Annotated in this window: 53 protein-coding genes and 1 tRNA gene (1 of these 54 cut by a window edge); 32 read left to right on the plus strand and 22 right to left on the minus strand. The window is 60.3% G+C overall.

Annotated elements, in window-relative coordinates; genetic code table 11:
- The coding region (locus tag VN623_RS00550) for a sulfite exporter TauE/SafE family protein (protein WP_325567026.1) at positions 1-460 on the plus strand (460 nt) is incomplete at its 5' end.
- Between the two features lie 46 nt (positions 461-506).
- Here VN623_RS00550 and VN623_RS00555 read toward each other — a convergent pair.
- The 4 genes from VN623_RS00555 to VN623_RS00570 all read right to left on the minus strand — a co-directional run bounded on the left by VN623_RS00555 (position 507) and on the right by VN623_RS00570 (position 5,082).
- Positions 507-2,012: a phosphomannomutase/phosphoglucomutase gene (locus VN623_RS00555; protein WP_325567028.1), complete on the minus strand. Its 1,506-nt coding sequence runs from the start codon at positions 2,010-2,012 to the stop codon at positions 507-509.
- 112 nt (positions 2,013-2,124) lie between these two features.
- Complete coding sequence (locus tag VN623_RS00560) at positions 2,125-2,700, minus strand: retropepsin-like aspartic protease family protein (protein ID WP_325567030.1); 576 nt, start codon at positions 2,698-2,700, stop codon at positions 2,125-2,127.
- A gap of 51 nt (positions 2,701-2,751) precedes the next feature.
- Entirely contained in the window at positions 2,752-3,444 is a 693-nt protein-coding gene (locus tag VN623_RS00565; RefSeq protein ID WP_325567032.1) for a retropepsin-like aspartic protease family protein, read from the minus strand.
- A 12-nt stretch (positions 3,445-3,456) separates the two neighbouring features.
- Positions 3,457-5,082: a HAMP domain-containing sensor histidine kinase gene (locus VN623_RS00570; protein WP_325567033.1), complete on the minus strand. Its 1,626-nt coding sequence runs from the start codon at positions 5,080-5,082 to the stop codon at positions 3,457-3,459.
- Between the two features lie 228 nt (positions 5,083-5,310).
- Here VN623_RS00570 and VN623_RS00575 point away from each other — a divergent pair, with 228 nt between their 5' ends.
- Both VN623_RS00575 and VN623_RS00580 read left to right on the plus strand, forming a co-directional pair.
- The gene (locus tag VN623_RS00575) at positions 5,311-5,931 is read left to right on the plus strand and encodes a glutathione S-transferase (protein WP_325567035.1); all 621 of its coding nucleotides are present in this window, start codon (positions 5,311-5,313) and stop codon (positions 5,929-5,931) included.
- Between the two features lie 189 nt (positions 5,932-6,120).
- Entirely contained in the window at positions 6,121-6,618 is a 498-nt protein-coding gene (locus VN623_RS00580) for an Lrp/AsnC family transcriptional regulator (RefSeq protein WP_325567139.1), read from the plus strand.
- A gap of 11 nt (positions 6,619-6,629) precedes the next feature.
- Here VN623_RS00580 and VN623_RS00585 read toward each other — a convergent pair whose 3' ends face one another.
- Positions 6,630-7,511 (minus strand): NAD(P)-dependent oxidoreductase, encoded by an 882-nt coding sequence (locus tag VN623_RS00585; RefSeq protein WP_325567142.1) that lies wholly within the window; start codon positions 7,509-7,511, stop codon positions 6,630-6,632.
- 152 nt (positions 7,512-7,663) lie between these two features.
- The gene (locus VN623_RS00590) at positions 7,664-7,984 is read right to left on the minus strand and encodes a hypothetical protein (RefSeq protein ID WP_325567037.1); all 321 of its coding nucleotides are present in this window, start codon (positions 7,982-7,984) and stop codon (positions 7,664-7,666) included.
- A 202-nt stretch (positions 7,985-8,186) separates the two neighbouring features.
- On the opposite strand from VN623_RS00590, the gene VN623_RS00595 reads away from it, so the two are divergent.
- A complete protein-coding gene (locus VN623_RS00595) occupies positions 8,187-9,443 on the plus strand; it encodes a threonine ammonia-lyase (protein WP_325567039.1) in 1,257 nt (418 codons plus the stop codon).
- A gap of 126 nt (positions 9,444-9,569) precedes the next feature.
- On the opposite strand, the gene VN623_RS00600 is transcribed toward VN623_RS00595, so the two are convergent.
- Both VN623_RS00600 and VN623_RS00605 read right to left on the minus strand, forming a co-directional pair.
- Entirely contained in the window at positions 9,570-9,743 is a 174-nt protein-coding gene (locus tag VN623_RS00600; protein ID WP_325567041.1) for a hypothetical protein, read from the minus strand.
- A gap of 151 nt (positions 9,744-9,894) precedes the next feature.
- A complete protein-coding gene (locus tag VN623_RS00605) occupies positions 9,895-11,664 on the minus strand; it encodes an ABC transporter ATP-binding protein (RefSeq protein WP_325567043.1) in 1,770 nt (589 codons plus the stop codon).
- 455 nt (positions 11,665-12,119) lie between these two features.
- On the opposite strand from VN623_RS00605, the gene VN623_RS00610 reads away from it, so the two are divergent.
- A complete protein-coding gene (locus VN623_RS00610) occupies positions 12,120-14,345 on the plus strand; it encodes a DUF4384 domain-containing protein (protein ID WP_325567045.1) in 2,226 nt (741 codons plus the stop codon).
- A 201-nt stretch (positions 14,346-14,546) separates the two neighbouring features.
- Positions 14,547-15,722, plus strand: a complete 1,176-nt coding sequence (locus VN623_RS00615; RefSeq protein ID WP_325567047.1) for a type III PLP-dependent enzyme — start codon at positions 14,547-14,549, stop codon at positions 15,720-15,722.
- Positions 15,723-15,751: 29 nt separating this feature from the next.
- On the opposite strand, the gene msrA is transcribed toward VN623_RS00615, so the two are convergent.
- The 5 genes from msrA to VN623_RS00640 all read right to left on the minus strand — a co-directional run bounded on the left by msrA (position 15,752) and on the right by VN623_RS00640 (position 18,456).
- Entirely contained in the window at positions 15,752-16,447 is a 696-nt protein-coding gene (gene msrA, locus VN623_RS00620; RefSeq protein WP_414653137.1) for a peptide-methionine (S)-S-oxide reductase MsrA, read from the minus strand.
- Positions 16,448-16,720: 273 nt separating this feature from the next.
- The gene (locus VN623_RS00625) at positions 16,721-17,155 is read right to left on the minus strand and encodes a hypothetical protein (RefSeq protein ID WP_325567048.1); all 435 of its coding nucleotides are present in this window, start codon (positions 17,153-17,155) and stop codon (positions 16,721-16,723) included.
- Between the two features lie 16 nt (positions 17,156-17,171).
- Positions 17,172-17,669, minus strand: coding sequence for a hypothetical protein (locus VN623_RS00630; protein WP_325567050.1), 498 nt, complete (start codon positions 17,667-17,669; stop codon positions 17,172-17,174).
- Between the two features lie 39 nt (positions 17,670-17,708).
- Entirely contained in the window at positions 17,709-17,999 is a 291-nt protein-coding gene (locus VN623_RS00635; RefSeq protein WP_325567052.1) for a hypothetical protein, read from the minus strand.
- A 265-nt stretch (positions 18,000-18,264) separates the two neighbouring features.
- Positions 18,265-18,456 carry a hypothetical protein gene (locus tag VN623_RS00640; RefSeq protein WP_325567054.1) on the minus strand — a complete coding sequence of 64 codons (192 nt, stop codon included), beginning with the start codon at positions 18,454-18,456 and terminating at the stop codon, positions 18,265-18,267.
- 583 nt (positions 18,457-19,039) lie between these two features.
- On the opposite strand from VN623_RS00640, the gene VN623_RS00645 reads away from it, so the two are divergent.
- Together VN623_RS00645 and VN623_RS00650 are read left to right on the plus strand one after the other, a co-directional pair.
- Complete coding sequence (locus VN623_RS00645) at positions 19,040-19,459, plus strand: CopG family transcriptional regulator (RefSeq protein WP_325567146.1); 420 nt, start codon at positions 19,040-19,042, stop codon at positions 19,457-19,459.
- A gap of 78 nt (positions 19,460-19,537) precedes the next feature.
- Positions 19,538-20,770, plus strand: a complete 1,233-nt coding sequence (locus VN623_RS00650) for a PHB depolymerase family esterase (RefSeq protein ID WP_325567056.1) — start codon at positions 19,538-19,540, stop codon at positions 20,768-20,770.
- 33 nt (positions 20,771-20,803) lie between these two features.
- Here VN623_RS00650 and VN623_RS00655 read toward each other — a convergent pair.
- Together VN623_RS00655 and VN623_RS00660 are read right to left on the minus strand one after the other, a co-directional pair.
- A tRNA-Val gene (locus tag VN623_RS00655) sits at positions 20,804-20,878 on the minus strand.
- An 82-nt stretch (positions 20,879-20,960) separates the two neighbouring features.
- Positions 20,961-21,479 (minus strand): hypothetical protein, encoded by a 519-nt coding sequence (locus VN623_RS00660; RefSeq protein WP_325567058.1) that lies wholly within the window; start codon positions 21,477-21,479, stop codon positions 20,961-20,963.
- 266 nt (positions 21,480-21,745) lie between these two features.
- Between VN623_RS00660 and VN623_RS00665 the strand changes: the two genes are divergently transcribed.
- Both VN623_RS00665 and VN623_RS00670 read left to right on the plus strand, forming a co-directional pair.
- Positions 21,746-24,055, plus strand: coding sequence for an efflux RND transporter permease subunit (locus VN623_RS00665; protein WP_325567060.1), 2,310 nt, complete (start codon positions 21,746-21,748; stop codon positions 24,053-24,055).
- A 72-nt stretch (positions 24,056-24,127) separates the two neighbouring features.
- Positions 24,128-24,505, plus strand: coding sequence for a DsrE/DsrF/DrsH-like family protein (locus tag VN623_RS00670; protein ID WP_325567062.1), 378 nt, complete (start codon positions 24,128-24,130; stop codon positions 24,503-24,505).
- Here the strand turns inward: VN623_RS00670 and VN623_RS00675 are convergent.
- Positions 24,495-25,178: an HAD family hydrolase gene (locus tag VN623_RS00675; protein ID WP_325567064.1), complete on the minus strand. Its 684-nt coding sequence runs from the start codon at positions 25,176-25,178 to the stop codon at positions 24,495-24,497. The two genes, VN623_RS00670 and VN623_RS00675, sit on opposite strands and share 11 nt — an antisense overlap.
- Positions 25,179-25,348: 170 nt before the next feature.
- Here VN623_RS00675 and rpiA point away from each other — a divergent pair, with 170 nt between their 5' ends.
- The 6 genes from rpiA to VN623_RS00705 all read left to right on the plus strand — a co-directional run bounded on the left by rpiA (position 25,349) and on the right by VN623_RS00705 (position 30,593).
- Positions 25,349-26,071, plus strand: coding sequence for a ribose-5-phosphate isomerase RpiA (rpiA, locus tag VN623_RS00680; RefSeq protein ID WP_325567066.1), 723 nt, complete (start codon positions 25,349-25,351; stop codon positions 26,069-26,071).
- Positions 26,072-26,073: 2 nt separating this feature from the next.
- On the plus strand, positions 26,074-26,592 hold the full coding sequence (locus VN623_RS00685; RefSeq protein WP_325567068.1) for a DUF2059 domain-containing protein: 519 nt from the start codon (positions 26,074-26,076) through the stop codon (positions 26,590-26,592).
- A 26-nt stretch (positions 26,593-26,618) separates the two neighbouring features.
- Positions 26,619-28,001 carry a glutathione-disulfide reductase gene (gene gor, locus VN623_RS00690; RefSeq protein ID WP_325567070.1) on the plus strand — a complete coding sequence of 461 codons (1,383 nt, stop codon included), beginning with the start codon at positions 26,619-26,621 and terminating at the stop codon, positions 27,999-28,001.
- 54 nt (positions 28,002-28,055) lie between these two features.
- Positions 28,056-28,811 carry a glucose 1-dehydrogenase gene (locus tag VN623_RS00695; RefSeq protein WP_325567072.1) on the plus strand — a complete coding sequence of 252 codons (756 nt, stop codon included), beginning with the start codon at positions 28,056-28,058 and terminating at the stop codon, positions 28,809-28,811.
- Between the two features lie 132 nt (positions 28,812-28,943).
- The gene (locus tag VN623_RS00700; RefSeq protein ID WP_325567074.1) at positions 28,944-30,347 is read left to right on the plus strand and encodes a class II 3-deoxy-7-phosphoheptulonate synthase; all 1,404 of its coding nucleotides are present in this window, start codon (positions 28,944-28,946) and stop codon (positions 30,345-30,347) included.
- 84 nt (positions 30,348-30,431) lie between these two features.
- Complete coding sequence (locus tag VN623_RS00705; protein WP_325567076.1) at positions 30,432-30,593, plus strand: hypothetical protein; 162 nt, start codon at positions 30,432-30,434, stop codon at positions 30,591-30,593.
- A gap of 35 nt (positions 30,594-30,628) precedes the next feature.
- Here the strand turns inward: VN623_RS00705 and VN623_RS00710 are convergent, their stop codons facing one another.
- Positions 30,629-30,805, minus strand: coding sequence for a hypothetical protein (locus VN623_RS00710; RefSeq protein WP_325567078.1), 177 nt, complete (start codon positions 30,803-30,805; stop codon positions 30,629-30,631).
- Between VN623_RS00710 and VN623_RS00715 the strand changes: the two genes are divergently transcribed.
- From VN623_RS00715 to gltX, 3 genes are all read left to right on the plus strand, one after another.
- Positions 30,804-31,217, plus strand: a complete 414-nt coding sequence (locus VN623_RS00715) for a universal stress protein (protein WP_325567080.1) — start codon at positions 30,804-30,806, stop codon at positions 31,215-31,217. The two genes, VN623_RS00710 and VN623_RS00715, sit on opposite strands and share 2 nt — an antisense overlap.
- Positions 31,218-31,316: 99 nt before the next feature.
- Positions 31,317-33,035, plus strand: coding sequence for an NAD+ synthase (locus tag VN623_RS00720; protein ID WP_325567082.1), 1,719 nt, complete (start codon positions 31,317-31,319; stop codon positions 33,033-33,035).
- 69 nt (positions 33,036-33,104) lie between these two features.
- Positions 33,105-34,475, plus strand: coding sequence for a glutamate--tRNA ligase (gene gltX, locus VN623_RS00725; RefSeq protein WP_325567148.1), 1,371 nt, complete (start codon positions 33,105-33,107; stop codon positions 34,473-34,475).
- A gap of 19 nt (positions 34,476-34,494) precedes the next feature.
- Here gltX and VN623_RS00730 read toward each other — a convergent pair whose 3' ends face one another.
- Positions 34,495-35,685: a DUF2865 domain-containing protein gene (locus VN623_RS00730; RefSeq protein WP_325567084.1), complete on the minus strand. Its 1,191-nt coding sequence runs from the start codon at positions 35,683-35,685 to the stop codon at positions 34,495-34,497.
- A 276-nt stretch (positions 35,686-35,961) separates the two neighbouring features.
- Between VN623_RS00730 and cysS the strand changes: the two genes are divergently transcribed.
- The 3 genes from cysS to cimA all read left to right on the plus strand — a co-directional run bounded on the left by cysS (position 35,962) and on the right by cimA (position 39,777).
- Positions 35,962-37,422: a cysteine--tRNA ligase gene (gene cysS / locus VN623_RS00735; protein WP_325567086.1), complete on the plus strand. Its 1,461-nt coding sequence runs from the start codon at positions 35,962-35,964 to the stop codon at positions 37,420-37,422.
- A gap of 202 nt (positions 37,423-37,624) precedes the next feature.
- Positions 37,625-38,140, plus strand: a complete 516-nt coding sequence (locus VN623_RS00740; RefSeq protein WP_325567088.1) for a GNAT family N-acetyltransferase — start codon at positions 37,625-37,627, stop codon at positions 38,138-38,140.
- On the plus strand, positions 38,137-39,777 hold the full coding sequence (gene cimA, locus VN623_RS00745; RefSeq protein ID WP_325567090.1) for a citramalate synthase: 1,641 nt from the start codon (positions 38,137-38,139) through the stop codon (positions 39,775-39,777). The genes VN623_RS00740 and cimA overlap by 4 nt, the downstream gene beginning before the upstream one ends.
- Before the next feature lie 4 nt (positions 39,778-39,781).
- Here cimA and soxZ read toward each other — a convergent pair whose 3' ends face one another.
- Both soxZ and soxY read right to left on the minus strand, forming a co-directional pair.
- Positions 39,782-40,105: a thiosulfate oxidation carrier complex protein SoxZ gene (gene soxZ / locus VN623_RS00750; RefSeq protein ID WP_325567092.1), complete on the minus strand. Its 324-nt coding sequence runs from the start codon at positions 40,103-40,105 to the stop codon at positions 39,782-39,784.
- Between the two features lie 12 nt (positions 40,106-40,117).
- Complete coding sequence (gene soxY / locus VN623_RS00755; protein ID WP_325567094.1) at positions 40,118-40,606, minus strand: thiosulfate oxidation carrier protein SoxY; 489 nt, start codon at positions 40,604-40,606, stop codon at positions 40,118-40,120.
- A gap of 187 nt (positions 40,607-40,793) precedes the next feature.
- On the opposite strand from soxY, the gene VN623_RS00760 reads away from it, so the two are divergent.
- The 5 genes from VN623_RS00760 (at position 40,794) to VN623_RS00780 (ending at position 49,644) form a co-directional block, all read left to right on the plus strand.
- Positions 40,794-42,113 carry an NAD(P)/FAD-dependent oxidoreductase gene (locus VN623_RS00760; RefSeq protein WP_325567096.1) on the plus strand — a complete coding sequence of 440 codons (1,320 nt, stop codon included), beginning with the start codon at positions 40,794-40,796 and terminating at the stop codon, positions 42,111-42,113.
- Between the two features lie 215 nt (positions 42,114-42,328).
- Complete coding sequence (locus VN623_RS00765) at positions 42,329-44,830, plus strand: acyl-CoA dehydrogenase (RefSeq protein WP_325567098.1); 2,502 nt, start codon at positions 42,329-42,331, stop codon at positions 44,828-44,830.
- 50 nt (positions 44,831-44,880) lie between these two features.
- The gene (locus VN623_RS00770) at positions 44,881-46,875 is read left to right on the plus strand and encodes a 3-hydroxyacyl-CoA dehydrogenase NAD-binding domain-containing protein (RefSeq protein WP_325567100.1); all 1,995 of its coding nucleotides are present in this window, start codon (positions 44,881-44,883) and stop codon (positions 46,873-46,875) included.
- A gap of 51 nt (positions 46,876-46,926) precedes the next feature.
- Entirely contained in the window at positions 46,927-48,231 is a 1,305-nt protein-coding gene (locus VN623_RS00775; RefSeq protein ID WP_325567102.1) for an acetyl-CoA C-acetyltransferase, read from the plus strand.
- A 102-nt stretch (positions 48,232-48,333) separates the two neighbouring features.
- Positions 48,334-49,644: a cyclopropane-fatty-acyl-phospholipid synthase family protein gene (locus tag VN623_RS00780; RefSeq protein WP_325567104.1), complete on the plus strand. Its 1,311-nt coding sequence runs from the start codon at positions 48,334-48,336 to the stop codon at positions 49,642-49,644.
- 20 nt (positions 49,645-49,664) lie between these two features.
- On the opposite strand, the gene VN623_RS00785 is transcribed toward VN623_RS00780, so the two are convergent.
- Positions 49,665-51,389, minus strand: a complete 1,725-nt coding sequence (locus VN623_RS00785) for a long-chain fatty acid--CoA ligase (RefSeq protein WP_325567106.1) — start codon at positions 51,387-51,389, stop codon at positions 49,665-49,667.
- Positions 51,390-51,708: 319 nt separating this feature from the next.
- Here VN623_RS00785 and VN623_RS00790 point away from each other — a divergent pair, with 319 nt between their 5' ends.
- From VN623_RS00790 to VN623_RS00805, 4 genes are all read left to right on the plus strand, one after another.
- On the plus strand, positions 51,709-51,978 hold the full coding sequence (locus tag VN623_RS00790) for an acyl carrier protein (RefSeq protein ID WP_325567108.1): 270 nt from the start codon (positions 51,709-51,711) through the stop codon (positions 51,976-51,978).
- A gap of 94 nt (positions 51,979-52,072) precedes the next feature.
- Positions 52,073-53,317 carry a beta-ketoacyl-[acyl-carrier-protein] synthase family protein gene (locus tag VN623_RS00795; protein WP_325567110.1) on the plus strand — a complete coding sequence of 415 codons (1,245 nt, stop codon included), beginning with the start codon at positions 52,073-52,075 and terminating at the stop codon, positions 53,315-53,317.
- Positions 53,318-53,581: 264 nt separating this feature from the next.
- Positions 53,582-53,962 carry a cyclophilin-like fold protein gene (locus VN623_RS00800; RefSeq protein ID WP_325567111.1) on the plus strand — a complete coding sequence of 127 codons (381 nt, stop codon included), beginning with the start codon at positions 53,582-53,584 and terminating at the stop codon, positions 53,960-53,962.
- A gap of 33 nt (positions 53,963-53,995) precedes the next feature.
- On the plus strand, positions 53,996-55,144 hold the full coding sequence (locus VN623_RS00805) for an alpha-hydroxy acid oxidase (RefSeq protein ID WP_325567113.1): 1,149 nt from the start codon (positions 53,996-53,998) through the stop codon (positions 55,142-55,144).
- Between the two features lie 29 nt (positions 55,145-55,173).
- Here VN623_RS00805 and VN623_RS00810 read toward each other — a convergent pair whose 3' ends face one another.
- On the minus strand, positions 55,174-56,157 hold the full coding sequence (locus tag VN623_RS00810; RefSeq protein WP_325567115.1) for a helix-turn-helix domain-containing protein: 984 nt from the start codon (positions 56,155-56,157) through the stop codon (positions 55,174-55,176).
- 403 nt (positions 56,158-56,560) lie between these two features.
- On the opposite strand from VN623_RS00810, the gene eat reads away from it, so the two are divergent.
- Positions 56,561-57,517, plus strand: partial view of an ethanolamine permease gene (gene eat, locus VN623_RS00815; protein ID WP_325567117.1) — the 5' portion only. 453 nt of this gene lie beyond the right edge of the window; only the first 957 of its 1,410 coding nucleotides appear in the window; the start codon lies at positions 56,561-56,563; its stop codon lies off the right edge, out of view.

Raw genomic sequence — 57,517 nt, forward strand, 5'->3', positions numbered from 1 at the left:
CTTCGGAACGTGCCTCACGATCAAAATGGCGCTCGGCCGCGACGATTGGCAGATATCCGACACCTTGCCGCGTCCACCGTGGCTCGAGGCCGGCGGTTTTCTCATCGGCGTCATTTCAACCCTGATGGGAATCGGCGGCGCGACCTTCATGGTGCCGCTGATGACGCTCCACGGCCGGCCGCTGCTGCAAGCCGTCGCCACCGCGACCGGTATCGGCCCGATCATCGCGATCCCAGGTATTATCGGCTACATCATATCGGGCTGGGGCGTGCCGGGCCTACCGCCGCTGTCGCTCGGCTACGTCAACCTCGGCGCCTGCCTGATTGCACCGCTCGCCGTCTTCGCCGCACCCTACGGCGTTCGAATGGCTCACGGCATCTCGAAGCGCGCCCTTGAACTGGCGTTCGCCGCCTTCATCGCCTGCGTCGTTGCGCGGTTTCTGTGGACGCTCTTAGCTTGATTTACGCCGGCGGCCGGCTCCACGGAGTGGAGTCACCGGCGCCAAGCTAAACCGCGATCTTTTGATTGTACTCGCCGACCTCGGGAAAACGCGACAGCTGTTGATCGAGGTCCTTGAAAATGGCCTTCATGTTGGCTTCCGACGTCGGGCTTTCGACGACGACGACCAATTCCGGCTTGTTTGATGAGGCCCTGACGAGGCCCCAGGTCCCATCCTCGAGCATCACGCGAACGCCATTGACGGTAATCAAGTCGCGGATAGCCTGTCCCGCAATGCGCCCGCCGGATTCTTTCTGACGCTTGTAATGTTCGGTGACACGATCGACGACGTCATACTTCTTCTCGTCGTCGCAATGCGGCGACATCGTCGGCGAGCTCCAGGTTTTCGGCAGGGCATCGCGAAGATCGGCGACAGACTTGCCCGGATTGCGGTCGAGCATATCGCAGACGGCGAGGGCGGAAACGAGCCCGTCGTCGTAACCGCGTCCGAGCGGCGCGTTGAAGAAGAAGTGACCGGATTTTTCGAAGCCGACGAGCGTCTTGTTCTCGAAATTAAAGCGCTTGATGTAGCTGTGGCCGGTCTTCCAGTAAGTCGTCGTCGCGCCATTGGCGACGAGCACGGGATCGGTCGTAAAGAGGCCCGTTGATTTCACATCGACGACGAATTTCGCATTCTTGTGAAGCGAAGATATATCGCGTGCGAGCATGACGCCGACCTTGTCGGCGAATATTTCATGCCCGTCGTTCGCGACCACGCCGCAGCGGTCGCCGTCTCCATCGAATGCGAGGCCGACATCGGCACCGGTTTCGAGCACCTTCGCCGATACCGCGTTCAGCATCTTCATGTCTTCGGGATTGGGATTGTGGTTCGGGAAGGAATGGTCGAGGTCTGCATTGAGCGGGATGACCTCGCAGCCGACGGCGGCGAGTACTTGCGGCGCGAACGCACCGGCCGTGCCGTTCCCACAGGCCGCTACAACCTTCAGGCGGCGCTTCAGCTTCGGCCGGGCGGTCAACGATGCGATGTAGCGCTCGGCCATGTCCGGCACATAGATATAGCGTCCGCCAGCTTTCACATCGAAGTTGCCGTCGAGAACAATTTTCTTCAGCTCCAGCATGTCGTCGGGCCCGAACGTCAGCGGACGCGAAAGACCCATCTTGATGCCAGTCCAACCATTGTCGTTATGGCTGGCGGTTACCATCGCCACGCCTTCGACGTCGAGGTCGAACTGCGCGAAGTAGGCCATCGGCGACAGGGCCAGGCCGATGTCGTGAACCTCGCAGCCGCCGGCCAGCAGCCCGGTCATCAAGGCCTGTTTCACGGCGGCGGAATACCAGCGGTAGTCATGGCCGACGACGATGCGTTTTGGCACGCCGCGACGCGCAAAGAGCGCGGCCATGCCAAGGCCGACGGCATTGAGCCCCATCAGGTTGATTTCGTCGGGAAAGAGCCAGCGCGCGTCATATTCGCGAAACCCCGTCGGCTTGACGAGCGGCAGGCGCTCGAAGTCGGCCGTGTTCGGCTTTAAGTCGGCGCGGGGCTTCGGCAGCATGAAAGTTCCTCCTTGAGCGTCGCTTTTTAAGCTACCGCAGGCAGCTTGCGCGGCCAACGTCCGCTTTCAAAGTGCGGACGTATCGGCAATCTTATGGCGGAAACGCGAATGGCTACTCTTGCAGTACCAGCATCCCGGCGCGCATTTCGACGCGGGTAAGCCGTTTCAAGAACGACATGCCGAGTAGTGTGCGTTCCGACGCACCCCGCGCCGAGACGACGGCGGGTACGTTGCGCACCGTGATGTCGCCGATGCTGATGCGCGAAATGGTGACGGGGGCCACCCGCGTCGAGCCGTTGGCCGTCTGAGCCAGACCCGTGAAGTCTGAGGGTTTGACGTAAAGGCCGACGCTTGCCGCATCCTCATAGGTCAGCGCCACGAGAGATGCGCCGGTGTCCACCATGACGTCGATGGAACGGCCGTCGATGTCGGCCTGCGTCTGGAAGTGCCCGTAAGCTCCGGCGGCAATCGAAACGCTGCCGGACGGGCCGGCGTCTTCTTTCACCTCGTCAAATGCCGGATCGTTGATTTTTGCCGGCCGACTTGCGCGCGACAATCCGGTTGCGCCGATCGTGTACTCTGCGACGGACGTAAATATGCCTGGATGGCTGAGCGAATAGGCAAGGCCAGCGGCGCCGGCGGCTGCCAATGCGACGGACGCAAAAAGACTGATGGTCGCCGAAGACATCTCGCTACTGGATCCCGAGAAAGGCGGCACCGGTGACGGGCGTCGCCGCTCTTACTGCCGGAGCGTCACGAAATCCCCGGTAACGGCATAAGACCGCAAACGTCTTAAAAAACTCATACCGAGCAAGCTTTCGTTAAGGGTTCCCGGCTTTGCGACGAGGGCTTCAACATCGTCAATCACAAGCGGACCGACGCGCAGGGATTTTAAGCGAGTGGTCGCCAAATAGCTCGTGCCGTTTGCGGTCTTCAGTGCCGTATCGAACGACAGATTCCTTATGTCGATGCCGGCCCTCTCGGCGTCCGACTGGCGCAGCACGACGGTCGCCGCGCCGCTGTCGATCAGCATCGGTATGGCCTCTCCGTTCACCTCGGAATTTGCGACGAAAGCTCCATCGGCGTCCCGACGGATGCGCACGGATGCGGGTCCGTTGCGCGCCAGCGCATCGGTCTCATTACCGAGACTTGAGGACGAAAGAAAATTGGCGACGAGAGCCGGTGGATCGGTGCGCAGAATCTCCACGCCGAACCCAACCACAGCAATGGCTGCGACCAGCATCAGTAAGCGGCCGAAGCGGCGGTCGTCGCTGCCGCGATGAAGCGTTGCCAGATAAAGTATGATCAGCGCTCCGATTACGGCGGCGGCAATCGGCCACCCGGTCAACGCCTCGATGTTGACGCTACCCGCCTCGACGGCAAACAGAAGTCCGCCGAAGATCGCGATGACGAGTAGCAGCAAAAAGATCATCGTCACCCTTTGCTAGCGTGAACCGGCGGAGCGGTAGGGCGTATCCGAGCCATAAACGGAGGGGGTTCGCATCCGCGGCTGGCGCGTCGGGCGCGGTGCGGGGTCGCGGTGGCGCTCCTGACCTAGCGGCTGCAGAGGTGCGATGGGATTGAGGACACGCTGCCGCGGCAGCGTCACCGTCACCTCCGTGCCCTTGCGCAACTCCGACTTGAGATCGAACGTGCCGCCTTGCAGGTGGATGAGATTTTGCACGATCGGCAATCCGAGGCCGGTGCCGCCCTCCGCCGACTCGTGTGCCAGCGATCCTTGACCGAAAGCCTGCAGCACCCGCGGAATTTCGTCTTTCGGAATGCCAGGGCCATTGTCGGCGACGGTCATGAATTGTCCGCCGTCGAGAGTATGTCCGACGATGAGCGTGATGCGGCCGCCCTTCGGCGTGAATTTGAGCGCATTCGACAAGAGGTTCAGGCAGATCTGGCGCATCGCGCGCTGGTCGGCCCAAACGTATGGCAGATCCGGGGCGAAGTCTTCGACGATCTGAAGCGCCTTGGCGTCGGCTTTGATTTTGACGAGACGCTGGCACTCTTCGGCAATGTCCGTAAGGCTGACCGTCTCTTCATGTAAGTCGTAGCGTCCGGCCTCGATGCGCGACAGATCCAAAATCTCGTTGATGATGCACAGCAGATGGTCGCCGCTCGTGTAGATGTTTTGAGCGTATTCGCGATACGTTTCGCTGCCTATCGGGCCAAGCAGCTGCTTTTCCATCACCTCGGAAAAACCCATGATGGCGTTGAGCGGCGTTCTGAGTTCGTGGCTCATCGTTGCGAGAAAGCGGGATTTGGCCTTGTTCGCAGCTTCGGCACGCCGTCGCGCTTCGTCCGAAATTGCCGTTGCTTCCTCAAGCTCCGAGATCAGGTTGTCCTTTTCGGCGCGATATTCGACCATCGCGAGCGCGGTCGAATGCAGGCCGCGGGCGAGATAGACGAAGAAGACGTGGATGCCAATCGCCATCGACGCGAGCGCGAAATAAAACGGATCGCCGAGCGTGAAGAGCCGCCCCGCCACCGCAATCGTCATCGGTACTGTGCCGGCGAGGAAGACGCGCGGCAGGGTCGAGGCAAACGTCATGCGTATGGCGAGCACGACCATCAGTGTCGCAAAGATAAAGACGTGCGATGAAAATGTCGCCGGCGTGGCATGCACCGGGGTCATCGTCATGCCGATGAGCGCGAAGGCGGCTAGCGCGAAGCCGTTACCGAGTTCGATCCTGATGAAGTGGCGCCGCCATTGACCGACGTTGACGTCCGAACGCGGGATCGAGAGCAGGCGGCGGCATTGGTCGAGCATGTAGACGCGGGCGATCGAAACGATCGCGATCCACATCGTGGCTTCGATGAAGGAAGCCCAGAACATCGACGCGATGTAGAAGATGAAGCAGAGCGCGGGCATGGCGAAGGGCGCGCTCGTCTCGTTGCGCGCAAACATCGTCAGCAGTTCGTATTCGAATTCCGGTTTGTGGGTCGTGCCGTGGGTCAACCGGTCGCGATAGGATTTGAGCTCGTCATCGGGACGGCTCCGGCCTGGTGGCCTGAGCGCCCGTTTGACAGCCGATCCGACGCTGTCGGCGTTATCGTCCATACCGCGTGCCGTTATCCCGTCGATTAAGTCTCGCCGATGCAAAGCGAAACGCCTGGGGTAAAGTGGCCGCAATTCGTTAAGGCAAGGCTTAAGACTGCTCTCATTTTCAAAAAAAGTGCGAGATGCAACTTGTGCCTTGCGGCCCCGGACGCTCGAAAACCGCCACTCGGCAGGCGGCGCCCCGAGGGCGTGAGATACACGCCTGCAACCCCGTGAGGTAAGAGACGTATGCGGATTATCGAAACGCGAAGGGCCCCTAATCCAAGGCGCGTCGGCATATTTCTCGCTGAAAAAGGCCTCGAGGTTGCGCGTGAGGAGCGTGACGTGATGGCCGGCGATTTGAAATGCGATGACTTTGCCGCGCTCAATCCCTGGCAGCGGGTGCCGATCCTGGTGCTCGACGACGGCCGGGTCATCGCAGAATCCGTCGCGATTTGCCGCTACTTCGAGGAAGTGTGTCCCGAGCCTCCGCTTTTCGGCACCGGCAGCGTGGGCAAGGCCGAAGTCGAGATGTGGAACAGACGTATGGAATTCGGCCTTTTTGGCGCGGTTGCCAGCTTTTTTAGGCACCTGCATCCCAAGATGGCGCATCTCGAGGTACCGCAAGTCGAGGCGTGGGGACAAATCAATAAGGACAAACTCAACGTCGAACTGGCTCGGCTCGATCGCCGGCTGGCTGAAAGCCGGTTTATTTCAGGTCCAAACTATTCGATCGCCGACATTACGGCGCTCGTCGCCGTCGATTTCATGAAGCCGGCCGGCCTCGGCAAGCCCGATGCGTTCGGTAACGTCATACGGTGGCACCGCGAGGTTTCGGCCCGGCCTAGCGCGGCGGCCGGAAGGCGATGAGGCTCTGCGCGGCGGCTTTCAGCCCCGTCGGCGCACCCCTCGGCGACAAAGCCGGCTTATTACCGGGATTCTACGATCACCGAAAAAAAATACTAAATATTCGGTTGACAGTCGCAAATTAGAAAATATCATTTTCGAAAACGGCGATTTGTGTAAAATCATGTTTTCACTTTAGAGAGCAATATTATGTTGGATGAGATGGACATTAAAATCCTGCGCCTCTTGCAGCAGGATTGTACCCGGCCTGTCGCGGACATCGGCAAGGAAGTCGGGCTTTCGACGACGCCGTGCTGGCGACGTGTGCAAAAGCTAGAAGAGTCCGGCGTCATTCAGCGCCGCGTGGCGATCCTCGATGCCCAGCAGGTCAACGCCGGAGTCACGATCTTTGTGTCCATAAAGACGGACAAGCATTCGCTGGCGTGGCTCGAAAAATTTCATAGCGTCGTCGCCGACTTTCCGGAAGTCGTCGAGTTCTACCGCATGTCCGGCGAGATCGATTACCTGCTGCGCGTCGCGGTACCCGATATCGCTGCATACGACGCCTTCTACAAAAAGCTGATCGCGCGCATCGACATCGCCAAGGTGTCGTCGGCTTTCGCGATGGAGCAGATCAAATACACGACGGCGCTGCCGTTGCAGTTCGCTATTCCTGCGGGCACCACCAAGCACGAAAGGGCGGAAGCCTGAGAGCCCGCAACTCAGGTGGTCGACCTGCGCTTCAGGCGAGCAATGAGGCTCGACGTATCCCAGCGATTACCGCCGCGCGCCTGCACCTCGCCATAGAAGTCGTTGATCAGCCGCGCGACCGTCAGATCAGCGCCGTTCGAAGCGGCCTCATCGAGACAAATGCCCAAGTCCTTACGCATCCAATCCACGGCGAAACCGAAGTCGAACTCGCGGGCGTGCATGGTCCGCCAGCGGTTTTCCATTTGCCACGATTGCGCGGCGCCCTTCGAGATCGTCGCGATCAACGCCTCGATGTCGAGGCCGGCACATTCCCCGAAGTGGATCGCTTCGGCGAGGCCCTGAATAACGCCGGCGACGGCAATCTGATTGGCCATTTTCGCCAGCTGACCCGATCCCGCCGGACCCATGCGGCGAATGCTGCGCGCATAGCTTTTAATCAACGGCTCGGCATGAGCGAAGGCGGTTACATCGCCGCCCGCCATCACGGTTAGAGAGCCGGCTTCGGCTCCCGCCTGACCACCTGACACGGGGCAATCGAGAAAATGTAACCCGTGCTGGCTCGCGGCCGCCGCAAGCTCACGGGCAACGTTTGCGGAGGTGGTCGTATGATCGATGAAGACGGCGCCGGGCCGCATCGCTGCGAAGGCTCCGGCTGGCCCCATCGTGATGCTTCGCACGTCATCGTCGTTACCGACGCAGGCGAACACGGCATCGCAATCGCGTGCAGCTTCAGCCGGCGTGGCCGCCGTTTTACCGCCGAATTCGGCGCACCATGCCTCGGCCTTGGCTGGCGAGCGATTGTAAACGACGACACTGTTGCCGCCGCGGACTTTGAGGTGACCGGCCATCGGATAGCCCATAACGCCAAGACCGAGCCACGCCACGTTCGCCATCTCGCGAATTTCCTTCAATCGGTATTGGATAAGGCCGAGAGAACCGCGCCGCTTATACATGGCTTGCGGCGCTCTTTTACTGCGGCCAAAAGAACAAGCCGAGAGCAGTGGCGACCGGCTCTCGGCAAACGCGTCATTCAATTCTGATTGGATCAGTCCGGCGGCCCTCGGAAGCTTGTGCCGACCTCCACGTCGACATCGATACTCGGGCTCGCCTCTTCGACGTAGATTTCGCCGTCGTCAGGATCTTCGACCGCGGCACGCCGGTAACCGTAACCGTAGCGCATGTCATCATCCTCATCGACTTCTTCGGAAGGACGGATGGAATAGTCGCGGTAAGCATAGCCACGGTGATATTCGGTGTAGCTGCTGTAATTCTCGCCGTCCAAGTCGGCAGCGTTGGCAATCGTCGGTGCCGCGCCGGCGAAGATCGCCGTCGTGGCAAAGGCGGTTATCAGTGGCAGACGGAACATGAAATATCTCCGTGAAATTGATATTGTCGCACGGCGCATTCGAATGCACCGCGCATAGGTAACCGTGGCGGCCACCTAAAGTTCACACTCCGAGCCACGCTTGAGTATGCGGTTCTTTCCCATGTCATGCTCGGGCGGTCTGCGACCGTTCGAACTATGCTATGCAACGCGGGAATTCATAGAACGTCAGGTGCCGCCAAAGATGTCAAAAATGGAAACGCCCGCCGCTCTCGCGCCGCTTGCCGTGACATACGGCGACATCGTTCGGGCTTCCGCGGCAATCCGCGGCGCTGTGCTAAAGACGCGCTTCGAGCCAAGCCGCACGTTGAGCGAACTCTTCGGCGCCGAGATTTGGCTGAAATTCGAAAATCAGCAGTTCACCGCCTCCTACAAGGAGCGTGGCGCGCTGAACAAGCTGCTGTCGCTCCCCGATGCCGAGAAAGCCAACGGCGTCATCGCGATGTCGGCGGGCAATCATGCGCAGGGCGTCGCTTATCATGCACATCGGCTCGCCATTCCGGCAACGATCGTGATGCCCGCGTCGACGCCGACGATCAAAGTTGAAAATACGCGCAGTCACGGAGCCAACGTGATCCTCGAAGGCCAGTGCCTAGAGGATGCCTTCGACTTTGCTGTCCGCTATGGCGCCGAACACCACATGACGTTCGTTCACCCTTTCAATGACGCTCAGGTCATTGCCGGGCAGGGCACGGTCGCGCTCGAAATGCTGGAGACGGCCCCCGATCTCGATCTGCTTATCGTGCCGATCGGTGGCGGCGGGTTGATTTCGGGGATGGCCGTCGCCGCCAAAGCAATCAATCCCAAGATCAAGGTAATAGGCGTCGAAGCTCAGCTCTATCCGTCGATGCTGAATGCCGTGAAACACGCGTCCCTCCCGGTCGGCGGCGACACGCTGGCTGAGGGCATCGCGGTCACGTCGCCGGGGGATCTCACCCAGCCCATCATCGAAGCACTTGTCGACGATATCCTGCTCGTTTCGGAATCGAGCCTCGAACGCGCCGTGTCGCTGCTGATCACGATCGAAAAGACGGTGGTCGAAGGCGCGGGTGCAGCCGGCCTTGCGGCGCTCATCGGCAGCCACCGCCTCTACAAGGATCGCAAAATCGGGCTGGTGCTTTGCGGCGGCAATATCGATACCCGCTTGTTGGCCAGCGTTCTGACGCGAGAGCTGGCGCGTGACGGGCGCTTATCACGTCTTGCGATCGACATACCGGATCGTCCGGGCCAGCTCGCGAAAGTGGCCGGCTTGATCGGCGGGGCCGGCGCCAATGTCGTTGAGGTCTATCATCAGCGCGTCTTCACCGATGTGCCGGCCAAGGGTACAGAGCTCAACCTTGTCATCGAAACACGCGACCGTTCGCACCTCGAAAAGGTCGTCACCGGCCTCAGGGCGGGGGGCTACGCGGTAACGGTCAAAAGCTCCGGTGCCCCGATCTGATTGTCACGAGGTTTCCGGGCAGGCTCAAAAAAATTGGCCTTACGCAGATTGCGCAAGGCCAAGGAGATCGGATCGGGATCGTCGGAGGGAAGTCGGATCAGGTACAGGGAAGTGCAAACACAGCCGTTACTTGGAGAGGGAAGAGCCGGCGGGCGGCACGTCAGATTGCCGCTCGATGGGATGCGCTACCGCTAGTGTGCCGAGCAGGATCGCGCCCGTCACCAGAAAGCAAACTGCCATGCCAGCCCACGTCAGCCTGTCGGCCCGTGCATTCTGGTAACTGGCAACCTTGAGATCCATTACCGGTAGTCCGTGTTCAAGCCATTGAAGTAAGTTTCTTGTAACCGACTTCGACGTCATCGTCGATTTTGAAGTCTCGCCATAACTAATGTGGACGTCGTCGGTTTAACGAAATCTTCACAACCATTAACGGGCTGCAGAAAAGTTCCCGTCACGCGGCGACACCGATGCCCTTCAGCCTGCTGAATTCCAGATCGACGAGGGATTTATAGGCGCCGGCCTTCCTGAGCAGGTTGTCGGGCCTGCCGTCCTGCACGACCTGTCCGTTCTGGACGACGATGATCCGGTCGAAACTTCTGAGCGTCGACAGCCGGTGAGCAATCGCAATAACGGTTCTGCCGTTCATCAACGTCGTCAATGCTTCGCGGATCAATTCTTCCGAGTGAGAGTCGAGCGCCGATGTCGCCTCATCGAGCAACAGGATCGGCGCGTCCTTCAGGAATGCGCGCGCAATCGCGATCCGCTGCCTCTGACCGCCGGAGAGCTTCGCGCCGCGATCGCCGACGATCGTGTCGAGCCCTTGCGGTAGCTGCTTGATGAACCCAAGGCAGCGCGCCATCTCGGCGGCATTCCACACGTCATCGTCACTGGCGCTGGGGCGGCCGTAGCATATGTTCTCCCGCAACGTTCGGTGAAAGAGGGTTACGTCTTGTGGGACGACCGCAATGGCCTTGCGCAACGTGTCCTCGGTCACATCGGTGCTATCCTGGCCGTCGATCAAAATCGCCCCGGATTGCGCGTCATAAAACCGTTGCATCAAAGAAAAGATCGTCGATTTCCCGGCCCCGGACGGTCCGACGATTCCAACCCGAGCACCAGGTTCTATCTTGAAGTTCAACGATGTGAGAACTTGCCCGCCGGTCGGGTATGCAAAGCCGACGTCGCGGAATTCGACGGCGCCGCACGTGGCGACGAGCCTGCGCGCGCGCGGATGTTCGACGAGTTCATGCGGAACCAGAAGCGTGCGAAGCGCTTCGGAAAGACGCGACCAATGTTGAGTGACATCGACCAAGGCGACGGCCAGGTCGCGCGTCGCAGAAAGGATCGAAAGACCGAGTGTACAGACGAGCACGACGTCGCCTGCCGTCGCATGTCCAGCCTGCCAAAGTGAAATCGCCCAACCAAGAATGGCGGTCGTCAATAGCGCTGTGGTCGCCGCATGAAAAATTCGAAGACGCTCCAGAAAATACAAGCTCCGCTTGCGGGCTCGCATTTCCTTGTTGATGACGCCGGCGAGCCGCAGATGCTCGCTTCTGAGACGCCCGAAAGCCTTCACCAAAGACATATTGGAAACGACGTCGATCATGTCGCCATCGACGTTTGCAGCATTGCTGGCGTAAGCGTGGTGGAGTGGTGTACCGCCGGTAGCCCAGCGGAACATGACGAAAACGACGACAGCCACTACCGCCGTCAAGCTCAGCGCCATCGGGATGCTGACGGTCGCAAGATAGAGGATAGCAACGAAGGTAGCGATCAGCGGCGGCATTACATTGAATGTCACCATGTTCTCGGCCGTGTAGAGCGCGTTTGCCGTAGAGGTAATTCTGCTGGTCAAGGCTCCTGCCGACCGGGCGCTGAAGAAGCTCGGAGCATGGCCCGTCAGGTGCCTGAAAAGCTTGCGGCGCACGCTGCCTGAAACATTGACGAACGTCGAATGTCCGACCCACGCGGCGAGCCGCCAGAACATGTTGTCTGCCGCAATCAGCGTGATCAGGATCGCGAATGCAGTCCAAACGCTTGCGTGACGCGCCGGGTCCGACAGTGCGTCGACCAGATATTTGACACCGTATTGGGTCGAGACCGAGCAGATCACCGCTCCGACAACGGCCAGAGCAATCGTGACATGGCTCCAAAAATAACCTCCGAGTATTTTACGAATGAAGCGGTAGGGGTGATCTGAAAATATCGACAGGTCGCTCATGCATCCATCCCGTCATCTGCGCAAATCGATCTGGGACGGTAACTAATGGTTCCGACATCGGTTCGCTCGGCCCGTGACGCGATTCGTCGCGCCCGTATCTGCTCGTAAATGTGCATTCCCCATGGGATTTTTGGCGCCCACGTGGACAAAGTTTAAGCAAGCCTGCGAACCAGGAAGGCACATCGCCAGCAGTGCCGTGGGATTATGACCTTTTGCCCCGGCCTTCGACCCGTCCATGCGGCCTAGGCTTGCCGGTGAAGCGCCAGTATGGTGCCGCCGGTCCACCGCGAAGACGCCGGGGACTGCGGACAAAGCTGGGGCATGGAACGAACTTGCGGCGCGGCATTACGACACGAAGAGTGAGGCTCGGATGCGCGGCACTTTTCGGGCTCGCGTGGTTAAGCATCGCTCACGTCAGCCGTGCCGCCGAACCATCCGGCGCTCCCGCTGCCGCAATGTCACAAACTGTTGAAGCCACGACTGTGCCGCCGCGACCCGAAGAGCCGCGGGCCGCGAGGGCCTACACTGTCTTCGAGACGTATTGCGCCCGTTGTCACCAAACGGGCCGCCTCGAGAGACCACTCGCCTCGGGAGGTCTTTCCAATATCCTGTCCATCGCCGAGGTGGCGCGCGATCCTGTACTTGTGAGGCCCGGTCTACCCGATGCCTCGCGCCTCTATGATGTGCTGGAAACGCGCCACTCTCCGCTCGACGTTTTTTCGGGCTCGGTCGGCGGTTCCGAGCCCGGATCGGACGATATCGAAAGCGTCCGTGGCTGGATCAGAGACCTGAAGCCTGCCGCGCAAGCCTGTTCGCCGCGTCAGCCGGTGCGACCGGCCGATGTCGAGAAGATGATGCGCGATGCGCAGCATCTCGAGCGCGATCAAGGCCCGGACGTGCGCTTTATTTCGCTGGTGCATCTCTACAATGCGTGCGCCACGCCGCAGGAAATGACGGCTTACGCACAAGCACTGAACAAGCTGATGAACAGCCTCTCGTGGGCGGCGGAGCCGGTGAAGCTGACGCCGCTGGATGCCGCCGGCACGGTGCTTTCGTTCCGCCTTGCGCAGTTCGGTTGGGATGCCCAACGCTGGGATTTGATCGAGCGGGCATACCCGCCGGCGCTCATCCATGCCGTGGCCGATGATGTGGCGCACATTGCCGCTACCAAAGTCGCGATCGTCAACGGCGATTGGCTGGCCTCGGCCGCTGCCGAGACGCCGCTCTATTACGACCTTCTCGGAATTCCGGGCACGCTTTCCGAGCTCGCCAAAATGAATGCAACCGACATTGATCAGAACATCAAGTCCACGGTGGCTCGCAGGATCGCACTCCGAACAAGTGCGGTGACGCGCGCCAACCGTCTGATCGAGCGCCATCCCGGAGATCGTGGCGGCTTCTGGCTGATCTACGACTTCGCAACGAGCACGGGGCAGCAGGACATCTTCGAGCATCCGCAGGGTCCCAAATCGGCCGCGCCGGGCACCTCGCCGTTCCAGCCGGATGAGATCCGCGCCCTGTTCGCACTTCCGAATGGATTTTACGCCTTCGCGCTTTTCGATGCCGCAGGCAATCGTATCGACCGTGTTCTTCCGGGTCTCGAAAAACCGTATGCCGGCGTCGAGGCGACCGCGCTCGAACCGGTGACGAAGGCCGGCGCAAAATGCTTCGCATGTCATACGGCGGGCCCCCTCGGCGCCAAAGACGAATTCAGGGTCGCTGCGCCGGGCGACGCAACAAGTCCTCCAAATCCCAGCCGGACAGCCGTGCTGCCGCTCTTCGCTGACGACACCGAAAACGCCTTGCTGATGATCGGAGCCGAGGATCGCTATCGCCTCGCTGCAAGATCGGTGGGCGTCGATCTCGATTTGCGGATTAGGGGCGAAGAACCGGTCTCCGGCTTGGCGCGGCGCTATCGCGAGGACGCGGATTTCGCGGCAGCCCTTGGCGAAACGGGACTCGACCGCCAGGAGTTTTTGACGAAACTAAAGGACGCCAAGGGGGCAGCGGCGCCGCTCGCGCGACGGCTTCTGCATGGCGTCTTGCCGCGCGTCCAGCTAGAGCGGCTGTTCTCGCTGCTGAAGGGAATTGACGTACCGCGTCCGAGCGTCTCGGGAGGCTTTCTGCGCGACGTGAAGTCCGAGATCGGGCTCAGTATGTGGATCGACAAGCCGCGTCCCGTTCCGGGAGATCTGATTACGATCAAGGCCGAAGCCGACAACAATTGCTATCTGACCGTCATCAGCGTCGACGCGACAGGCGTCGCGACGGTTCTCTTTCCTAGCGATTTCCAACCCGACAATCTCGTCTCTGCCGGCCAGCCCGTGAGCATTCCAGGTGCTAATGCGCCCTTCCAGCTTAGGTACAAAGCTGAAGGAAGCGAGACGATCCTCGGGCGCTGTTCGACAAGCTCGACGCCGCCGGTCGGCATCGAGCACGATTTCGGGCAGCAGCGCTTTACGGTGCTGGGCAACTGGGAGAATTTTATCGAGGATACGCTCGTCACGGAGTCGGAATTGCGGAGCAATCCTGAGAAGGCCGAACGGGCACGCGTCGCGCAAACCGGGGCGTTGCGACGGCGACGGGAGCGCGGTGAACGTATCGAGCCGGTGCGTCCGGACGTCAGTAGTGTGAACGTGCTGCGTGACGGACGCGCCGTCCTCGTGCTCGGTCGCAGTTAGCTGTTGCGGCGCACTTCAGTTGATGCGGTCGCACTCGCCCTCAGCAGAAATCCGGTAACGATGTATAGCGCTTGGACCTCGAAAGCCTTTACAGAGGGGGGCGCGGCTCTTACATGCACGCGCCTATTGATTTGTCTCGGGTAAAGGGCCGGCGCTGCCGCGCACCAACTCCGATGGTGCTTCCCAGGAGAAACTTTCGCGATGGAGAAATTCGCAACTGCCCTCGAGATGGTGACGGACCTGAAGCCCGATGGCCCGGTCTTCGCCGCCCGTCCACACGCGGCAGGGCGCGCCGCCCGGTGGTTCATCAAGAATTTTCCGGGTGAAGTCGCTTACGCCTATAAGGCCAACAGTTCGGTCTTTCTGCTCGGCGCGCTCTACGGCGCTGGCATTACGCAATTCGACGTGGCGTCCATCGCCGAACTCGAGGATGCGGCGACCATTCCGGGCGTCAGGCTGCATTTCATGCACCCCGTCAAATCGCGTCTCGCCATTCGCAGGGCCTATTTCGATTACGACATCAAGTGCTTCGCCTTGGATACGGAGGACGAACTGCAAAAGATCGTCGAAGAGACGGAAGGCGCCAAGGATCTGGAGCTGTTCGTGCGTCTGTCTGTCTCCGCGAAGAACAGCCGGGTGCCGCTGGAACACAAGTTCGGCATTACCGGCCAGAAGGCGCAGCGGCTCCTGGTCAAGACACGCCAAGTTGCCGACGAACTCGGCATAACGTTTCACGTCGGCTCTCAGACGACGACGCCCGATGCTTACGCAATGGCGTTCGACGAAGTCAAAAAGCACATCGTCAAAGCCGGCGTCGTCGTCGATGCGATCGACATCGGCGGCGGGTTTCCGTCGCGCTATACAGATAGTGTTCCCGCTAGGCTTTCCGACTTCATCGACGTCATCAAGGCGTCAATGGCGAAGATGCCGGTGACCGAGCACTGCAGACTCATTTGCGAGCCCGGGCGGGCGCTAGTTGCGGAGGCCGAGAGCCTGATCGTCAAGGTCGACCTGCGCAAGGGCAACCAGCTCTTCATCAATGACGGCGGCTACGGCGCGCTGTTCGACGCCGCGCATCTGGGCTTTGTCTTTCCCGTCCGGCTGATCCGCGATGGCGCCGATCCGAACGAGGCGCTCGAGCCATTCGAGTTCTGGGGTCCGACGTGCGACTCGATCGACTACATGAAGGGTCCGTTCATGCTGCCGGGCTCGGTTCGCGAAGGCGATTACATCGAGATCGGCAATGTCGGCGCATATAGCCGTGCGATGGCGACACGCTTCAACGGATATGGACTGTATACGGATGTCATCTTGCAGGACGAGCCGATCTACTCGATTTACACCGAAGACCTGGAGCCCGTGGCGCGCAACGCCTGAACGGTGCAGTCAGAGATAGCGCGCCAAATTCAGTTCGACGGCTTCGCGATGGCGACGAGAACTGGGTCGGCGCGAAAATCTTTGGGAAATAATCGCTTCAGGTTTTCGACCTTCGGCAAGTCGTTGATGACGATGTAAGGATACCTGGGATTGAGAGCCAGGAAGTTCTGATGATAGTCCTCGGCTGCATAGAAGCTCCGACCAGGCTCGACGGTCGTCACGATCGGCTTCGAAAATGCGTGGGCCGCGTTGAGCTGGCCGATGTATGCGGACGCGACCTTCGCTTGTTCTGAGTTCGCAGGGAAAATCGTCGAGCGGTATTGGGTGCCGTTATCCGGTCCCTGGCGATTGAGCTCCGTCGGATCGAGCGCCACGGAAAAGTAAATCTGCAAGAGACGACCGTAGCTGATCTTGCTCGGGTCGAATGTGACGCGAACCGATTCCGCGTGGCCCGTCGTACCGGTGCCGACGGTTGTGTATTTTGCAGTCCCTTCACTGCCCCCGGCGTAACCCGACACGGCGTCCGTCACGCCTCTGACGTGCTGGAAAACGCCCTGAACGCCCCAAAAGCATCCGCCGGCGAACACCGCGGTCTCGAGCCCTCTTTTTTGATCGACCACCGCATCAACAGCGGGAGGAGGCACGACGCGCGCTTCCTCGGCCGAAAGTCGCGAAACGCTGAAAACGGCGGCCGCTGAGAGCAGAATTGCTGTAGAAAAAAACAGGTTTCGGAGTAGCGCAGAGCTTGATTGTGATGATTGCGACGGCACGGTTTGGCTCCATCGGCCAGGAATTTCGGGGCACACACGTAATTGATACGACGGTCCCGGCAAAAACGTTACGGCCTAGCAGCCGACGGCACCAACTCCGCCGTCTTGTGTACGACAGCGTCGATCACGATGTCGAGGTCGCCACAACGATGGATGAAAGTGAAACAGCCTGAAAGGAAAGGAGCCGATCCATGTCGTGGACCGATCCTCTAACCAATATCGCCGGCATTAGGTGCGGCTACGCCTCCACGCGGCATAGAGCTCATTCGGATTAACGTTCAAGCGACTAGCTTCCGCCATCAAATGTGAAAGCTGATTCTTGATGGCTCGCCCGTTTAGTTGGGCGAGCGAGTAGCCTTCATTCTCGAGAGTGCGCCGGAGACTTTGTACGGTATTGACTGCGCCTGACCTCGCGAGTTCGAAAGCTCGCTCCAATGAACTTAGGTTCCCGCCGACGTTCCGGTTTCGCGACGCGATTTTCCAAATAACCGCTCCAAGGACGATGCCCGCGGCGCCCGCTACCAGAAGTGTTGTCAGCGGCCGTTCCTCGATGACGTCTTTTGCGTCCTGAAAAGCGTCTTGTGCGCGTTCGGCCAAGCTGCCGTTATCACCGGTCGATCCGTTGGCGTCGAATGCAGAGTTGAATTCAGATGTTGGTGACATTTGAAATCCCATTTGTTTAGGGCTGAGGGGAGGGTGCACTTGTGTCGGCGGCTGTCTCGCCCGGTCTGCTGATTACGTAGAGGCCCGCCGCGATGCTGAGCAACAGAGGCCAGTTTTTCAGTCCTGTCCTGAGCATAGCCGGAACAATTATCGGGGCAGCGGACGTCACGACGGCCATCACTGTTTCGTCGTCAAAGATCGAGCCGTCGGCTCCGGCTTCGCCCTCTGCTTCTGTCTTCGGCATTTCATCCGCCGCGGGATCCGCGGCTTTTGCTTTCGAGTTGTTCCGCATCTTAAAAATAAGTGCCACGATAAGCCCCAGGGTACCAAAGACACCGGCAACCAATAGATTGCCGACCTCCGGCCCGTAGGTCTTATTGAGTGTTAGAGATAGGCTAGCTGCGGCAAAGCCAATCGCAATCAAAAAAGGAACAGCGACGACTACCCGATTGCCGAGATCGCCAATCGCATTGTCAACGCTCGCTTCCGCTCGTCTGAATAATTTTGCAAACATCGTAGCGCTCTCTCCGAACACCCAATCAAAATTTGGGTGTTACGCCTTCCAAAGGGCGCCGAGTACAAAGCCCGCAGCCACAGCGAAGCCGAGGGTCGTCATCGGCTGATCCGATAGCGACCGATCAATCGCGCGTCCGAAATTCCCTGCAACCTTTTGAATGTTGGCTCTCGCCTCGGAGCCTTCCTCAATCAGCTGGTTCGCGGTGCCTTCCACCTGGGCAAGGGCTCTTCCGATCGTGTCGGTGGCTCTTAATCCCAAGTCCACCGCCTTATCGGTCAGGTCATTCGGCAATCGCGTGCCGTTGTCGGGGGAATCGTAACGGCTCATAGCGAACACTCCATGCAATTCGTTGTTTGAATGTGAACGCAGCGAACGGAGGTTTGTTCCTGGGCCCGCGAGGCCCGACTGGCGATTAAGCACTATATGCGAGAGGGTTCGAGGACGGCCTTGGCCAGAGATGATCGCGTTAATCTTCAGCGGTACGTCGGCGCGGTGGGTGAGCGATGTACAATTCGATGGAGCGTGGGGGGCAATTCCCGCCGGGGCCGGAGAGGAGGGATGCGACGCGCGACGCCGCACCCCTCAGTTCAACTTACTTGCAGTACTTGTGACCGTGCTTCATCCAGCAATGCTTCGGATGATGCTTGTGATAGCTGACAGTCTTCACGTGCGAAGCGTGCGCGTGATGGATGCCGGCTACGTTGTGGCTGACTTCTGCGTTTGCGAAACCGGCTCCAAACATCATCACGGCAGCGGCGACAGCGATACCAAAAGTAGTCTTCATGCGTGCTCTCCTAGCGTTTCAAGAGAGCCACCGTGTTAGCGGCTCTGCCGAACAGCTAAATCGATTTCGAAAATTGCACAGGGGTGAAGCGAGCTGCTTACGGAAATGTATAGCGGTTAGGTTCATATGATATTCATATTCGCTAGCTGCGTGCATTCCGACACGGCGCGTATTTGTCGCCACTGAACTTGGCGTTGAACGTCACCACTTCGAAGTCGTTCCTCATCCTTGGCGCGTCTGTTTCGGCCGATCAACTTGGAGCGATGAAATTCGTTGTGTTGGTGTCGCGAGACGCGCACGCGGCTTGTGCCATCGTATCTGCCCAACGTCTTCTGTTGCCCGCAGTTGGAAATTCGGCGATGACAAGGATGAAGCCGGACATCCTACTCCTCGCCGTGATACATCGGACCGATGGAGTGTCGCGTGGATTCCCGCGCGAAGCTTGGGGTAACCAGAGGAAGCTCGCGGCAGACTGCGTAAGCCTCGGCGATATCCGCACATTTTCTCCTTTTCGAAAAACTCCTTGAAATTTCGAATGCACCATCCATATGCCATCCAGCAGGATGGTACATGGATGGAAACAATGGCCGCGGTTGTTCACGATCTGCGTCAGAAGACCGGTGACACCGAGAAAATTACGGTGAACCTCGGATACGTCGATCTGGGGCATGTCGACCTGATGGTACGCGAGGGTTTTTATTCGAACCGTACTGACTTCATCCGCACCGCTATCCGCAATCAACTCGAACGGCACGCAGACGTGGTCAAGCAGACCGTCGTACGCAAGACGCTGGAACTTGGCTTGCGTCATTACAGTCGTGACGATTTGGAGGCGTTACGGGCCTCCGGTAAAACTCTCGATCTCAACGTCCTCGGTCTCGTCAGCATCGCTCCCGACGTGCCGGCAGAACTCGCCCGCACGACCATCTCCTCTCTGTCCGTCCTCGGAGCACTCCATGCGAGTCCCGAGGTCAAGGCAGCCCTGGTCGACCGAATGCAGTAGCCGGTATTGGAAAGCACACTCACCTAATTGGCGCCCGATCGGATGCCTTTAATTGATCCCGACCACAGGAAAATCGAAATGAGCGACCCGCTCGACGACATGATGAAGGCAACACGCTTGACCCAAGCCGGGCGCCTCGACGAGGCGACAGCGCTGCTGCAAAGAATGTTAGGTGTGACACCACCGCCACGTTCGTCGCCGCCAGAAGGTCGTGCGGCCAAGTCAGGCATCGAGCCTTCGACCATTAATGGCGTGGGGCAGCGACAGACGGATTTGAATGGTAGCGGGACAGCCTCATCGAGCCCCAACCTAAACGGTTCAAAAGATAGTGCGACGGCGAGGGCATCGGGACCATTGCGCGGTGTTTTCCAACGCCTGCAAAGTCTCGGCTTACGCAAGCCATCGCCGCCCGCATCCGAAATTGTACCAGGCGTTGGGCGTTTCGTTTCCAAATCCTTCAGCAACGAAGCGGGAAGCCGCGCCTACAAACTTTACATTCCAAGCGGCCACGGCAAGGGACTTCGACCGCTGATCGTCATGCTGCATGGGTGCACTCAATCGCCCGACGATTTTGCCGCCGGCACCCGCATGAACTTCGTCGCGGAAGAACACGCCTGCTTTGTCGTCTATCCGGAACAAAGCTCAGCTGCGAACGCGTCGAAATGCTGGAATTGGTTCAAGACCGGTGATCAGAAGCGAGGACAGGGCGAGCCGGACATCATCGCCGGAATCACGCGCCAGGTGCTGGCGGATTACAAAATCGATCCGAAACGCATTTACGTCGCGGGACTATCCGCCGGCGGTGCCGCCGCGGCCATCGCCGGGGAAGCATACCCGGATCTATACGCGGCGGTCGGCGTTCATTCGGGCTTGGCCTGTGGTGTCGCTCACGACATGCCCTCGGCATTTGCGGCGATGCAGGGACGCCATCCGGCTCCGGACCACAAGAGCAGCCGGCAGACAGGTCTACCCAATCGGATCCCGACTATCGTCTTTCATGGCGATCGCGATTCGACGGTACATCCGCGCAATGGCGGCGAGGTCATCGACCGTGCTCGAGCGGGTGGCGAATTCCAGACGGTGGTGGAGAATGGCAATGCCGCCGGGCATTCCTACACCCGTTCCATCCTGCGCGATGCAAAAGGCCGCGGCCTTCTCGAGCAATGGGTCATCCACGGCGCCGGACATGCCTGGTCCGGAGGAAGCCCTTCTGGGTCGTTCACCGACCAGAAGGGGCCTGACGCAACGAAAGAGATGATTCGGTTTTTCCTTGAGCACACCCGCGCCCCGGCGAGAACGAAGGCCAAGTGAATTGGCGCGTTAGCAAAGCGCGATGCGAGTAAATGGTGGGCGGTACAGGGATTGAACCTGTGACCCCACGCGTGTGAAGCGTGTGCTCTACCGCTGAGCTAACCGCCCTTTTCGAAGACGGACCTTATGCGAGGCAGCGGCCGAGGCTGTCAAGCTGACGGCGCGTGTTCCGTCCAAACCGGCGCTTGCTTCAGGGCTTCGTCGCAGGGGCGGGTACAATGGAAGCACTCGAGAGGACCGTCTCGATGGCGCCCCGGCTGGCGCGACCGGCGTCAATCTGGCTCTTGGGCGCGTACGCCGTGACGATCGCCGCGCGGCCAGAGCCCCCGAGCACCAACAGAAAGCGCGACTCCGGCCCTTGTTTGCCTTTGGCGTCGGCCAACACGTAAGTGTACGCGTCGGTTCGCTTCAGCGCCCCCCCGGCGTAGGCCGCGTTCGTATATCCGCGACTCGCCAGAAACTCGAGAAACGCCGTCCCCTTGAATTCATGCAGCGCCTGAAGCGGCAGCTCTGAAACTTCGATTGTTATGCCGGTTGCGTCTTCGTGCAGCGAGGCAGGCGGCCCCGCGGCGGCCGTGAAATCGTCAGGAACATCGAAGGTAACGGCGCCCGCGACGGCCTTCTTTGTCGCAAAGGCACTGGATGCGGTGGCGGTTGAAAGCACGACCAGGGCAATGACGGCGACCATTCGCCAAAGGGCTGGGAGCATATCGAGGATTCTTCCTCCGGGTAGCAACCCGGCTTAGATTTCTTACGTAAGGAGGGACCGTATCGTAGACCGCCTGGGGCGATCGTGTAGTCAAAAGGATCGCCAGCCTCAATGCGAATGCGTCAAGCCGGCAGTTGACCGTGATCGGAAGGACACGGCACCTTGCGCTCAGGTCCTGCAAAATGCGATGTCTGCCGCCGATGACGTGCGATTCCGGAAGGCGCTACAGCGACTTCTTAATGTAAGGGTCGCTTCTGGAGGGAAGTTTGGAGTCTACGGCGCCGCGAAACCCGTTTCCGCTATCTCTGGGTCTCAACAAACTCGGTCTATTGGGATTGAAGGCGCCGCTGTTGTCGGCGCTCATCATTCTGTTGCTGACCGGCATTGCCGCGCAAGGCCTGATGCGCCTTAAGGTCGACGACAGTTTATCTGAACTCTTTCGCACGAATACCAAGGAATTCAGGACCTACGAGGAGATCGACCGCCGATTCCCCTCGAGCGAGTACGATGTTCTGGTGGTCGTCGAGGGCAAGAATCTTCTGACGCGCGAGGGGCTCACCGCCTTTGCCAACGCCGCGAGCGATTTGCAGCTCGCCGATGGGGTCGACGGTATCGTGTCGATGCTTTCGGCGCGCGGCCGGCCCGATGCGTCAGGATACGCTCCGCCAATCGTGCCCGACGAGTTGCCCGAAGGTGCAGCCTTCGACGCCATGCTGACGGCTCTCAAGAGCAATGACATCGTCAAGGGCAAGTTTCTGTCCAACGACGGTCAGCTGGCGCTGGCGGTCCTATCGCTCAATCGCGAAGTCGTCGCGGAAAAATCCGCAAAGGTCGTCATCGGCGGAATCGAAGAGGTCGCGAAACAGGATCTCGCACCCGCTGGACTTACGGTGAAACTCGCCGGGGCGCCGGTGATGCAACTCGAAATTCGTAATGCCGTCGAGCGCGATCAGATACTTTACAACGGGCTCGGCTTGTTTTTCGGCGCGGCCATCGCCGCCATTTTCTTCCGGCGCGTGTCGCTGATGCTGGTCGCCGCACTCCCGCCCGTTATCGCGGTCGTGTGGGCACTCGGCCTTCTTGGCTGGCTCGGCTTCAAGCTCAATCTCTTCCTGAACGTCATGACGCCGCTGATCATGGTGATGGGGTTCGCCGACAGCATGCAGATGGTTTCGTCCATTCGCATCCGCCTCCGTGAAGGAGACACCAAGCTTGAGGCCGTGAAATTTGCCATCAATATCGTCGGCCCGGCCTGCGTGCTGGCACATGCCGCGGCTCTTCTGTCTTTCCTGGCGTTGCTATTTTCGGAATCGGGCCTCATTCGCACCTTCGGCGAGGCAGGCGCCATGGCGGTCTGCATTTCGTTTGTCGCGGTGATCGTCGTGCTGCCGCTCTTGGCGCTGCTGTTCATTCGCAATGAAAAGACGCTGGCGCGTGACCATACCCCCGCCGACGGAATGATGGACGCACTCGGCAACTTTGTCGGCGCCGTCGTCGATCGTGTCGTCCAGCACGCCGTCATCTACACGTTGATCGCATTTGCGCTCTTCGCATACTTTGCTTCGCTGCACCTGCAGCTTGAGCCACGCTATCGGCTTGCCGATCAGGTTCCCGACCGGGAACAGGCGCTAGACGCTTCGGGCCGCATCGATACCAAGCTCACCGGTGCCAACCCGTTCCATGTGATGATCCGCTGGCATAACGGCGCCAGCCTCTACGATCCGGCGACCCTCAATGTCATCAAGGAAACCCACGAGGCGTTGGAGAAGGCGGCCGGCCTCGGCAACGTCTGGTCACTCGAAAGCCTGAGGCGCTGGCTGCGCGAGAATGGCGACGACAACATCGAGACGGTCAAAAAATACGTCAAGCTTCTGCCTGAAAATCTCGTTCGCCGCTTCATCGCCAAGGAACAGGACGCTGTTCTCGTTACCGGCCGGCTGCCCGACATCGACGCGAGTCAGATTCTGCCGGTCGTCGAAAAGGTCGACCACGCGCTCGATCCAGTGCGCAAGGCCTATCCGAATTACGAAATCTCGGTGACCGGTCTGCCGGCACTCGCAGCCCGCAACAGTTACCGCATGATTTCGCAGTTGGATGAAAGCATCCCGCTTTGCGTGCTCGTTGCCGCAATCCTGCTGGCGGTCGCTTTCCGCTCCGTCTTTGTTGGATTCATAAGTATCCTGCCGGGGCTCTTCCCGGTTGTGACGTCCGGGGCGCTGCTTTGGTATCTTGGTGATGGACTTGAATTTGCGTCCGTCGTGGCGCTGCTCGTGGTTTTTGGTCTCGGCGTCGATGCGCTGATCCACTTCCTGAACCGGCTGCGACTCGAGGAGCAGCCGGGCGTGTCCCCCGAACTTGCCATCCGCCGGGCCCGCGTGCTTGTCGGACCCGCGATCATCTTGACGACGATGGTGCTTGCCTTCGGTCTCGGCGTGACGATCTTCTCGGAGTTGCCGTCGCTCAGGACATTTGGCATGGTTTGCGGCGTGACGCTGCTCGCGTCGCTGATCGCCGATCTCGTTTTTCTGCCGGCAACCATCCTTGTTTATCGACGTTATATCAGCCGCCACACCTAACATGCCGGCATTGCGGCACCGAGCGGGGCCGCGCTAGTCTCGCGGCCGAATGAACGGCAGCAAGAGGCGGCGGTGACCCAGAAGCTGATCATCATCTTGGCCAACACCGACCCGCGCAATTGCGAGGAGCTCGGGGCGCCGATCATCCAGGCCACGGTTGCGGCCGCGATGTCTTATAACGTCGAAGTCATTTGCACCGGCACGGCTGCGAAACTTCTAAAAAATGGCGTCGCCGCAAAGCTTCATTTGAAACCTAGCGAACCGCGCTCGATGCACGACTTCATCAAGGAAGCACATGCGGCCGGCGTCAAGTTTTTCTGCTGTGCGCCGGAACTCGATCTGTTCGACATGCGCAAGGAGGATTTGATCCCTGAGTGCAGCGGTGTCGTCGGCGCGGCGCATTTCATCGAAGAGATCATGTCGAGCGAGTGCAAGGTACTCACCTACTGACCGGCATGCCGGTAAGCTTTTTTACTGCGGCCTGCAAATCGCGATAGTCGTCGATGATCGCGTCTGGTCCGAATGATGCGACCGGATCGACGCTGTAACCGAAGCTGACCGCGACGATCGGTACGTGCGCCGCCTTCGCCGTCTTGATGTCGGTTTCGCTGTCGCCAATCATGATCGAGGCGTCTGGCCGGCCGCCGGCGAGGGCGATCGTGCCGGTCAAGTGTTTCGGGTCCGGCTTGAAAACGCCCAAGCTATCGCGCCCGGTGAGGGCCGAAAAGTAGCCGTCCAGTTTCAAGGCTTTCAGAACCTGGCGGGCCTGTATCTCGATCTTGTTCGTACAAACCGCCAGCGTCGCGCCTTCGCTGCGCAATGCTTCTAGCGCCGTCACCATATTCGCGTAGGGCGTGCTGCGAACCGCGATATTGGCGCTGTAATAGTCGAAAAAGATTTGGAAGAGATCGTGAAGCTCGCGCTCGGTCAATTTGCGGCCGTGCGACGTAACGGCGGCCTCGATCATGGCCAGGGCGCCGTGGCCGACGAAGGGGCGGATCTCGAGCTCGCTTACGCGCTCAAGGCCGAGCGTTCCCAGAACGTGGTTTGTGGCCTCGGCGAGGTCAGGCGCGGTGTCGACGAGCGTGCCGTCGAGATCAAAGACGACTGTAAAACCCTTCATGAACTCTCCTCTAATCGTCACGCAGCGTATCGGCGCTGCCGGGCAGTGTCACGGTGGCACAACGGCTTGCCTATTGATCGCCAGCTTGAAAGGGCCGGAGGCACGGCCTAGAGAGGGCATGCGGCTGTGTATAACCGCGCCGGCACGAGGTGTTCTCAAGAGGGGCAGTGATGAGCAGCGACGACTGGAAACGGCAGGCAGCCGAGCATGCCTTGAACTACGTCAAAGATGGCATGCGACTCGGCCTCGGTACCGGATCGACCGCCGCCAAGTTTGTCGATCTGCTCGGCGGCAAAGTGAGAGACGGACTGAAAGTCGTCTGTGTTCCAACGTCCGAAACAACCCGCCTTCATGCGGCCAGTCTCAACATTCCGCTCGCGACGCTCGATCAATATGGGTCACTCGATCTGACGATCGATGGCGCCGACGAGGTCGACGAGGAGCTGCGTCTCATCAAAGGCGGTGGCGGGGCATTGCTGCGCGAAAAGATCGTGGCGGTCGCCTCGGAGCGCGTCGTCATTATTGCCGACATCAGCAAGCGCGTCGATGTCCTGGGCCGCTTTCCATTGCCATTGGAGGTCGTGCCGTTTGGACTTTCCGCGACGCGCAGGCTCGTCGCCGCGCTCGCCGGCGACTGCGGCTGCGAAGGCGAGGTCAAGGTGCGCGTGGGCGCAGATGGCGCGCCTTTCATGACCGATAACGGCAACCATATTCTCGATTGTGCCTTTGGCGTGATCGACGATCCCGAAGCTCTTGACGACGCTCTGAAGCTCGTGCCGGGCGTCGTTGAAAGCGGTCTCTTTCTCGGTATTGCCGACGTCGGCATCATCGCCGGGCCGAAAGGCATCGAGGTGCTTACGGGGATCGAGTCCGATTTTGACGAGGAGATTTGAGGATGCATTCCAAAATTCGAATGCTTGCGTTTTGTTTTGCGATTGGATGCTGCGCCGGGCCGCTGCTTGCGGAGGAAGCTGCACCGGCCATCGATCCGGCGCGTGTGGCCGCGGCCCACGATCTGATGGAAGTCACAGGCGTCACCAAGCAGATGGACGGCATGGTCGACGCGATGAAGCGCGACTTTGCCAAGGGCGCCAACGCCGACACGTCCGAAGCGGGCAAGAAACTTTCCGCCCAGTTCGACGCCAGCATGAAGAAGCTGCTCGAATACAAAGATCAGATGATTACTGATTTTGCCGACCTCTACGCTCAGACATTCACGGCAGAGGAAATGAAGGCCGTTGCCGATTTCTATCGCTCGGGCGCCGGTGCCAAATTCATCGCCAAGACGCCGGAGTTGATGCAGAAGGGAGCCGCGATCGGCGTGAAGTACAGCGAGAAGATCGCCAAGGCGATGCAACCCGAAGCGCCGGCCCCCAGTCCAGCTCCGAGTCCGGCTCCCGCCGAGCCGAAATAATGTTTGCGCAGCAGTCGGGCTGAAGCATGTTGGAATTTGATTATGATCTTTTTGTAATTGGCGCAGGCTCCGGCGGCGTCCGGGCTGCACGCATCGCCGCAAGTCATGGCGCGCGCGTCGCGATAGCGGAAGAGTATCGGATCGGCGGCACGTGCGTGATCCGCGGCTGCGTGCCGAAGAAGCTTCTCGTCTATGCCAGCCGATTCACCGACGAATTCGAGGATGCGGAAGGTTTTGGCTGGTCATTAGAAGGCGCTCGGTTCGACTGGCAATCGCTGATCGCGGCGAAAGACAACGAAATCGCCCGGCTCGAAGCGGTTTATGGCGCGACGCTCGCCAAATTCAACGTCGAACTGTTCGCTGAACGCGCGACGGTGGCCGCCCCACATGGGGTTAAGTTGACGCAATCGGGCCGTACCGTTTCCGCGAAAGCCATATTGATTGCCACCGGTGGCCGGCCGAACCTCGACGAAAATCTGCCGGGTATTGAACACGTCATCACCTCGAACGAGGCATTTCACCTCAAGGAAATGCCGCGGCGCGTCGTCATTGCTGGCGGCGGCTACATCGCCGTCGAGTTTGCATCGATCTTCAAGGGGCTCGGTGCGGACGTGACGCTAATTTACCGGCGGGATAAAATTCTGCGCGGCTTCGACGAGGATTTGCGCAACGCGCTGACTACGGCAATGACCAGCCGGGGCATCCACATCATTGCAGGTCATATTTTTACGCGGATCGAGAAAACGCAAACCGGTCTCGCCGGTCACATTACCGGCGGCGAAGTCGTCGAGGCCGACCAGATCATGTTCGCAATTGGCCGATCGCCCAACACGGCAGGGCTCGGTCTTGAAGGCGTGGGCGTGAAACTTAGCGGCAACGGTGCCGTCGCGGTTGAAGGAACGTGGCAAACTTCGGTCCCTTCGATTTACGCCGTCGGCGATGTCACCGATCGCGTTAACCTGACGCCGGTTGCCATTCGCGAAGGCCACGCGTTCGCCGATACCGTTTTCGGCAATAAAGCCTGGACCGTCGACTACAAAGCGATCCCTACCGCCGTCTTTGCCACGCCGGAAATCGGCACGGTGGGTTTTTCTGAGCACGAAGCCCGCGCGCAATACGGCGACATCGATATTTACAAGGCCAGCTTCCGGCCGATGAAGGCGATCCTCGCCGGCCGGGATGAGCGGATGTTGATGAAGCTCGTCGTCGAGCGCGCCAGTGATCGGGTCGTCGGCGTCCATATCCTGGGCCCCGACGCCGCCGAAATCGTTCAGATGGCCGCGGTCGCCATCCGTATGGGCGCCAAAAAGTCGGACTTCGATCAGACCATGGCGCTGCATCCGTCGGCGGCGGAGGAACTGGTGACGTTGCGCGAAAAATGGATTGCACCAGGGGAGGCTGCCGGTTGATTGCCGGCGATCTGCAATCTATGGGTGACCCGTCGTAAGTGGGGTGAGGGTGACATGACGCGGCTCAGCGGAAAAATTGCGATCGTGACGGGGGCGGGCGGCGGCATCGGCCAGGCCATCGCGCAGCGTTTCGCGCTTGAAGGCGCGCACGTCTGGGTCACCGACATCAATGGCGAGACGGCCGAAGAGACCGTTCGCGGCATCAAGGCGGCGGGTGGCGCCGCGACCGCGTTGGTCGTCGATGTTTCGAAGGGCCAGGATCTGACGTCGCTCGTTCGCAAGGTCGATGCGGCGCACGGACGTGCCGACGTCCTCGTCAACAACGCCGGCATTCTGGTGCGCGGCGAGGTGCGCCAGCTGTCGGATTCCGATTGGACGAGGTTGCGTGAAGTCAATCTCGATGCGGTGTTGCGGCTGTCGCGCGACGCGCTGCCGTTGCTGCGCAAATCGAAAAACGGTTCGCTGATCAATATTTCATCGATCATGGCGCATCGTGGTCTGCGTCCGCTCGGTGCTTACACCGCAACAAAAGGTGCCGTCACCGCGCTGACGAAAGGCCTTGCAGTCGAATACGCACCGTTCAACGTTCGTGTGAATTCGATCGCGCCGGGTTATGTCGAAACCGCAATTACCGACCGGCTCTTGAGGCTGCCGCCTGTTAAACAGGCGCTGATCGACAAGACGCCGATGGGACGGCTAGGGCAGCCGGAAGATTTGACCGGTGCCGCGGTCTTCTTTGCTTCCGACGACAGCCTATATTGCACCGGATCGGAGTTGGCCGTCGACGGCGGCATGGCCGCCGGTCTTTAAGGGCCTCGGCATCCTGCCGGGGCGGCTGGCGCCAGCCGCGGTTTCCTCCTATAAGCCCGAACTAACCCAATACCGAGCAGGCTTGAAAGTCGTGCCGAAAGGCGCGATTGATGCTGCTCTCAGGAGTTGACGATGGCGTCCGTTCCACAAGCCGATAAATGGTCGCCCGAAAGCTGGCGCGCGAAACCCATTCTGCAGGTGCCGGAGTATCCGGACGCCGCGGCGCTGCACTGCGTCGAAGCCAAGCTCGCGACCTTCCCGCCGCTCGTTTTTGCCGGTGAAGCGCGCGACTTGAAACGGCAGCTTGCCACGATCGCGTCGGGGAGCGGTTTTCTGCTCCAGGGCGGCGACTGTGCGGAAAGCTTCGTCGAGCACCGTGCCGACAACATCCGAGATTTCTTCCGCGTCTTCCTGCAGATGGCTGTGGTGCTGACCTACGCCGGTGGCCAGCCGGTCGTTAAAGTTGGCCGCATCGCCGGGCAATTCGCGAAGCCGCGCTCATCACCGACCGAGAAGAAGGGCGGTCAGGAGCTGCCGAGCTATCGCGGTGACATCGTCAATGGGCCGGAGTTCACGGCTGAGGCTCGCATTCCCGATCCGCATCGGCAGATCGAGGCCTACCGCCAATCGGCGGCAACGCTCAATCTCATTCGCGCTTTCGCGACCGGCGGTTACGCCGACCTCGAGCGCGTCCATCAATGGAACATGGGCTTCGTCCAGGACAGCCCGCAAGGCCATCGCTATCAGGAAATCGCCGACCGTATTGCCGAGACGCTGCAATTCATGCGCGCCTGCGGAATTACGTCCGAGAATACCGCGCAGCTTCGCTCGACGAATTTCTACACGAGTCACGAGGCGCTGCTCCTCGGCTACGAAGAGGCGTTGACGCGCAAGGACTCGACGAGCGGCGATTGGTACGCGACGAGCGGGCACATGATCTGGGTCGGCGATCGCACGCGCCAGCCCGACCATGCGCACATCGAGTTCTGCCGCGGCATCAAAAACCCGATCGGCTTGAAGTGCGGACCCTCGCTCGACGCCGACGGATTGCTGAGACTGATCGACCTGCTCAATCCGAAGGACGAAGCGGGACGGCTGACGCTCATTTGCCGGTTCGGCTACGACAAGGTCGAAACGCATCTTCCGAAGTTGATCCGCGCGGTAAAAAAGGCCGGGCGGACGGTGCTCTGGTCATGCGATCCGATGCATGGCAACACGATTTCGGCCGTCAACGGCTACAAGACCCGGCCATTTGACCGCATCCTGAAAGAAAGCCTGGCCTTCTTCGAGGTGCATCGGGCCGAGGGCACGCATGCGGGCGGCATCCATGTCGAAATGACCGGCCAGAACGTGACCGAGTGCACGGGCGGCGCCACGGCCATTTCCGAGCAGGATCTTTCCAGCCGCTACCACACGCATTGCGATCCACGGCTCAACGCCGATCAGGCCCTGGAACTGGCTTTCCTTGTTGCCGAACAATTGAAGAAGGAGCGGGCGGCCGACGCGCGCGCCGAGCCGAGAACGCTGATAGCCTAGATATTATTCCCGCAGCCTGATCGGTCAGGATGCGGCATTGGCTCGGTAATCGACACGGACGGCTCGTCCCGTGGGGTATCGGACATGAATAATTGCTTTGTCTTGCTGCTCGTTGCCATGATTGAGATGTCGGCCTCGACCGCGATAGCCGCCAAGACGTTAATCAGTCAGCGCATTCAGGAGCCGACCGTCTGTTGGGTGCCGGATGTCGAATTTCCGGTGCCCTGCGACGATGACGATGACTAGAGCCAAACTAGCTGTCCCGAGCGCCCCGGATCTCCTCAGGCGCCCTCGACCTTGGATGGACGCGATACGCCGTAGGCTGAAGCTTCGTACTGATACAATTGGTGGTAAAGTTCGCTGTGCGCGAATAGTGTGGCGTATCGCGCGTTGATCAGCACCGCGTCGGTTGCCGGTTCCGTATCGTTCTCATTTGGTCCTGCCTGTGAGGAAATCATGGTTCACAAAATACTCTGTGCCGTTGATGGCACCAAGCATTCCGACAAGGCCGTACAGTTTGCAGCGGAGTTGGCGAACAAGCTTGGCTCTGCATTAACGATCGCCACCGTCAACGTAATGATTGGCGGTGCGCGCTCCGGGGCGATTTACTCCTTGGAGGACAGCCAAGTGCAGAACGTACTGGAAGCGGCCGCAAGGATTGCCGCTGACTCCGGTGTCAAGAATGTTCACACGACTCCCCTGCGTAGCCGGGAGGCGGCCGCCGGCGTCGTGACCTACGCTGAGCAGGATGATTGCGACATCATCGTAACCGGAACGGGAGACAAGCACGGACTGTCGCGCCTCGTCCTCGGCTCTGTCGCGGCAGACATCGCCGGCAAAGCCCACTGCACAGTCATCGTCGCGCGTTAAAGGGTGACAACGGCTGGATTGAAGCTGCATAAGACGGTCATCGGTGCGCTCGTCTGACAAGGAGCGCGCCGGCTGCTTCTCGAGGACGCCAGCCGCCGCATGCGCATTGCACTTGCCCAACTCAACCCCACGGTCGGAGATCTTGGTGGCAACGCCAAGAGAGCAGTGGACGCCCATGCTCGCGCGCGCGCGGCGGGTGCCGACGTCATTGTCTTCTCCGAACTCTTCCTCAACGGTTATCCGCCGGAAGATCTGGTCCTGAAGCCGGCGTTCCAGGACGCAACGCGCGCCGAACTGGAGCGCCTTGCCGCTGCCTGCGCCGAAGGCCCCGCCGTCCTGATCGGCACGATCTGGCGCGACGCGGGAAAAGTCTTCAATGCCGTAGCCCTGCTCGACCGCGGCCGCATCGAGGCCGTCACCTTCAAGTCGGAATTGCCGAACTACGGCGTCTTCGACGAAAAGCGCGTCTTCGCCGTCGGGCCGATGCCAGGTCCGCTGAACGTGCGCGGCGTGCGACTGGGCGTCGCGATCTGTGAAGACATCTGGGCCGCCGAGGTCGTCGAAACACTTGCGGAGACAGGCGCCGAAATTATCGTTTCGCCGAACGGGTCGCCGTTCGATTGGCCAAAGCCCGACAGCCGCATCAACGTTGCTGTCGCTCGCGTCACGGAGAGTGGCTTGCCGCTGGTTTATGTCAATCAGGTCGGCGGTCAAGACGAGCTGGTCTTCGACGGAGCATCGTTCGTTTTGAATGCCGATCGCAGTCTTGCCGTCCAACTACCGGCGTGGCGCGAAGCGGTTGTCGTGACCGATTGGAACCGGACCGAAAGCGGCTGGCGTTGTGTCAGCGGCGAGTCCGCGAAGGTTGCCGAAGGTCCGGCCGCCGCCTATCACGCCTGCGTCCTCGGACTCCGGGATTACGTGACGAAAAACGGTTTTCCCGGTGTGGTGCTCGGTCTCTCTGGCGGCATCGATTCCGCGCTCGTCGCTGCAATTGCCGTCGACGCATTGGGACCCGAGCGCGTACACGCGGTTATGTTGCCGTCGAAATTCACCTCCGACGACAGCCTGCTCGATGCAGCCGATTGCACCAAGAGGCTCGGGATTCGCTACGACAAAATCTCGATCGAGCCGGCGGTCGCCGGTTTCACCTGGGGCCTCAAGGATCTCTTCGCCGGAACCAACGCCGACATCACCGAGGAAAACCTGCAAAGCCGCGTGCGCGGCACGATGCTGATGGCGATCTCGAATAAGTTCGGCGGCTTGGTCGTGACGACCGGCAACAAAAGCGAGATGTCGGTCGGCTATGCGACGCTCTACGGTGACATGAACGGCGGCTTCAATCCGATCAAGGATCTCTACAAGACGGAGGTCTACGCGCTGGCCCGCTGGCGCAACGCCAACGTCGCGGAAGGTGGGCTCGGACCTCGTGGCGACGTTATTCCGCAACGCATCTTGACGAAGGCGCCGACGGCGGAACTTCGTGCCAATCAAACGGACCAGGACTCGCTGCCGCCCTATGACGAGTTGGATGATATCCTGCGAAGCTTAGTCGAGAACGAACTGCCGCTCGCCGCCGTCATCGCACGCGGGCATGCGGCGGAAACTGTGAAGAAGGTCGAGCGGCTGCTATATCTCGCCGAGTACAAGCGGCGGCAGGCGGCCCCCGGCGTCAAGATTTCGGCGCGCAATTTCGGACGCGACCGGCGTTATCCGATCACCAATCGCTTTCGCGAAGACATCGCCAGCAGCGCGTCGCCGCTGGACAAAACCAAGAGCGCCGCTTTCTCGTCCACCTACCGAAAAGACGAGGACTAGATACAAGCCTTGCCATCGCCGCGATGCCGGGTACGGTGCGGCGCGTCCCAACCCGTGAAAAGAACGATGATGATTCCGCGCGTCCGCTTCGCCCCGAGCCCTACCGGGCGCCTCCACATCGGCAACATCCGAACCGCAGCCCTCAACTGGCTCTTTGCGCGCAAGCACATGGGCACGTTTCTGCTCCGGCTCGATGACACCGACCTTGCCCGGTCGACGGAGGAATTCGCCCAGGCGATCCGCGATGATCTGACATGGCTCGGCCTCACGTGGGACGAGGAGGCGCGTCAGCAGGACCGCACCGCCCGCTACAGCGAAGTAGCCGAGGCCCTGAAGACGGCCGGCGTGCTCTATCCGTGCTTTGAAACGGAGGGCGAACTCGATCGTCGCCGCAAACGCCAGCTCGCGATGCACCGGCCGCCAATCTACGACCGCGCCGCACTCAAACTTTCGCAGGCCGATATCGGCGCGAAACTGGCGGCGGGCGAGACGCCTCACTGGAGGTTCCGCCTGCCGAATACTTCAGGCAAAGGTAGCCTTGCGCCCGAGCCGACACTCATCTCCTGGAACGATCTCGTCCGCGGCGACCAGTCCGTCGATCTCGGATCACTCTCCGACCCAGTGCTGATCCGCGAGGATGGGACGTTCCTCTACACGTTCACCAGTGTCGTCGACGACGTCGACTTCGCCATCACGCATATCGTCCGCGGCGAAGATCACGTCACCAACACCGGCGTGCAAATGGCGATCTTCGAAGCTCTCGGCGCAACGCCGCCCGCATTCGGCCACCATTCGTTGTTGGTCGGCGCCGATGGCCATGCGCTGTCGAAACGCTTGGGTGCCTTGTCGGTGCAGAGTTTCCGCGACGAAGGGCTCGAGCCGATGGCCGTGCTCTGCCATGCGGCGCTCGTCGGAACGTCGGACGCGATCGAACCATTGACGTCGCGCGACGAACTTGCCGCGAAACTCGACTTCGCCAAGATTTCGATGGCGCCGGGCCGCTTCGACGTTGCCGATCTCAAAAGCCTCAACGGCAAGCTCCTGCATATGCTCGACTACGCCGATGTCGCCGACCGCCTCGCTGCTTTTGGCGTTGGAGGCGGGGAAGATTTCTGGATGGCTGTACGCGGCAATCTCGACGTGCTCGGTGATGCCAAGCTCTGGTGGGATATCGTCGCGCACGACATCGAGCCGGTCATAGAGGACGCCAAAGTCGCCGCTGCGGGCGCTACTACCCTCCCCGAAGAGCCGTGGGGCGATGATACCTGGGCGATTTGGACGGCGGCGATTAAATCGGCGACCGGGGCCAAGGGCCGGGGGCTCTTTCATCCGCTTCGGCTGGCATTGACGGCGCGGGAGTCGGGTCCCGAACTGAAGGCGTTGCTGCCGCTGATGGGCCGCAAGCGCGTGCTTGCCCGGCTTGAAGGCAAACGCGCCTAGCCGGGCGTCTTTTGCTCGATTATTGCGGCTGGGACTGCGTCTGCCAGCCGCCGGTGTCGGCGGCAGGCTGAACAGGTTGAACTGCATTGCCTCCGGTCGCCAGTTGCGGCGAGGCGGCGGCATTGGCACTATGCGTTTGCGGCACCAACGATCCCGGCGGTGAATTTTCCGCCTTCTTGCCGACAACCCCATCCGCAGGCACATACTCGGCAGTCTTGCACGAGCAGCCGTTGACGTATTCCTTCCGGTAGCGGAATGCGTACTTAAGCTTCGTGTAGGCTTCCTGGTCCTTGAGGGCGACGGCCTGCTCGACGGTTCCGCCCGGGTTTGGGTAATAGAACAGCTCGGTCGGCGCGGCGCATTTCGACGAGCACACGTCGGCATCCTGCGGGAAATGGCTCGGCAAGGTCGAGAAGCTCACGGGAAAATAAAAGCCGTCGCAAAGACGAACGCAGAGCGTGCGGTAGGTCTGTGCGCCGTTCGTGGCTCTTGGCGACCAGATATTGCCGCTGCCCGATGCCTCATCTTCCCACATTCCGTCACTGCGGCGGCGCGCCATGTCGACGTAATTGGCGCCGCAATTGTTGCGGGCCAGCTCGCGGATAATGTCGTCCTGATACGATCGGCCGGACGAACCGATGATGTCCTGACGGCGCGCCTCCAGATCCGACAGCCGCCGCTTCGAGACATCGACCTGGCGAGCCAGATCCTTGCACTGTGGCGTGTTGCGGAACGTTTTCGTGAACAGGAACTGGTCGTAGCAGCCTCTGTCGAGCTGCGACTGGCCTGAGTTGAAGGCGCGATCGACGACGCGGATTTCATCTTCGATGCGCGGCAGCTCATCTCGCGACTGGGTGCCTTTCGCCCCCTCCTGCACGAGGCGCTGCTCGAGCTGGTAGCAGATCGGATTTTTCGTCGAGTAGTTGGCCGTCGCAGGTGCGGCCGGTGCTCCGGGTGCGCCGGGCGATCGTGGAACGCCGGGGGCATCGGGCGGCGACTGCTGTGGGGCGGGCGCAGGTATGTCGGATGGCTGCCGGTAGACCGGTTCGCGCGGAACCGGGGGCGGCCTCTCTTCCTCATCGCCGCCGCCGAAAGGCCACCAGCTCTGCGCCGAGGCAACCTCCGGCACGAAAACCAGGACGACGGCGGCCGCCGCCAAGGCAAGCAGAAGCCAGCGCGCGGTACCTTTTGTTTTTCTTGTTTGGCTCACACCGGCTCCTCGAAGCCTGTCATCGAATCTGCGCACAGCGAAAAGCGCCCGAAGCGACGCGCGTCGGGAAGCCTAAACAGCGATTTGCTAGCGGGTCAATGCGGAGCAATTGCGACCGCACCGTTTTTGCAAAGCCATTCAGCAGCTTGACGGACAGGAAATCACCCGGCTAAGGGCTCGGGAGAACTTGTCCCCGCGACTTCGGGCTATGGCATACTTTTTCGACGCGAACGCGCCCCGGCACGGGTGCCGAGCGATCAACTGACGAGGTTCCGATTGGCGCTGAAACTTTATAACACCCTGACGCGGCAGAAGGCCGAGTTCACGCCGATCGATCCGAACAACGTCCGCATGTACGTGTGCGGGCCGACCGTCTACGACTTCGCCCACATCGGCAACGCCCGCCCCGTGATCGTGTTCGACGTGCTGTTCCGCCTGCTGCGCCACATCTACGGGCCGGAGCATGTCACGTACGTCCGCAACATCACCGACGTCGACGACAAGATCAACGCGCGGGCGGCGCGGGATTTTCCCGATCTGCCGCTGAACGAGGCGATCCGCAAGGTCACGACGGCGACCGAGAAGCAATTCCACGACGATATTGCAGCACTTGGAGTTCTGCCGCCGACGTTCGAGCCGCGCGCCACCGAATACATCCGCCGCGACGACGGCCGCGACGACATGGTTTCGCTGATCGAAGCGCTGGTGAAACTCGGCAATGCCTACGTCGCCTCCGATCATGTCCTGTTCGACGTCGCCTCGATGCCGGACTACGGCAAGCTTTCGAACCGTTCGCTCGATGAGATGGAGGCAGGCGCCCGCGTCGAGGTCGCGCCCTACAAAAAAGGCCCGATGGATTTCGTATTGTGGAAGCCGTCGAAGCCCGGCGAACCGGCCTGGCCGAGCCCATGCGGAATTGCAACCCCGGGCCGCCCCGGCTGGCACATCGAATGCTCGGCGATGGCGGGCGCGTTGCTTGGCGACGTCTTCGACATCCACGGCGGCGGCATCGATTTGACGTTTCCGCACCACGAGAACGAGATCGCGCAGTCCCGTTGCGCCCACGGCACGCCGGTAATGGCGAACGTCTGGATGCACAACGGCTTCCTGCAGGTCGAAGGCGAGAAGATGTCGAAAAGCCTCGGCAACTTCGTGACGCTCAATGAGCTGCTGACGGGTCATAAGTTTGGCAACCAAAATTGGCACGGCCGCGTAATTCGGCTCGCGATGCTAATGACGCATTATCGCCAACCGATCGATTGGTCCGTAGACAGGCTGTTCGAGGCCCGCGAAAGTCTTTTCGAATGGAATAAGCTATGCTTTGACGCGCCCACGGACGTCCAATTGAATATCGAGCCCATTACCGATCCACTTGGCGACGATCTCAATACGCCCCTCGCAATTTCTGCTGTTCATGGACTTGCCCGAAATGTGCGCTCCGCGAAGTCTGGAGCAGAGATGACAGCAGCTGCTTCACGCCTGAGGCAAGGGTTAGACTTTCTGGGGCTTTATGAAATCCAACCCTCACTCACGTTATTGGCTCAAGATATTGATCAAGGCCCGTCTGACATGGAGGTCAGACCGCTGATCGAGGCTCGCAACTCCGCTCGGAAACATAAAGACTTTAAAGAGGCCGACCGCATCCGCGACGAGCTTGCCAAAATGGGCATCTCGTTGAAGGACACGAAGAACAAGGAAACTGGCGAAATCGAAACGACGTGGGAAGTCACGCGCTAGAGTTTTTTTTCCACGTCATGGCCGGGCTTGACCCGGCCATCCAGGGCAGAAAGAGCGCTCTCGCCGTACGCCCTGGATCGCCGCCTCGCGAAAGGCAGGGAGACCACGGCGTCCATCGGCGGCCTTGCGCGGAAGGGGTCGCGGCGCTAGGTCCTGACCGATAGTTCCCACAATAACGCCGCTATCTGGCCCAAAGAACGAGATGTCCGACGATTTTCCGCTGCGCCCGTTCCTCCCTGCCGACACGATGGCGCTGCGCGACCTCTTTGCGCAGAGCATCGAGGAGCTGACGGCTGAAGACTACGACGAGGACCAGCGCCTCGCCTGGATTTCGACTGCCGAGGACGCCGACGCGTTCGCCAAGCGGCTAGGCAGCATGCTGACCCTCGTGGTTCAGCTCGACGGAATTTACCTGGGCTTTACTTCGCTGAAGGACAACAAGACGATCGACATGCTTTATGTTCATCCCGACTACGCTGGCGAAGGTATCGGCACGGCCCTCGTCGATGCGCTGGAGAAAATCGCGGCGGCTCGCGGCACCGAGACGCTGACGACGGACGCCAGCGACGCCGCGGTGACATTCTTCGAACGCCTCGGTTACGTACAGACCAGCCGAAATTCTGTGCCGGTCGCCGAGCAGTGGCTTTCCAATACGACCATGACGAAGCGGCTCACCCCAAGCAAAGACAAACCGGCTTCGCCGGTGAAACCCTCATGAACAAAGAACGCCTTTACCTCTTCGACACGACGCTGCGCGACGGCATGCAGACGACCGGCGTCGACTTTTCGCTTGAGGACAAGCGGCGGTTGATGAGCGTGCTCGACGAGCTTGGGGTCGACTATATCGAAGGCGGCTATCCTGGCGCCAACGCCATTGATACCGAACTTTTCACGTCGCGCCCGAACCTCAAATCGGCCCGCTTCACGGCATTCGGCATGACCAAGCGTGCTGGCCGGTCAGTGTCGAACGATCCCGGTCTGCAGGCCATCCTGCAATCTTCCGCCGACAGCATCTGCCTGGTGGCGAAGTCTTCGGACTATCAGGTGCGCGTCGCGCTCGGAATTTCGAACGAAGAGAACCTCGAGTGCGTCGACCAATCGGTGCGCGCCATCGTCGAGACGCAGCGCGAGGCGATGATCGACTGCGAGCACTTCTTTGACGGCTATAAAAGCAATCGCGACTACGCTCTGAGCGTTGCCAGGACCGCGTACGACGCCGGTGCGCGCTGGATCGTGCTCTGCGATACCAACGGCGGAACGCTGCCGCATGAAGTCGAACGTATTGTCGCCGATGTCGCCAAGCACGTGAAGAGCACGCATCTCGGCATTCATACCCACAACGACACCGAGAACGCGGTTGCCAACACGTTGATGGCGGTGCGGGCCGGCTGCCGGCAAATCCAGGGCACGCTGAACGGCCTTGGCGAACGCTGCGGTAACGCCAATCTGACGTCGATCATCCCGACGCTGCTTTTGAAGAGCGAATTCGCCGATGCCTTTACAACCGGTGTTACGCCCGACCGGCTCCGGACGTTGACGCACGCTAGCCGTGTTCTCGATGAATTGTTGAACGAAGCGCCGGACCGGCACGCGCCCTACGTCGGCGAAAGCGCCTTCGCGACCAAAGCCGGCATCCATGCTTCGGCGCTGATCAAGGAGCCGGAAACATACGAGCACGTTCCGCCGGAAAGCGTTGGCAACGAGCGCCGCATCCTGGTGTCGAAGCAGGGCGGGCGGTCGTCGCTGACTGTGGCGCTGGAGCGTCTCGGCCTGCCGGCGGACAAGAACGATCCGCGCGTTCAAACCTTGCTCGACGAGGTCAAGACACGTGAGGATCAGGGATATTCCTATGAGGCGGCGGAAGCCTCATTCGAGCTATTGGCGCGCCGGTCGCTTTCGAGCGTTCCCCGCTATTTTTCCGTCGACAGCTTCCGCGTGACCGTCGAACGTCAGGGCGACACGCAACGCGGTCCGACCAACTTCTCGACACAGTCACACGCCGTCGTCTCCGTCTCGATCGCGGGTGAGGCTGAGCCGCTGGTGTCCGTCGGAGAAGGAAACGGCCCGGTGAACGCGCTCGACAAGGCGTTGCGCAGCGACCTCGGCCGCTATCAGAAGCACATCGAGAACGTCAAACTGGTCGATTACAAGGTTCGCATCCTGACGCAGGCGCAGAACGGCGGTACTGGCGCCGTAACGCGTGTGCTCGTCGAAAGTCGCGATACCGAGACCGGCGATCGCTGGACCACGGTCGGCGTATCGCCGAATATCATTGATGCGAGTTTCGAGGCGCTGCTCGACAGCATCAATTACAAGCTGCTGAAAGAGAACGCGGTCGCCGCGACGGCCGGCTGACGGATCAAGCGACGTTCAACCGCGTCGTAGCAACAGTCGTGGCGCCCTGGTCGTCGGTCCAGGCAAATTCGAAAACACCCGGCCCCGGCACGCGCATCTGAAACGAAATGTAGGGATTGGCGGAAATCCCCGGCCCGAACTCGGCGCGGAACACTTCCTTGTCACCGAACTTCGCGACGAACGTATTGATGATGTCGCGCGGGATTTGTTTCCCGTACTTGTCCTTGCGGTTGCCGGTCTCCATGACATGCCTGATCAGCGTCTTTACCTCGATGACTTCGCCGGTCTTAGCGTGCTCGGGAAGCTTGATGCGCGGATTGCTGGCCATGACTGGGTCCTCTTAGATTCCGCAACCGCCGATGGTGACTTTGACGGGCGTCGTTGCGATCAGCATCGCGCCGCTCGAAAGCTTTGCCAGGGTCACGACGTCCTCCGTCTTTGCGAGACGGATGCGGCTTTGCACGCGCGCAACGCCGTTGATCGGCGACAGGTGGAATGTCGCGATGAGAGCCACGGGATTGGCGGTCGCCAGGATGTGGATCGCCGTCACGTGGTCCGCGTCCGTCATCGGGCTGTCGACGGAGATCGTGATTGGAACAAAATTGCCGTTTTCTGCAAGTTCCGGGAGGTCGACAGTTATCTTGTCCTTCACCGGCGTTGCACCGCCTAAGAGCTTGGCGAATTCATCCTGAAACTTTTGGCTGCGCTCGAGGGTCATGGAGCCCGAATTCTGGGCGTAGACGAGCAGCGGCGTCAGCCCGGCAGCAGCAATTGCCGAGACCACGAACGTACGGCGGCTGATAATCGCAATTCCGGCTTTTTCCCGCATTCTAATTGCCCGAAGCGGATCTTCCGCTACGCCGCTATATACAATGCCAATTTGCTGCACTTCTAGTTACAAGGGATTTATTTCCTGACAGAATGATGTCCTTGTGGCAAACGTCCCACAAACGAGGCAGCTTGTAAAAAAAATTGAGTGCCGGCGTGGTGAGTGTGCCGGGGGATGAGGGGGCGATATGTCCAAGATCACACGTCGCGAATTCGCTTTGTTGGCGGCGGGCGCGGGGGCTGTCGCATCGCATTTGGAATTTGCGCGTCCGGCTTACGCGGCTGGTTCCGCTAGGGTTGTCATCATCGGCGGCGGACCCGGCGGCGCGGCGGTCGCAAACCGGCTCAAATCTGCGGACGCGGCGCTCGACGTGACGCTAATCGAGCCGAAAGACAAATATACGACCTGCTTCTATTCCAATCTTTATCTCGGCGGCTTCCGTTCGTTCAGATCGATCACGCACGATTATGAGGGCGTGAAGAAACGCGGCATCACCGTCGTCACGGATACAGCGACGGCAGTCGACACGACAGCGAAGACCGTGACTTTGGCGCGTGGTTCATCGCCCCTTAGCTTCGACCGGCTCGTCGTTGCGCCGGGCATCGATCTGAAATTCGAAACGATCGAAGGCTATTCGCCCGACGCCGCGAAAATCATGCCGCATGCCTGGCAGGGCGGCGAACAGACTTGGCTCTTGAAGGAGAAGCTGCTGGCGCTTCCCGATGGCGGCCTCATCGTCATGGCCTCGCCGCCGAACCCCTACCGTTGCCCCCCGGGCCCTTACGAGCGAGCGTGCATGATCGGGCATTTCATCAAAACCAGGAAACCGAAGGCCAAGCTCATCATCTTCGATGCGAAGAGGACGTTTTCGAAGGAGGCCGTTTTCGAGCAGGCCTTCAACGAATATTACAGGGACATTATCGAGCTCAATCTTACCAACGAGATCGACGACTACACGGTCGTCAAGGTCAACGCCGCGACGGGCGAAGTGACGACGAAGTCCGGCCGCACCGAGCGCGCCGCGCTTGCCAATATCATCCCGGCGCAGAAGGCCGGTTCCATCGCGGCGAAGATGGGACTGACGGAAGGCGACTGGTGTCCCGTCAATCCCGATAACTTCACCTCCACGAAGGTGAAGGACGTCTATGTCCTGGGCGACGCCGCCATCGCCAACCCGATGCCGAAATCCGCATATTCGGCGATGAGCCAGGCCAACGTCGTGGCAGCCGACATCATTGCGGACCTCTCAGGCAAGCCCAGACCGCCCGGCAAGTACCGCAATACGTGCTGGTCGATGCTGGCGCCCGACAATAGCGCCAAGATCGGCGGCGATTATTTTCCCGGCAAAAAGGACGGTAAGGAAATTCTGGAAGCCAAGGACGAATTCATTTCAAAGCCGGACGATAGCCCCGACATCCGTCGCCAGACGTATCAGGAGAGCGCCGACTGGTATCGAACGGCCGTCGCGGACCTCTTCGGCGAGGAACCGCAGAAGGCCGGCCACTAGGTTCTATCCTGCCCTAGGTGCCATATATGCGCCGCGCATTTCGGGATTAGCGACGCCTTACAAACGTGTTTAAATACGTTGCGGGTACCCCCGGACCCGATCACCTGACCGACGTAGCGGCGTTAAGCTGGCGTATACGTGGGGCAATGATAATCCCGGGCGCCGATCGGGGATTATCTTGCGTTAGAGCGCGGTCCCCCAAAGGAGGCTCGGAAATGGCGACCGTAGTTCTTCTGTTGTTGGTTGTCGGCGCATTTCTGGCCCTCGGCATGGCGCGAGCGCCGATGTGGGCCTGGGCCGTCGCAGTTGGCCTGCTGACGCTTCTCGGACAGTCCGGAGCACTGGATGGTGCCGAAGCCGCGGGGCACGGCATTTTGTCGTGGTTTGCGTGGCTGCCGTTCGTCGCGCTGTCGCTGCTTTCGATCCCGTCGCTGCGGCGCAGCCTGATCGTGGCGCCGGTATTCGACAAGGTCCGGACAATCCTCCCGAAGGTTTCCGATACCGAAGCGCAGGCGCTGGAGGCCGGCACGGTTGGCTTCGATGCCGAAATTTTTTCCGGAACTCCGGATTGGAACAAGCTGCAGTCGATACCGCCGATCCAGCTCTCGGCCGAGGAACAAGCCTTCCTCGACGGCCCGACGCATCAGCTCTGCGCGATGATCAACGACTGGCAGGTGCGCCATAGCCTGCGCGAGATCCCCGAGGATATCTGGGATTTCGTCAAGAAGAACGGCTTCCTCGGCATGCTGATTTCGAAGGAGCACGGCGGCCTCGGCTTTTCCCCGCAGGCGCAGTCGCTGATCCTCGGCAAGATTGCCTCACGGTCACCCGATATCGTAACCATCGTGATGGTCCCGAATTCGCTCGGCCCGGGCGAGCTGATCGAGAAGTACGGCACCGACGCACAGAAGCATCATTACTTGCCGCGACTGGCGAAGGGCGAGGAAGTGCCGTGCTTTTCGCTGACCGGTCCGACGTCAGGTTCTGACGCCGCCACGATGCGCGACATCGGTTATGTGACGCGCGGCACATATCAAGGCAACGAGACGCTCGGCGTCCGCCTGTCGTGGGAGAAGCGGTACATTACGCTCGGCCCGAAGGCGACCCTCGTCGGTCTGGCGTTTCGCCTCTTCGACAAGGACAACCTGCTCGGCAAGGGCGAGGACGTCGGCATCACACTGGCGCTCATCCCGGCCGATCATCCGGGCGTCAACATCGGCCGCCGGCATTTGCCTTCCGGCGCCGCTTTCCCGAACGGCCCGAACTGGGGCAGCGACGTTTTCATTCCGATCGATTGGATCATCGGCGGCGAGAAGATGGCCGGCAACGGCTGGCGCATGCTGATGGAATGTCTATCGGCGGGCCGCGCCATCTCGTTGCCGTCGTCGGCCACCGCCGGCGTGAAAATGATGCTGCGCGTGACGTCGGCATATGCGCGCGTCAGGAAGCAGTTCGGACTGCCCGTGTCGCGCATGGAAGGCGTCGAAGAACCCCTCGTGCGCATCATCGAGACGGCCTACGTCAACGAAGCCGCCCGCGCCATGACGGCGGCGATGGTTTCACGCGGCGAAAGGCCCTCGGTCATCTCGGCGCTGATGAAATACCAGACGACCGAAAAAATGCGCCGTGCCGTCAATGACGCGATGGATATTCACGGTGGCCGCGCCATTTGCGACGGCCCGTCGAATTACCTGCAATCGGCCTATCAGATGGTCCCGGTCGGCATCACGGTCGAAGGCGCCAACATCCTGACGCGGACGCTGATCACGTTCGCGCAGGGAGCACTGCGTTCGCATCCCTATCTCTATAAGGAAGTGCAGGCGGCGCAGAACCCCGACCGCGCACGCGGTCTCGACGCGTTCGAAGATGCCTTCGACAACCACATCGCATTTTCGCTTTCGAATGCGACCGGCGCCTTCGTCCACAACGTGACCGGCGGAGCGCTCGTCTCGGCGCCCGATCACGCGCAGCGCATGGGCCACTGGTACCGCCAGCTCGCGCGAGCCAGCCGGTCATATGCCTTCGTCGCCGACTTGACTGTCGCGCTGCTCGGCGGCGGCCTCAAGACCAAACAGAAGATCACCGGCCGCATGGCCGACGCTCTGTCTGAGCTTTACATGCTCGCCGCCACGCTGAAGCGCTACGACGACGATGGGCGTCCGGCAGGCGATGATCACATCGTGACGCTCGCGGCTAAGAATGCTCTTCACCGCTTCCAGGAAGCCATCGGCGGTACGATCGATAATTTCCCTGCGCACTGGGCACGGCCGCTGATGCGCGCCGTCGTCTTCCCGCTCGGGCGGCGGTTCAAGCCGGCGTCCGACGCGTTGGGCCACAAGGTCGCCAAGCATGTTCTGCAGCCGGGTGAGGCACGGGACCGGCTGACGCGGCACATTTTCATTTCGAAAGACGTCAACGACCCGACCGGCATCCTGGAAGTCACGCTCGAGAAAGTGATCGCCGCCGAGCCGGCCGAGAAGAAACTCGAAAAGGCAATCCGCGATGGGATCGTACGCCGCTATCACGGCATCGATTGGTTTGCCGACGCCGAAGCCAAAGGCGTCATCACGGCGGCCGATGTAGAGCAGCTTCGCGAGGTCGAGAGCCTCGTCGCACGCGTCATTGCGGTCGATCACTTCGATCCAGCAGAACTGAAACCGAACTACGTGACGCTCGGCCATAACCTGCGTGGTAACGAGGCCTTGGCCGCTGAGTAAGTGCGGTGACTTCGGCGGCGGGATGTCCGGCAAATTGTTTGAGGTAAGTAATGACTGAAGTGACAGCTCAATTGAAGGACTGGCGCTTTTCGATCGACGGCGAAGGCATCGCGTGGGCGATCTTCGACAGGGAAGGGGAGAGTGCCAACGCACTCGGCCGCCGCCCGATCGAAGAGCTGAACGCGATCATCGAGCGGGTCGAAGCCGAAGTTCACGCCAACAATGTGCGCGGCCTCGTCATCATGTCGGGCAAGGAGCGCGGCTTCATCGTCGGCGCCGATATCCGCGAATTCGAAAGCTTCGAAACCGAGCAACAGGTGATCGACAGCCTGAAGCCGGTCAATGCGTTGCTCGAGCGGATCGAGAAGCTGCCTGTGCCCGTCGTGGCGGCGATCCACGGTGTCTGCGTCGGCGGCGGCCTGGAACTGATCCTCGCCTGCCACTACCGGATTGCGACGCGGGACGAGTCGACGCGCATCGGATTTCCCGAGGTGAAGCTGGGAATTTTCCCCGGCTTCAACGGCACCGTGCGCTCGATCCGTCAAGTTGGCCCGATGGCGGCCATGCAGGCGATGCTGACCGGCGGCATGATCCGCGCCTCGGCCGCCAAAGGCTTGGGTTTCATCGACCAGCTCGTCGCAAGCCCTGGCGAACTTCACTGGGCGGCGCGCAAGGCTGTATTGCAGAAGCGCCGCTCAGCCGGAGCAGGCGCCGTCAAAATGCTGCTGACGAAATGGCCGGTGCGCGGTCTGCTGGCTGCTAAGATACGCCAGGAGACGGCGAAGAAGGTTCGCGAAGACCACTATCCCGCACCCTTCCGCCTGATCGATCTCTTCGAAGAACATGGCGGCGACCTCAATGCCATGAAGACTGCCGAGACGAAGGCCTTTGCGCCGCTGATGGTCTCAGACACGTCGCGAAATCTCCGCCGCGTCTTTCACCTGACGGAGCTTTTGAAGAACCAGGCACCGAAGGGCATGAAATGGCGGCCGGGCCGCGTTCACGTCATCGGTGCCGGCACGATGGGCGCTGACATCGCCGGCGTTTGCGTTGCGTCTGGAATGGAAGTGACGCTGCAGGATATTTCACCGGATCAGCTTGAGAAAGCCATCAAATCTCAGACGAAGCTCTTCGCGCGTAAGTTCAAGACCAAGGCGACCAAGGATGCTGCCAAGGCCCGCCTGATCGCCGACCCCGAAGGTAAGGGCATCGGCCGCGCCGACGTCATTATCGAGGCCATCGTGGAGAGACTCGATATCAAGCAGAAGCTCTTTTCCGATATCGAAAACAAGGTCAAGCCGGGCGCCGTTCTGGCAACGAATACCTCGTCGCTGAAGCTTGAAGATATCTCCGCGCCGATGCGCGACCCGGGCCGCCTCATTGGCCTGCATTTCTTTTCGCCGGTGCCGCAGATGCCGCTTGTCGAGGTTGTGCGAGGAACAACGACACGCGACGAAGAAGTGAGGAAGGGCGCCGCGTTCGTGACGGCGATCGGCAAATTCCCGCTGATCACGAAGGACGTGCCGGGCTTCCTCGTCAATAAGGTGCTGACACCCTACATGTTCGCCGCCATGCAGAAGCTGGAGCAGGGCGAGGACAAAGAAAAGATCGACGAGGCCGTCCGCGCCTTTGGAATGCCGATGGGGCCGATCGAGCTTGCCGATAATGTCGGCCTCGACGTTTGCGCGCACGTTTCGAAAATTCTCGGCCAGTCGAGCGAAGGATCGCGTCTTGAGAGACTGGTCGCTTCCGGCCGTCTCGGCAAGAAAACGGGTGAAGGGTTTTATGTCTGGAAAGACGGAAAGCCGGTCAAGTCGGGCGCTCAGTTCTCGAAAGCGAGCCTCGAACAGCTCGGGCGTGAACTCATCGAGCCGATGATCGCGGAAGCGCAGAGTGCGCTCGATGAGGGCGTCGTCGAGTCCGCCGATCTCGTCGATGCCGGCATGATTTTCGGGACCGGATTCGCGCCGTTCCGTGGCGGCCCGTTGCATTACAAGAAGACGCACCCGAGTGCTGCCGCCGAGCAGCGCAACGCAGCCGAGTAATTCTAATTCCTTCTCCCCGCTTTTTACGGGAAGAGGACATCGGAGATCGAGATGACACGAGAACTTCGGCGCGTTGCGGTGCTTGGCGGTATGCGCATCCCATTCTGCCGCTCGAACACGTTCTATGCGGACCTTTCGAACCTCGACATGGCGACGGCGGCGTTGAATGGTCTCGTCGATCGCTTCGGCCTCAAGGGAGAGCACATCGATGAGGTCGTCGGCGGCGCCGTCGTGACCCATTCGAAGGATTTCAATCTGGCGCGCGAAGCCGTTCTGTCATCACAGCTCGCGCCCTCGACGCCCGGCGTCACGCTGATCCAAGCCTGTGGCACATCCCTGCAAGCGGCGCTGATGTCGGCGGGCAAGATCGCGAGCGGCGAGATCGAAAGTGCGATCTCCCTCGGCTCCGACACTACCTCCGACGCACCGATCGTGTTCACGAAGAAATTTTCAAAGCGTCTCGTCGAGCTGGGCCAGCAAAAAGGGGCGCTCGACAAGCTCAAGGTGTTCAAGGGACTTTCGCCCGCTGAACTGGCGCCGCAACCGCCAAGCGTTGCCGAGCCGCGCACTGGTCTTACAATGGGTCAACATTGCGAGCTGATGGCGCAGGAATGGAAAATTCCGCGCGCCGAGCAGGACAAGTTCGCGTATGAGAGCCACAAGAAGGCGGCCGCCGCTTATGATTCAGGCTACATGGACGATTTGATCGTGCCGTGCGCGGGCGTCTTTCGCGACAATAATTTGCGCGCCGACATCACGCTGGAAAAGCTTGCGACGCTAAAACCCGCGTTCGAGAAATCCGAACGCGGCACGCTGACAGCGGGCAATTCGACGCCACTGACCGACGGCGCCGCCACCGCGCTGATCGCTTCTGAAGATTGGGCCGCGAAACACAATCTTCCGGTGCTCGCTTATCTCACGCACGGCCAGCACATCGGCAATAACTTCGTCGGCGGCGACGGCTTGCTGATGGCGCCGACGATTGCCGTATCGAAGATGCTCGATCGCGCCGGCCTGACGCTGCAGGATTTCGATTTCTATGAAATCCACGAGGCGTTTGCAGCGCAAGTGCTGTGCACGCTCAAAGCCTGGGAAGATGCCGATTACTGCAAGAAGACCTTGGGGAAGGATGCTCCCCTCGGTTCGATCGACCGGGCAAAACTCAACGTCAAGGGATCTTCCCTCGCCTTTGGACACCCCTTTGCTGCGACGGGTGCGCGCATCGTCGCGAAGATGGCAAAGCTTCTCTCGGTCAACGGCGGCCGTGGCCTGATCTCGGTCTGCACCGCCGGGGGCATGGGCGTCGCCGCCATTATGGAGGCACCGAAGTCGATCGACGTCCGCGCTGCGGCCTGAGTTACCTCGACCCAGACCTGCGCCACCCGAGCCCTCTACCCGAGACGGCGGCGATCGGATGCGCTATGCACCTTGCGGTCAAAGCCAGCCGGGGAAAGACGCATGGGCGCGAGAGACGATAAGCAACTCGAGGCAGCGCGGTCGCTCATTCGCGATCTCGCCGATCGGCTCGATCTCAACGCATGGGCCCGGCTTTGGGACGGCACGCGGCTGCCGCTCGGCAAGGCCCCAACATCGAATTTCGAAATCGCCATCAGCGATCCGGGCGTGATCGGCGCTATCCTTCGAAGCCCGCGGCTCGATACGATCATCCGTCAATACGTCGAAAAGGGCATCGATTTTTCGGGCGGCACGCTCGTCGACTTCGGCAGCGGACTTCAAAAGGGCAAGACGTCTTTAAAACTCAAGCCGCGCGACATCGCGACCATCGGGCTGAAACTCACGCCGTTTCTCTTCCAGAAAAAGCATGAGACGCGCGATGCGTACGGATTTCGCGGCGACATTACGGGTGAACATCGCAAGGTAGAAGACAACAAGGCCTACATCCAATTTCACTACGATCTGTCGAACGAATTCTACGCGCTCTTTCTCGATCCCGAGATGGTCTACTCATGCGCCTACTACACGGATTGGTCGAACGGCGTCGAGCAGGCACAACGCGACAAACTCGAAATGATCTGCCGCAAACTCCGCCTGAAGCCGGGCGATCGTATGCTCGACATCGGCGCGGGATGGGGCGGGCTTCTCTGCCATGCGGCCAAGAACTACGGCGTGACGGCACACGGCATCACGCTGTCGCAAGAGCAACTTTCATTCGCGCAGGACAAGGCTAAACGTCTCGGGCTCGACGACCGCGTGACGTTTGCGCTTGCCGACTATTCGAAGGTGACGGGCACGTACGACAAGATCGCCTCGATCGGCATGTACGAGCACATCGGCATCAAGAACATTCCGATTTACATGAGTAAGGTACGCTCGCTGCTAAGCGACGATGGCTTGTTCCTCAATCACGCCATCTCGAGGCGCGCCTCGAAGCATCAGACATGGCTCAAGCGCCCGATGCGGCCCGAGAAGAAGGCTATCGCCAAGTACATCTTTCCGGGCGGCGAACTCGACGATATCGGGCACTCCATTGCGGCGATGGAGCGCGCCGGTTTCGAAGTGCAAGACGTCGAAGGCTGGCGCCTGCATTACGCTCGCACCTGCCAGCTCTGGTGCGAACGGCTGACCGCCAACAAGGACGAAGCGATCCGTCACGTCGGCGAAGAAAAATATCGCATCTGGGTCGCTTATCTCGCGGGCGTTAGTCTCGCCTTCTCACGCGGAACGCTCAGACTGTTTCAGACTTTGGCGTCAAAATCCGCAAAGCGAACGCCGGTGCTGCCGCCGACGCGCGCCGATCTCTATCGGTGATCGAAGCTGCATCCTCGCCTTCAGGTCTTTGCGCGCTTGCCGCGCTTGGCCTCTTCAGCCGCGAGTTCCTTTTTCGACAACTTGCCGATCAACGTCTTCGGCAAGCTGTCGCGAAACTCGATTTCGGCCGGCAATTCGATCTTCGAAATCTTTAACTCGAGATGCTTCAAGATCCCGGCTGCCGTCGCCGTCATGCCGGTCTTCAGCTTGATAAAGGCCTTCGGCGCTTCACCGCGATAGGCGTCGGGAATTCCAATGACGGTTACTTCCTCGACGGCGGGATGCTCATAGATCGCTTCTTCAATGCGGCGCGGATAGACGTTGTAGCCCGAGCAGATGATCAGGTCCTTGATGCGGTCGACGATCGAGAAGAAGCCGCGTTCATCCATGATCGCGACATCGCCGGTGCGCAGGAAGTCGCCAACGAATTGCTTCTCGGTCTCTGCCGGTTTTTTCCAATAGCCCTTCATGATCTGCGGACCTTTGGCGCAAAGTTCGCCGCGCTCGCCCTGCGGAACTTCCCGCGTCGGATCGTCGATATCGCGAAGCGAAATGATCGTGCCAGGAACCGGCGGCCCGATGGAGCCCGGAACCGGCTCGCCGGTAATCGGATTGCACGTCAGGACGGGCGAGGCTTCCGACAGGCCGTAGCCCTCGACGACCTTCGAGCCGGACACGGTTTCGAACTTCAGCTTGATTTCCACCGGCAGCGGCGCACCGCCAGAGATGCAAAAGCGCAGTGAGGAAAGATCGTAGGATTTGATATTTGGACAGTTCAGCATGGCGGTGAAAATCGTCGGCACGGCCGGCATCATTGTCGGCCTCTCGCGGTGAATCAATTTCAGCGCCTCGAGAAGTTGGAAACGCGGCATCAGAATGATTTTTGACGCCATGTCGACGCCGATGTTCATCACCACCGTCAAGGCGAAGACGTGAAAGAGCGGCAGGGCACCCAAAATCGTTTCCTTGCCGGGCTCCAGGTCGACCGCCCACGCCCTGATCTGCGCCGTGTTGGCGGTCAGGTTCGCGTGCGTCAGCATCGCGCCCTTCGGCGTGCCAGTAGTCCCGCCGGTGTACTGCAGGACGGCAACGTCCTCGGCTGGATCGATCGCGACAGGCTTCATCCGCTCGGCGGTCGCCGCTAGCGCCGCGCCGCTGATGATTTTCTGCGCGACGCGTGACGATGATACGGGGGCAATGTCGCGCCTCTTGAAAACGCGGAACAGGACCGACTTGACAGGCGGCAGCAACGGCGCGAAGGGCACAACGATGGCGCGGGCGATGACGCCGCGGTCCATCAGATCTTCGATCTTGGAAAAGAGCGCCGCGAGATCATGCGTGACCATGATCTCGGTCTCGCTATCTCTCGCCTGAAAGGCCAGCTCCTCCAAAGTATATAGCGGGTTAAAATTGACGACGGTGCCGCCAGCCTTGAGTATTGCGAAGTAATAAACGATGAATGTCGGTGTGTTCGGCAGGAAAATGCCAATTTTGCTCCCACGTTTTACGCCAATCTTCTGCAGGCCAGCCGCGACCCGATCCACCTCAGCAGCGAGGTCGGCATAGCGCGTGACGCGGCCGAAAAAACTGATCGCCGGATTATCGGGAAATTGCCGAGCTGCTCTGTCCAGAAGGTCCGGGACCGGGCCTGTCGGGATCGGCATATGCCAATCGACCGATGCAGGATAAGCGGCAGCCCAGGGCAGCGAAGTTGACGCAGGCGATAGTACGGCTTCGGGCGTCATGGCTGGCCGGCTCGATCACTTTGGGCCCAGCGAAGCGTCTGCAACTCACGGGGCCGGTCTCCAGGGGACGCATTACACGTCAGATTGAACAACTTTTCGCCGCAGATGGCTAGCATTTGATCGGCCTCCGTAGCGGACTGAGGGTCCCGCTTCATCGATGTCGCCGAGCTCGACGCTCCGTCCGCGACGGTCCGCACCTGGACTTGCTGTTCGTTTAAGGATAAGTGACCCCCCCGCTTGCTGATAAAGTTGTCTTGATCTAGGTAGAAGCCAAGAAAAACTGGCCCATCGCGATGTTCCGCGAGGGTGGGAGAGGCCAATGGACGAAGTCGCGACTAAGGTTGTTGATATCCTTAAGAAGCATATGAAGGAGCCGCGCGACGACATAGCGCTCGATACGGCTCTGACTGATCTCAAGATCGAGTCACTTGATCTTGCGATGATCGTGTTCGACATCGAAGATGGCTTCGGGATCGAGATCCCTTACAACGCCAACGAAGAAGTCGAAGCTTTCAAGACGGTCGGCTCGGTTGTCGATCGGGTGAAGTCACTGATTGCTGCCAAACAGGCGTCCGCCGCCAAGGCTTGAGCCGGCGCATCGGACCATCCAAGAATAGTTGAAGTGAACGTCGGCGCCATCAAAGGTTTGCCGTGCTCTCACGAGACAAGAAAGATCGTTGCTGATGTCGAAGAGTAAGCCAGGACGCCGTGTCGTCGTCACTGGCCTCGGAGTCGTGACCCCGATTGGAACGAATGTCGACGAATTCTGGGGCGGATTGAAAACCGGGAAGTCCGGCGTCAGCCCGCTCGGCGGCTTTCCGCTCGACGACCTGAAGATTCTTATTGCGGCGCAGGTCAAGGATTTCGATCCGAAACAGCGCCTCAAGCATTTCAAGCGCGATCGCATCATTACCCTCGCTGACCGGTACTCATGGTTTGCAGCTGCTGCAGCCGACGAAGCAGTTCGCATGGCCGGCCTCGAGATGCCGCTCGAGGACCCTTACCGGTCGGCCTGCATCATCGGTTCCGGAGCCGGCGGTCTCGTCACATTTGAAACGGCCTACCGCGATCTCTTCATCCTCCAAAAGCGCGCCACGCACCCGCTGACGCTGCTGCGCATCATCGGCTCGTCGGCGGCGGCTCACGTCGGCATCGAGTTCGGTATCAAAGGTCCGACGTTCGCCACCTGTTCGGCGTGTTCGACAGCGACCCACGCCATCGGCATTTCTCGTGATTATATCCGCGACGGCATTGTCGATGTCGCGATTGCCGGCGCTTCCGAGTCCGTCATTACGTATGGAACGATGAAAGCCTGGCAGGCGCTGCACGTGCTGTCGCCGGAAGGCTGCTTCCCGTTCGCAAAGAAGCGCAACGGCACGGTACTCGGCGAAGGCGCCGGCATCCTGGTGCTCGAGAGCCTCGAGCACGCGCAGGCACGCGGCGCAACGATACTGGCCGAGCTCTGCGGCTACGGCATGGCGTCCGACAGTCAGGATATGGTCAAGCCGACGATCGAGGGCCCGAGCGTCGCAATGCAGATGGCGCTCGACGAGGCCGGCCTTGCACCGGAACAGATCGACTACCTCAATGCCCACGGCACGGCGACCGCGGACAACGATATCAACGAGACCAAGGCGATCAAGAACGTCTTCAAGGACCACGCCTACAAGCTTCCGATCTCCTCGACGAAATCAATGCACGGCCACCCTCTTGGCGCCGGCGGCGGCATCGAAGCCGTTGCCTGTATCAAAGCCATGCACGAGAGCTGGTTGCCGCCGACGATCGGGCTCGATGAACCGGGCGAGGGCTGCGATCTCGACTACATACCGAATGTCGGACGCGCCAAGAACATCTCCTACACGATGTCGAACTCGTTCGCGTTTGGCGGCTTGAATGCCGTGCTCATCTTCGGGCCTGCGCCAGCCTGACATCGTTGCCCGTCGACCTTTGAAGGCAACGCCTCCTCGCGAGCATCTCGTCGCGTTTTCGGTACGGCGATCATGTCGCACCTTCTGATGAAGTTGGCATCGCGGGCCAGAACGACGATTTTAGGCCCCATCCTGCAATTTCGAAGCATTTACTTCCGCGACGATGCTTCGAAACCCTTGAACCCGGCTCCACACGATGAGACATTGGTCCCTCGCGGCCGCGGCGCTGCGCTTGTCGTGGGTATTCAGCGGTATTGAGGCGGCATGCGAAAGATCGTGATCCGGGCCGGTGCTGTGGCCATTCGTGCCAGACTATTGGACACTCCAACCGCCGAAAGGATCTGGGCCGCTCTGCCCATCGAGGCGGCCGCCCGAACGTGGGGCGAGGAAATCTATTTCGACGCGCCGGTGACGTCTGCTGCCGAACCCGATGCGCGCGTCGTCGTCAAAGCCGGCGATATCGTCTTCTGGCCCGACGGTGACGCCATCGCCATCGGATTTGGACCGACGCCGTTATCGCGCACGCGCGGCGAGATCCGCCTCGCAGGCCCGTGCAACGTCTGGGCCGAGGCCCTCGACGACGTCCGGCAATTGAAGTCGGTACATCCGGGCGTTGCGATTTCCGTCCATGAAGCCGATGGCTGAAGCGAAGTTCGGTAGTCGTCCTGGACTTAAGGTGTGACGCTTAAATCCGTCGCCTGCATCGATGATCTGCGCCGGATCGCGCATCGCAAGGTTCCGCGCGACTTCATGGACTATTACGAGTCCGGTTCTTATTCCGAAGCGACGCTCGCCTCCAATCGCCACGATCTGGCGCAAATCAAAATTCGCCAACACGTGTTGGCTGGCGCCTCGAACCGCGAACTTTCTCAATCGCTTCTCGGCGAAAAAATCACGCTCCCGTTCGCATTGGGGCCGATCGGCATGACGGGAATGGCGCATCGTGATGGCGAAATCGCCGCTGCGCGTGCCGCTGAACGGGCCGGCATCCCATACACGCTCAGCACCATGTCGATCTGTTCGATCGAGGATGTGGCGGCGGCTGTCGAGAAGCCCTTTTGGTTCCAGCTTTACTTCATGAAAGATCGCGGCTTCGTCTCCGACCTCATCACCCGTGCCCGCGCGGCCAAGTGCAGCGCCCTGGTTCTGACCGTCGACCTGCAGGTTCTCGGCCAGCGCCACCGCGATGTTCGTAACGGCCTTTTCGTACCGCCGCGCGTTCGTCTTGGAACGATCGCACATCTTCTTTCGAAACCCGCCTGGATTGCGGGAGTTTTGCTCGGCAAGCGTAAGACGTTCGGCAATCTGCACGGTCGCATTGCCGGCACGGAGCATCTGCGATCCTACATGGAGTGGATACATAGCCAGTTTGATCAGACGCTCCATTGGGATGATGTCGCCTGGGTGCGCGAGCAATGGCCCGGCAAACTGATCCTGAAAGGTATCCTCGACGTCAACGACGCGCGCCAAGCCGTCAAGACTGGCGCCAGCGCCATCGTCGTTTCCAATCATGGCGGCCGCCAGCTCGACGGCGCGCCGTCTGCGATCTCGATGCTGCCGCGCATCGCCGATGCCGTCGGGTCCGATATCGAAATCCTATTCGACAGCGGTATTCGCTCCGGTCAGGACGTGTTTCGGGCACTGGCGCTCGGGGCGCGGGCCTGCCTGCTGGGCCGCGCCTATCTCTACGGGGTCTGCGCGGCGGGAGAGGCGGGCGCGAGTAAGGCGATCGACATCATCGCCAAGGAACTCGATGTCACAATGGCGCTCGCAGGCGTACAAACGATTGGCAGCATTACGCGCGATTGCGTCGTGGCCGATCACTGAACAGGCATTTTCAGTTCTCGCGGCGTCGTTCAAAAACCGCGCGCCGCAGCGTGAAAGCGCTGAAACGTATCGGACGGCTTTTCGCCGAACATCAACTTATAGTCATGCGCGAAGCGTCCGAAATGCAGAAAGCCCCAAAGCGAAGCGGCTTGGGTGACCGAGGAAGCCGTCTTCAGGGCGCGCCGGGCTCCGCTGAGACGTACGGCGCGAAGAAAAACGGCCGGCCCGATGCCAAGCACTTCTTGAAAGCAATACTGTAGCGTCCGCCGGCTGACCCTGAGTGCGCGGCACAACTCCGCGACGGTGAGCGGCTTGTCGAATTCTTGAGTACTAAGTTCTAGGGCATCCCGTACGATCTGCCATCTACGGCTCGGCGCAACGAATGGCTGGTCGATTTCGCTATGGTCCATCAGCGCACAAGAGAGGTTCGAGATCAGCGAACGGCGCAACGTATTGACGACATTGGCGTCGTTCGCGAGGTCCGGTGATACCCGGAAAAGCTCGAAGATCCCCGCCAGCACGTCGCGAAAGCCCCGAAGGCGATCCGGCGGTACGCGCCTCAGATGCGCCCGGCGCAGGCTCGGCAAAACCGCCTGCTTGTCATCGTCCGACAAGGCATCCGCGAGCGCGGCCCTCGTAATGACGACGCCGGACATGATCAAGCCGCCGGGCGTTAGGAATTCGAATCCGTCGCTTCCCGAGAAGACGTGCAGGCTTTGACCGTCGCAATGCGCCCCACAAAACGTGGCAAGGCCCGACAACTTCAGCGGCACACCGATGGCATAGAGATCGTTGGGAAGCGCGCCGAGTTGATACAGCGAACTGCCCGTCTCTTCCTTGAAGAGATGGATATCATCGAGCTGCACTTCAAAAATTGAGCCCCTGAACCGCCCGGACGATGTCTGGGCGTAGATCTGGTTCCAGCCCTTCAGAAATGCCGCTTGTTCATCGATATCTTGCGTTTGTGCAAAGTTGAGGGCTGCGAACAGGCCCGCCGGATAAACTGCCCCCACGTGGCGTTGGCCAATATCCATCGTGTTCCGGGTGCTGCCCCCGAGGTTTCTGGGGAAAGACCCGCTCCCAACTCCGATGAGCCATTGTAGTCATACTGTAGGGCGAGCTGAAAGCCCGGTGATTGGTCATTTTGAATCTTATTCCGGCAACAAACCAAAGCCGCAGGTGCCGAAAACGGATAGCGCGGGTGCCCCGATCGCTGTTAGATCGGGCGTACAATGAACTACACGGCTCGACGCTGCCGAAAACGGATAGTCAGAGTTGCCTCTGAGAAGAATATTTTCGTCATTGCCCGACTTGAATTCGTAGACAGATCAGAAAACCCGATTAGTTACCGCAAGTTCGACCGCAGTCGAAACTTTGAATCAGCCTGCGGCGTCCCCAAAAGGCAGGGAGACCAACATGGAACCAACGGCGTCAGGTGGCATCGGCTACGAAAAGGTCGAGAAGGACTATTTCGAAAACCGGCAATTGAAACGCGGCGCGGCCGGCTGGCTCCTGCTCGTCGGCCTGGGTGTCGCTTACGTCGTCTCCGGCGATTTTGCCGGTTGGAATTTCGGCCTGAAGCAGGGCGGTTGGGGCGGTCTCTTTCTCGCGTCTCTCCTCATGGCGACGATGTACACATGCATGTGTTTCGCCCTTGCGGAGCTGGCGACGATCGCGCCGACGGCCGGTGGAGGATACGGCTTTGCACGCCGCGCTTTTGGGCCATGGGGCGGCTTTCTGTGCGGCATCGCGATCCTGATCGAATACGCCATCGCGCCGGCAGCCATCGCCGTCTTCATAGGCGCCTACTGCAAATCGCTGTTCGGCATCGATGGCTGGATGGTCTACCTCGGGTTTTACGTGGTGTTTCTCGGGATTCATGTTTACGGCGCCGGCGAAGCCCTGAGACTCATTTTTGCGATTACGGCGCTGGCCGTTATCGCACTCGTCGTCTTTATCGTTTCGATGATCCCGTATTTCAGTGCTGACAGATTGTTTGACATTGCGCAGACCGACGCCGCGGGCGCCAGCCCGTTTCTTCCCTTCGGATACCTCGGTATTTGGGCTGCGATCCCCTATGCGATGTGGTTCTTCCTGGCGATCGAGGGTGTTCCCCTCGCGGCGGAAGAAACCCAGGATCCCAAACGCGATCTGCCCCGCGGTTTGATTGGCGGAATGCTGGTCCTGCTGGCATCGTGCGCCTTGATCCTGATATTTGGCCCAGGTGGCGCCGGATCGGCCGCGTTGCAGAATTCCGGCAATCCCCTCGTTGAGGCTTTGGAATCCCCGAATGTCTTCGGCGGACCGACGCTCGTCAGCCGGTTCGTGAATTTCGTCGGGCTTGCAGGACTTATCGCGAGCTTCTTCTCGATC

Origin of the sequence: Hyphomicrobium sp., from assembly GCF_035572195.1 — a bacterium.
In the GTDB taxonomy this organism is placed as follows: Bacteria; Pseudomonadota; Alphaproteobacteria; order Rhizobiales; family Hyphomicrobiaceae; genus Hyphomicrobium_B.

Bases quoted from the DNA above. Each gene is read 5' to 3' on its own strand.
- soxY (WP_325567094.1), bottom strand. From the start codon at position 40,606: ATGCGGGAAAAAGCCGGAATTGCGATTATCAGCCGCCGTACGTTCGTG.
- rpiA (WP_325567066.1), top strand. From the start codon at position 25,349: ATGAGCAGCGACGACTGGAAACGGCAGGCAGCCGAGCATGCCTTGAAC.
- VN623_RS00635 (WP_325567052.1), bottom strand. From the start codon at position 17,999: ATGAGCCGTTACGATTCCCCCGACAACGGCACGCGATTGCCGAATGAC.
- VN623_RS00795 (WP_325567110.1), top strand. From the start codon at position 52,073: ATGTCGAAGAGTAAGCCAGGACGCCGTGTCGTCGTCACTGGCCTCGGA.
- VN623_RS00780 (WP_325567104.1), top strand. From the start codon at position 48,334: ATGGGCGCGAGAGACGATAAGCAACTCGAGGCAGCGCGGTCGCTCATT.
- VN623_RS00720 (WP_325567082.1), top strand. From the start codon at position 31,317: ATGCGCATTGCACTTGCCCAACTCAACCCCACGGTCGGAGATCTTGGT.
- VN623_RS00650 (WP_325567056.1), top strand. From the start codon at position 19,538: ATGAGCGACCCGCTCGACGACATGATGAAGGCAACACGCTTGACCCAA.
- VN623_RS00715 (WP_325567080.1), top strand. From the start codon at position 30,804: ATGGTTCACAAAATACTCTGTGCCGTTGATGGCACCAAGCATTCCGAC.
- VN623_RS00640 (WP_325567054.1), bottom strand. From the start codon at position 18,456: ATGAAGACTACTTTTGGTATCGCTGTCGCCGCTGCCGTGATGATGTTT.
- VN623_RS00610 (WP_325567045.1), top strand. From the start codon at position 12,120: ATGTCACAAACTGTTGAAGCCACGACTGTGCCGCCGCGACCCGAAGAG.
- VN623_RS00585 (WP_325567142.1), bottom strand. From the start codon at position 7,511: ATGGCGAACGTGGCGTGGCTCGGTCTTGGCGTTATGGGCTATCCGATG.
- VN623_RS00710 (WP_325567078.1), bottom strand. From the start codon at position 30,805: ATGATTTCCTCACAGGCAGGACCAAATGAGAACGATACGGAACCGGCA.
- VN623_RS00555 (WP_325567028.1), bottom strand. From the start codon at position 2,012: ATGCTGCCGAAGCCCCGCGCCGACTTAAAGCCGAACACGGCCGACTTC.
- VN623_RS00700 (WP_325567074.1), top strand. From the start codon at position 28,944: ATGGCGTCCGTTCCACAAGCCGATAAATGGTCGCCCGAAAGCTGGCGC.
- VN623_RS00570 (WP_325567033.1), bottom strand. From the start codon at position 5,082: ATGGACGATAACGCCGACAGCGTCGGATCGGCTGTCAAACGGGCGCTC.
- VN623_RS00760 (WP_325567096.1), top strand. From the start codon at position 40,794: ATGTCCAAGATCACACGTCGCGAATTCGCTTTGTTGGCGGCGGGCGCG.
- VN623_RS00765 (WP_325567098.1), top strand. From the start codon at position 42,329: ATGGCGACCGTAGTTCTTCTGTTGTTGGTTGTCGGCGCATTTCTGGCC.
- VN623_RS00740 (WP_325567088.1), top strand. From the start codon at position 37,625: ATGTCCGACGATTTTCCGCTGCGCCCGTTCCTCCCTGCCGACACGATG.
- VN623_RS00595 (WP_325567039.1), top strand. From the start codon at position 8,187: ATGTCAAAAATGGAAACGCCCGCCGCTCTCGCGCCGCTTGCCGTGACA.
- VN623_RS00630 (WP_325567050.1), bottom strand. From the start codon at position 17,669: ATGTTTGCAAAATTATTCAGACGAGCGGAAGCGAGCGTTGACAATGCG.
- VN623_RS00705 (WP_325567076.1), top strand. From the start codon at position 30,432: ATGAATAATTGCTTTGTCTTGCTGCTCGTTGCCATGATTGAGATGTCG.
- VN623_RS00575 (WP_325567035.1), top strand. From the start codon at position 5,311: ATGCGGATTATCGAAACGCGAAGGGCCCCTAATCCAAGGCGCGTCGGC.
- gor (WP_325567070.1), top strand. From the start codon at position 26,619: ATGTTGGAATTTGATTATGATCTTTTTGTAATTGGCGCAGGCTCCGGC.
- soxZ (WP_325567092.1), bottom strand. From the start codon at position 40,105: ATGGCCAGCAATCCGCGCATCAAGCTTCCCGAGCACGCTAAGACCGGC.
- VN623_RS00695 (WP_325567072.1), top strand. From the start codon at position 28,056: ATGACGCGGCTCAGCGGAAAAATTGCGATCGTGACGGGGGCGGGCGGC.
- VN623_RS00590 (WP_325567037.1), bottom strand. From the start codon at position 7,984: ATGTTCCGTCTGCCACTGATAACCGCCTTTGCCACGACGGCGATCTTC.
- VN623_RS00785 (WP_325567106.1), bottom strand. From the start codon at position 51,389: ATGACGCCCGAAGCCGTACTATCGCCTGCGTCAACTTCGCTGCCCTGG.
- VN623_RS00675 (WP_325567064.1), bottom strand. From the start codon at position 25,178: ATGAAGGGTTTTACAGTCGTCTTTGATCTCGACGGCACGCTCGTCGAC.
- VN623_RS00685 (WP_325567068.1), top strand. From the start codon at position 26,074: ATGCATTCCAAAATTCGAATGCTTGCGTTTTGTTTTGCGATTGGATGC.
- VN623_RS00605 (WP_325567043.1), bottom strand. From the start codon at position 11,664: ATGAGCGACCTGTCGATATTTTCAGATCACCCCTACCGCTTCATTCGT.
- gltX (WP_325567148.1), top strand. From the start codon at position 33,105: ATGATTCCGCGCGTCCGCTTCGCCCCGAGCCCTACCGGGCGCCTCCAC.
- VN623_RS00625 (WP_325567048.1), bottom strand. From the start codon at position 17,155: ATGTCACCAACATCTGAATTCAACTCTGCATTCGACGCCAACGGATCG.
- VN623_RS00645 (WP_325567146.1), top strand. From the start codon at position 19,040: ATGGCCGCGGTTGTTCACGATCTGCGTCAGAAGACCGGTGACACCGAG.
- VN623_RS00660 (WP_325567058.1), bottom strand. From the start codon at position 21,479: ATGCTCCCAGCCCTTTGGCGAATGGTCGCCGTCATTGCCCTGGTCGTG.
- VN623_RS00615 (WP_325567047.1), top strand. From the start codon at position 14,547: ATGGAGAAATTCGCAACTGCCCTCGAGATGGTGACGGACCTGAAGCCC.
- VN623_RS00800 (WP_325567111.1), top strand. From the start codon at position 53,582: ATGCGAAAGATCGTGATCCGGGCCGGTGCTGTGGCCATTCGTGCCAGA.
- VN623_RS00770 (WP_325567100.1), top strand. From the start codon at position 44,881: ATGACTGAAGTGACAGCTCAATTGAAGGACTGGCGCTTTTCGATCGAC.
- VN623_RS00775 (WP_325567102.1), top strand. From the start codon at position 46,927: ATGACACGAGAACTTCGGCGCGTTGCGGTGCTTGGCGGTATGCGCATC.
- VN623_RS00560 (WP_325567030.1), bottom strand. From the start codon at position 2,700: ATGTCTTCGGCGACCATCAGTCTTTTTGCGTCCGTCGCATTGGCAGCC.
- VN623_RS00790 (WP_325567108.1), top strand. From the start codon at position 51,709: ATGGACGAAGTCGCGACTAAGGTTGTTGATATCCTTAAGAAGCATATG.
- VN623_RS00600 (WP_325567041.1), bottom strand. From the start codon at position 9,743: ATGGATCTCAAGGTTGCCAGTTACCAGAATGCACGGGCCGACAGGCTG.
- VN623_RS00565 (WP_325567032.1), bottom strand. From the start codon at position 3,444: ATGATCTTTTTGCTGCTACTCGTCATCGCGATCTTCGGCGGACTTCTG.
- cimA (WP_325567090.1), top strand. From the start codon at position 38,137: ATGAACAAAGAACGCCTTTACCTCTTCGACACGACGCTGCGCGACGGC.